The 55301-nt window shown below is 63.7% G+C and carries 61 protein-coding genes (2 of these 61 only partly in view); 35 read left to right on the top strand and 26 right to left on the bottom strand.

Going from position 1 to position 55301, the window contains the following annotated elements; all coding sequences use genetic code 11:
• From AC1DXM_RS20390 to mdh, 8 genes are all read right to left on the bottom strand, one after another.
• A protein-coding gene (locus tag AC1DXM_RS20390; protein WP_477235593.1) for a DUF4241 domain-containing protein crosses the window boundary here: on the bottom strand, positions 1-191 show its 5' end (the start). 412 nt of this gene lie to the left of the window's left edge; only the first 191 of its 603 coding nucleotides appear in the window; it begins with the start codon at positions 189-191; its stop codon lies beyond the left edge, outside the window.
• A gap of 133 nt (positions 192-324) precedes the next feature.
• The gene (gene odhB / locus AC1DXM_RS20385) at positions 325-1617 is read right to left on the bottom strand and encodes a 2-oxoglutarate dehydrogenase complex dihydrolipoyllysine-residue succinyltransferase (RefSeq protein ID WP_477235591.1); all 1293 of its coding nucleotides are present in this window, start codon (positions 1615-1617) and stop codon (positions 325-327) included.
• A 60-nt stretch (positions 1618-1677) separates the two neighbouring features.
• The gene (locus tag AC1DXM_RS20380) at positions 1678-4665 is read right to left on the bottom strand and encodes a 2-oxoglutarate dehydrogenase E1 component (protein ID WP_477235589.1); all 2988 of its coding nucleotides are present in this window, start codon (positions 4663-4665) and stop codon (positions 1678-1680) included.
• A gap of 147 nt (positions 4666-4812) precedes the next feature.
• Positions 4813-5715 (bottom strand): succinate--CoA ligase subunit alpha, encoded by a 903-nt coding sequence (gene sucD, locus AC1DXM_RS20375; protein WP_477235587.1) that lies wholly within the window; start codon positions 5713-5715, stop codon positions 4813-4815.
• A 12-nt stretch (positions 5716-5727) separates the two neighbouring features.
• The gene (locus AC1DXM_RS20370; protein ID WP_477235585.1) at positions 5728-6225 is read right to left on the bottom strand and encodes a DUF1579 family protein; all 498 of its coding nucleotides are present in this window, start codon (positions 6223-6225) and stop codon (positions 5728-5730) included.
• A 3-nt stretch (positions 6226-6228) separates the two neighbouring features.
• Positions 6229-6600 (bottom strand): cupin domain-containing protein, encoded by a 372-nt coding sequence (locus AC1DXM_RS20365; RefSeq protein ID WP_477235583.1) that lies wholly within the window; start codon positions 6598-6600, stop codon positions 6229-6231.
• 4 nt (positions 6601-6604) lie between these two features.
• Positions 6605-7798 (bottom strand): ADP-forming succinate--CoA ligase subunit beta, encoded by a 1194-nt coding sequence (gene sucC, locus AC1DXM_RS20360; protein ID WP_203280382.1) that lies wholly within the window; start codon positions 7796-7798, stop codon positions 6605-6607.
• 19 nt (positions 7799-7817) lie between these two features.
• Positions 7818-8786 (bottom strand): malate dehydrogenase, encoded by a 969-nt coding sequence (mdh, locus tag AC1DXM_RS20355; protein WP_112560100.1) that lies wholly within the window; start codon positions 8784-8786, stop codon positions 7818-7820.
• Positions 8787-9018: 232 nt separating this feature from the next.
• On the opposite strand from mdh, the gene AC1DXM_RS20350 reads away from it, so the two are divergent.
• Together AC1DXM_RS20350 and AC1DXM_RS20345 are read left to right on the top strand one after the other, a co-directional pair.
• Positions 9019-9438: an N-acetyltransferase family protein gene (locus AC1DXM_RS20350; RefSeq protein ID WP_477235580.1), complete on the top strand. Its 420-nt coding sequence runs from the start codon at positions 9019-9021 to the stop codon at positions 9436-9438.
• 30 nt (positions 9439-9468) lie between these two features.
• Complete coding sequence (locus AC1DXM_RS20345; protein WP_477235578.1) at positions 9469-9807, top strand: hypothetical protein; 339 nt, start codon at positions 9469-9471, stop codon at positions 9805-9807.
• Positions 9808-9811: 4 nt separating this feature from the next.
• Here the strand turns inward: AC1DXM_RS20345 and zapE are convergent, their stop codons facing one another.
• Entirely contained in the window at positions 9812-11023 is a 1212-nt protein-coding gene (gene zapE / locus AC1DXM_RS20340; RefSeq protein ID WP_477235576.1) for a cell division protein ZapE, read from the bottom strand.
• Between the two features lie 30 nt (positions 11024-11053).
• On the bottom strand, positions 11054-11593 hold the full coding sequence (locus AC1DXM_RS20335) for an AprI/Inh family metalloprotease inhibitor (RefSeq protein ID WP_112560096.1): 540 nt from the start codon (positions 11591-11593) through the stop codon (positions 11054-11056).
• A gap of 274 nt (positions 11594-11867) precedes the next feature.
• Between AC1DXM_RS20335 and AC1DXM_RS20330 the strand changes: the two genes are divergently transcribed.
• The 8 genes from AC1DXM_RS20330 (at position 11868) to AC1DXM_RS20295 (ending at position 19452) form a co-directional block, all read left to right on the top strand.
• Positions 11868-12878, top strand: a complete 1011-nt coding sequence (locus AC1DXM_RS20330) for an MBL fold metallo-hydrolase (protein WP_477235573.1) — start codon at positions 11868-11870, stop codon at positions 12876-12878.
• Between the two features lie 63 nt (positions 12879-12941).
• Entirely contained in the window at positions 12942-13103 is a 162-nt protein-coding gene (locus AC1DXM_RS20325) for a DUF1328 family protein (protein WP_112560094.1), read from the top strand.
• Positions 13104-13176: 73 nt separating this feature from the next.
• Entirely contained in the window at positions 13177-14061 is an 885-nt protein-coding gene (gene dapF, locus AC1DXM_RS20320) for a diaminopimelate epimerase (protein ID WP_477235571.1), read from the top strand.
• Positions 14061-15365, top strand: a complete 1305-nt coding sequence (gene mtaB / locus AC1DXM_RS20315) for a tRNA (N(6)-L-threonylcarbamoyladenosine(37)-C(2))-methylthiotransferase MtaB (RefSeq protein WP_477235569.1) — start codon at positions 14061-14063, stop codon at positions 15363-15365. The genes dapF and mtaB overlap by 1 nt, the downstream gene beginning before the upstream one ends.
• 12 nt (positions 15366-15377) lie before the next feature.
• On the top strand, positions 15378-17408 hold the full coding sequence (ftsY, locus tag AC1DXM_RS20310) for a signal recognition particle-docking protein FtsY (RefSeq protein ID WP_477235567.1): 2031 nt from the start codon (positions 15378-15380) through the stop codon (positions 17406-17408).
• A 61-nt stretch (positions 17409-17469) separates the two neighbouring features.
• Positions 17470-18141, top strand: a complete 672-nt coding sequence (locus AC1DXM_RS20305) for a septation protein A (protein ID WP_112560237.1) — start codon at positions 17470-17472, stop codon at positions 18139-18141.
• A 66-nt stretch (positions 18142-18207) separates the two neighbouring features.
• Complete coding sequence (locus AC1DXM_RS20300) at positions 18208-18828, top strand: pyridoxamine 5'-phosphate oxidase family protein (RefSeq protein ID WP_477235565.1); 621 nt, start codon at positions 18208-18210, stop codon at positions 18826-18828.
• A gap of 60 nt (positions 18829-18888) precedes the next feature.
• A complete protein-coding gene (locus AC1DXM_RS20295; protein ID WP_477235563.1) occupies positions 18889-19452 on the top strand; it encodes an NADPH-dependent FMN reductase in 564 nt (187 codons plus the stop codon).
• A gap of 40 nt (positions 19453-19492) precedes the next feature.
• Here AC1DXM_RS20295 and AC1DXM_RS20290 read toward each other — a convergent pair whose 3' ends face one another.
• Both AC1DXM_RS20290 and AC1DXM_RS20285 read right to left on the bottom strand, forming a co-directional pair.
• Positions 19493-19699: a tautomerase family protein gene (locus AC1DXM_RS20290; RefSeq protein ID WP_127280266.1), complete on the bottom strand. Its 207-nt coding sequence runs from the start codon at positions 19697-19699 to the stop codon at positions 19493-19495.
• Between the two features lie 165 nt (positions 19700-19864).
• Positions 19865-20785, bottom strand: a complete 921-nt coding sequence (locus AC1DXM_RS20285; RefSeq protein WP_477235560.1) for an SMP-30/gluconolactonase/LRE family protein — start codon at positions 20783-20785, stop codon at positions 19865-19867.
• 288 nt (positions 20786-21073) lie between these two features.
• Between AC1DXM_RS20285 and AC1DXM_RS20280 the strand changes: the two genes are divergently transcribed.
• Positions 21074-21241 carry a hypothetical protein gene (locus AC1DXM_RS20280; protein WP_112560088.1) on the top strand — a complete coding sequence of 56 codons (168 nt, stop codon included), beginning with the start codon at positions 21074-21076 and terminating at the stop codon, positions 21239-21241.
• Positions 21242-21251: 10 nt separating this feature from the next.
• On the opposite strand, the gene AC1DXM_RS20275 is transcribed toward AC1DXM_RS20280, so the two are convergent.
• The 5 genes from AC1DXM_RS20275 to ccmA all read right to left on the bottom strand — a co-directional run bounded on the left by AC1DXM_RS20275 (position 21252) and on the right by ccmA (position 24560).
• Positions 21252-22295 carry a DUF2332 domain-containing protein gene (locus AC1DXM_RS20275; protein WP_477235558.1) on the bottom strand — a complete coding sequence of 348 codons (1044 nt, stop codon included), beginning with the start codon at positions 22293-22295 and terminating at the stop codon, positions 21252-21254.
• 15 nt (positions 22296-22310) lie between these two features.
• Positions 22311-22892, bottom strand: a complete 582-nt coding sequence (locus AC1DXM_RS20270; RefSeq protein WP_477235556.1) for a DsbE family thiol:disulfide interchange protein — start codon at positions 22890-22892, stop codon at positions 22311-22313.
• Positions 22889-23068 carry a heme exporter protein CcmD gene (gene ccmD, locus AC1DXM_RS20265; RefSeq protein ID WP_477235554.1) on the bottom strand — a complete coding sequence of 60 codons (180 nt, stop codon included), beginning with the start codon at positions 23066-23068 and terminating at the stop codon, positions 22889-22891. The genes AC1DXM_RS20270 and ccmD overlap by 4 nt, the downstream gene beginning before the upstream one ends.
• Positions 23069-23173: 105 nt before the next feature.
• Positions 23174-23839, bottom strand: a complete 666-nt coding sequence (gene ccmB / locus AC1DXM_RS20260) for a heme exporter protein CcmB (RefSeq protein WP_477235552.1) — start codon at positions 23837-23839, stop codon at positions 23174-23176.
• Positions 23840-23900: 61 nt separating this feature from the next.
• Entirely contained in the window at positions 23901-24560 is a 660-nt protein-coding gene (gene ccmA, locus AC1DXM_RS20255; protein WP_477235550.1) for a heme ABC exporter ATP-binding protein CcmA, read from the bottom strand.
• A 285-nt stretch (positions 24561-24845) separates the two neighbouring features.
• Between ccmA and acnA the strand changes: the two genes are divergently transcribed.
• From acnA to AC1DXM_RS20240, 3 genes are all read left to right on the top strand, one after another.
• On the top strand, positions 24846-27536 hold the full coding sequence (gene acnA, locus AC1DXM_RS20250) for an aconitate hydratase AcnA (RefSeq protein WP_477235548.1): 2691 nt from the start codon (positions 24846-24848) through the stop codon (positions 27534-27536).
• A 326-nt stretch (positions 27537-27862) separates the two neighbouring features.
• Positions 27863-28672 (top strand): DUF1223 domain-containing protein, encoded by an 810-nt coding sequence (locus AC1DXM_RS20245; protein ID WP_477235546.1) that lies wholly within the window; start codon positions 27863-27865, stop codon positions 28670-28672.
• A 667-nt stretch (positions 28673-29339) separates the two neighbouring features.
• Entirely contained in the window at positions 29340-29729 is a 390-nt protein-coding gene (locus AC1DXM_RS20240) for a DUF2794 domain-containing protein (protein ID WP_477235544.1), read from the top strand.
• 100 nt (positions 29730-29829) lie between these two features.
• Here AC1DXM_RS20240 and AC1DXM_RS20235 read toward each other — a convergent pair whose 3' ends face one another.
• From AC1DXM_RS20235 to AC1DXM_RS20220, 4 genes are all read right to left on the bottom strand, one after another.
• Complete coding sequence (locus AC1DXM_RS20235) at positions 29830-30408, bottom strand: N-acetyltransferase family protein (protein ID WP_477235542.1); 579 nt, start codon at positions 30406-30408, stop codon at positions 29830-29832.
• A gap of 118 nt (positions 30409-30526) precedes the next feature.
• Positions 30527-31267, bottom strand: coding sequence for a Bax inhibitor-1/YccA family protein (locus AC1DXM_RS20230; protein WP_112560076.1), 741 nt, complete (start codon positions 31265-31267; stop codon positions 30527-30529).
• 241 nt (positions 31268-31508) lie between these two features.
• Complete coding sequence (locus AC1DXM_RS20225; protein WP_477235540.1) at positions 31509-34058, bottom strand: ABC transporter permease; 2550 nt, start codon at positions 34056-34058, stop codon at positions 31509-31511.
• On the bottom strand, positions 34058-34756 hold the full coding sequence (locus tag AC1DXM_RS20220) for an ABC transporter ATP-binding protein (RefSeq protein ID WP_477235538.1): 699 nt from the start codon (positions 34754-34756) through the stop codon (positions 34058-34060). Before AC1DXM_RS20220 ends, AC1DXM_RS20225 begins: the two co-directional genes overlap by 1 nt.
• Positions 34757-34841: 85 nt before the next feature.
• On the opposite strand from AC1DXM_RS20220, the gene AC1DXM_RS20215 reads away from it, so the two are divergent.
• The gene (locus AC1DXM_RS20215) at positions 34842-35486 is read left to right on the top strand and encodes an arylesterase (protein WP_477235536.1); all 645 of its coding nucleotides are present in this window, start codon (positions 34842-34844) and stop codon (positions 35484-35486) included.
• A gap of 137 nt (positions 35487-35623) precedes the next feature.
• Positions 35624-36220, top strand: coding sequence for an RNA 2',3'-cyclic phosphodiesterase (thpR, locus tag AC1DXM_RS20210; protein ID WP_477235534.1), 597 nt, complete (start codon positions 35624-35626; stop codon positions 36218-36220).
• Here thpR and AC1DXM_RS20205 read toward each other — a convergent pair.
• A complete protein-coding gene (locus AC1DXM_RS20205) occupies positions 36124-36636 on the bottom strand; it encodes a low molecular weight protein-tyrosine-phosphatase (RefSeq protein ID WP_477235532.1) in 513 nt (170 codons plus the stop codon). The two genes, thpR and AC1DXM_RS20205, sit on opposite strands and share 97 nt — an antisense overlap.
• Positions 36637-36739: 103 nt before the next feature.
• Between AC1DXM_RS20205 and AC1DXM_RS20200 the strand changes: the two genes are divergently transcribed.
• The 5 genes from AC1DXM_RS20200 (at position 36740) to AC1DXM_RS20180 (ending at position 40178) form a co-directional block, all read left to right on the top strand.
• Positions 36740-37036, top strand: coding sequence for a 4a-hydroxytetrahydrobiopterin dehydratase (locus tag AC1DXM_RS20200; protein WP_477235530.1), 297 nt, complete (start codon positions 36740-36742; stop codon positions 37034-37036).
• Positions 37037-37168: 132 nt separating this feature from the next.
• Positions 37169-37531: a YkvA family protein gene (locus tag AC1DXM_RS20195; RefSeq protein ID WP_477235528.1), complete on the top strand. Its 363-nt coding sequence runs from the start codon at positions 37169-37171 to the stop codon at positions 37529-37531.
• 318 nt (positions 37532-37849) lie between these two features.
• Complete coding sequence (locus tag AC1DXM_RS20190; protein ID WP_477235526.1) at positions 37850-38353, top strand: invasion associated locus B family protein; 504 nt, start codon at positions 37850-37852, stop codon at positions 38351-38353.
• 119 nt (positions 38354-38472) lie between these two features.
• Positions 38473-39708 (top strand): dual-specificity RNA methyltransferase RlmN, encoded by a 1236-nt coding sequence (gene rlmN, locus AC1DXM_RS20185; protein ID WP_477235523.1) that lies wholly within the window; start codon positions 38473-38475, stop codon positions 39706-39708.
• On the top strand, positions 39705-40178 hold the full coding sequence (locus AC1DXM_RS20180) for a hypothetical protein (RefSeq protein ID WP_477235521.1): 474 nt from the start codon (positions 39705-39707) through the stop codon (positions 40176-40178). The genes rlmN and AC1DXM_RS20180 overlap by 4 nt, the downstream gene beginning before the upstream one ends.
• Here the strand turns inward: AC1DXM_RS20180 and AC1DXM_RS20175 are convergent.
• A complete protein-coding gene (locus AC1DXM_RS20175; RefSeq protein WP_477235519.1) occupies positions 40150-40791 on the bottom strand; it encodes a LysE family translocator in 642 nt (213 codons plus the stop codon). The two genes, AC1DXM_RS20180 and AC1DXM_RS20175, sit on opposite strands and share 29 nt — an antisense overlap.
• Before the next feature lie 227 nt (positions 40792-41018).
• Between AC1DXM_RS20175 and AC1DXM_RS20170 the strand changes: the two genes are divergently transcribed.
• A complete protein-coding gene (locus tag AC1DXM_RS20170; RefSeq protein WP_352556974.1) occupies positions 41019-42242 on the top strand; it encodes an argininosuccinate synthase in 1224 nt (407 codons plus the stop codon).
• A 150-nt stretch (positions 42243-42392) separates the two neighbouring features.
• On the top strand, positions 42393-42977 hold the full coding sequence (locus AC1DXM_RS20165) for a hypothetical protein (RefSeq protein ID WP_477235517.1): 585 nt from the start codon (positions 42393-42395) through the stop codon (positions 42975-42977).
• A gap of 92 nt (positions 42978-43069) precedes the next feature.
• Here the strand turns inward: AC1DXM_RS20165 and AC1DXM_RS20160 are convergent, their stop codons facing one another.
• Positions 43070-43867 (bottom strand): lytic murein transglycosylase, encoded by a 798-nt coding sequence (locus tag AC1DXM_RS20160; protein WP_477235515.1) that lies wholly within the window; start codon positions 43865-43867, stop codon positions 43070-43072.
• A gap of 141 nt (positions 43868-44008) precedes the next feature.
• Between AC1DXM_RS20160 and AC1DXM_RS20155 the strand changes: the two genes are divergently transcribed.
• The 9 genes from AC1DXM_RS20155 (at position 44009) to AC1DXM_RS20115 (ending at position 51929) form a co-directional block, all read left to right on the top strand.
• Complete coding sequence (locus AC1DXM_RS20155) at positions 44009-45184, top strand: flavin monoamine oxidase family protein (protein WP_477235513.1); 1176 nt, start codon at positions 44009-44011, stop codon at positions 45182-45184.
• 103 nt (positions 45185-45287) lie between these two features.
• Positions 45288-46385, top strand: a complete 1098-nt coding sequence (locus AC1DXM_RS20150; protein ID WP_477235511.1) for a zinc-binding metallopeptidase family protein — start codon at positions 45288-45290, stop codon at positions 46383-46385.
• 64 nt (positions 46386-46449) lie between these two features.
• Entirely contained in the window at positions 46450-47049 is a 600-nt protein-coding gene (locus AC1DXM_RS20145; protein ID WP_477235509.1) for a DUF1236 domain-containing protein, read from the top strand.
• Between the two features lie 366 nt (positions 47050-47415).
• Entirely contained in the window at positions 47416-47835 is a 420-nt protein-coding gene (sdhC, locus tag AC1DXM_RS20140) for a succinate dehydrogenase, cytochrome b556 subunit (protein WP_477235507.1), read from the top strand.
• Positions 47835-48230, top strand: coding sequence for a succinate dehydrogenase, hydrophobic membrane anchor protein (gene sdhD / locus AC1DXM_RS20135; protein WP_477235505.1), 396 nt, complete (start codon positions 47835-47837; stop codon positions 48228-48230). The genes sdhC and sdhD overlap by 1 nt, the downstream gene beginning before the upstream one ends.
• 1 nt (position 48231) lies before the next feature.
• The gene (gene sdhA, locus AC1DXM_RS20130) at positions 48232-50064 is read left to right on the top strand and encodes a succinate dehydrogenase flavoprotein subunit (RefSeq protein ID WP_477235503.1); all 1833 of its coding nucleotides are present in this window, start codon (positions 48232-48234) and stop codon (positions 50062-50064) included.
• Between the two features lie 2 nt (positions 50065-50066).
• A complete protein-coding gene (locus tag AC1DXM_RS20125) occupies positions 50067-50504 on the top strand; it encodes a DUF3052 family protein (RefSeq protein ID WP_477235501.1) in 438 nt (145 codons plus the stop codon).
• Positions 50504-51283 (top strand): succinate dehydrogenase iron-sulfur subunit, encoded by a 780-nt coding sequence (locus tag AC1DXM_RS20120; protein WP_477235499.1) that lies wholly within the window; start codon positions 50504-50506, stop codon positions 51281-51283. Before AC1DXM_RS20125 ends, AC1DXM_RS20120 begins: the two co-directional genes overlap by 1 nt.
• 13 nt (positions 51284-51296) lie before the next feature.
• On the top strand, positions 51297-51929 hold the full coding sequence (locus tag AC1DXM_RS20115; RefSeq protein ID WP_477235497.1) for a YceH family protein: 633 nt from the start codon (positions 51297-51299) through the stop codon (positions 51927-51929).
• 225 nt (positions 51930-52154) lie between these two features.
• Here AC1DXM_RS20115 and AC1DXM_RS20110 read toward each other — a convergent pair whose 3' ends face one another.
• Complete coding sequence (locus AC1DXM_RS20110) at positions 52155-52580, bottom strand: OsmC family protein (protein ID WP_477235495.1); 426 nt, start codon at positions 52578-52580, stop codon at positions 52155-52157.
• A 220-nt stretch (positions 52581-52800) separates the two neighbouring features.
• Here AC1DXM_RS20110 and AC1DXM_RS20105 point away from each other — a divergent pair, with 220 nt between their 5' ends.
• Together AC1DXM_RS20105 and AC1DXM_RS20100 are read left to right on the top strand one after the other, a co-directional pair.
• Positions 52801-53034 carry a hypothetical protein gene (locus AC1DXM_RS20105; RefSeq protein WP_477235493.1) on the top strand — a complete coding sequence of 78 codons (234 nt, stop codon included), beginning with the start codon at positions 52801-52803 and terminating at the stop codon, positions 53032-53034.
• The gene (locus AC1DXM_RS20100) at positions 53031-53387 is read left to right on the top strand and encodes a YciI family protein (RefSeq protein WP_192254723.1); all 357 of its coding nucleotides are present in this window, start codon (positions 53031-53033) and stop codon (positions 53385-53387) included. The genes AC1DXM_RS20105 and AC1DXM_RS20100 overlap by 4 nt, the downstream gene beginning before the upstream one ends.
• A gap of 18 nt (positions 53388-53405) precedes the next feature.
• Here the strand turns inward: AC1DXM_RS20100 and AC1DXM_RS20095 are convergent, their stop codons facing one another.
• The gene (locus AC1DXM_RS20095) at positions 53406-55013 is read right to left on the bottom strand and encodes a GMC family oxidoreductase (RefSeq protein ID WP_477235491.1); all 1608 of its coding nucleotides are present in this window, start codon (positions 55011-55013) and stop codon (positions 53406-53408) included.
• 260 nt (positions 55014-55273) lie between these two features.
• On the opposite strand from AC1DXM_RS20095, the gene AC1DXM_RS20090 reads away from it, so the two are divergent.
• Positions 55274-55301, top strand: partial view of a hypothetical protein gene (locus AC1DXM_RS20090; RefSeq protein WP_477235489.1) — the beginning only. Its footprint extends 503 nt past the window's final position; 28 of the gene's 531 nt are visible here — the first part of the coding sequence; it begins with the start codon at positions 55274-55276; the stop codon falls past the right edge of the window.

Here is a 55301-nt window from a genome sequence, read left to right as displayed (position 1 = left end):
ACCATGACCGGATAGCGTCCCGGTCTGACTTTGCGGCTAAACGCAGGGCGTCCTAGCATTGTGATCAGCGGGTCGCAGGCGACGATTTCGCCTGTCGGCAGCTCGAGCTCGCCGATCGTGGTAACGATAATCTTCCGTTCGGCCATCTCGGCCTCGCTAAGAGCGAAGACGCCGAGATTGCTATTTTCCAACGGCGGAGCCAATTCAACTGATTTCTTCGGCGAAGGGGCAGCGGCCGGAGCAGTTGACCGAGAAGTCCGAAGCACGCGACCCATCGCGAACCCGAACCGTTCCAGCCAACCGCTCACGACAAGGCCAGCCCAATCACAAATCGAGCACCAGCCGCTCGGGATCTTCCAGGCTGTCCTTGACGCGGACCAGGAAGGTCACGGCTTCCTTGCCGTCGACGATGCGGTGGTCGTAGGAGAGCGCCAGATACATCATCGGCCGGATGACGATCTGGCCGCCGACCACGACAGGCCGGTCCTGGATCTTGTGCATGCCCAGAATGCCCGACTGCGGGGCATTGAGGATCGGCGTCGACATCAGCGACCCATAGACGCCGCCATTGGAGATCGTAAACGTGCCGCCCTGCATGTCGGCGACCGACAGCTTGCCGTCACGCGCGGCAATGCCCAGCCGGCCGATATCCTTTTCGATCTCGGCAATCGACATCTGGTCGGCATCGCGCACCACCGGCACGACGAGGCCCTTTTCCGTGCCGACGGCAACGCCGATATGGGCATAGTTCTTGAAGATGATGTCGGTGCCGTCGATCTCGGCATTGACCGAGGGGATCTCCTTCAAGGCGTGGGTGACGGCCTTGGTGAAGAAGCCCATGAAGCCGAGCTTCACGCCGTGCTTCTTCTCGAAGATGTCCTTGTACTTGGTCCTGAGCGCCATCACCGCTGACATGTCGACCTCGTTGAAGGTGGTCAGCATGGCGGCGGTCGACTGCGCTTCCTTCAGCCGGCGCGCTATCGTCTGGCGCAGTTTGGTCATGCGCACGCGCTCCTCGCGCGACGCATCGTCGCCGGAAGACGGCGCCCGTACCGCAACCGGCGCCGGTGCGGCCTTCGGCATTTCGGCCGGCTGCGACGGCGCGCCCCGGGCGATGGCGTCGAGCACATCGCCCTTCAGCACCTGGCCGCGCTTGCCCGAGCCGGACACCTGGTCGACCGACAGATTGGCCTCGGCGATCAGCTTTGCGGCAGCCGGCGCCGGCGGCATGGTGCGGGGCTCGACCGGGCCCGCATCGCCGGCGATCTTGGCTGTCTCGGCGGCGGCCTGCTTGGTGGTATGCGCGGCGTCCGGACTCGAAGCCTGCGAGACGGCTTGCGGCTTGGCCTCCTGCTTGTTTGCAGGTGCGGCGGCGGCTCCGCCGGCCGAGATCGACCCGAGAAGGGCGCCGACGCCGACGGTCTCACCTTCCTTGGCGGTGATCTCGCCCAAAGTACCGGCAGCAGCGGCGGGCACTTCCACCGTCACCTTGTCGGTTTCGAGCTCGACCAGCGGCTCGTCGACGGCAATGGCATCGCCGACCTTCTTGAACCATTTGCCGATGGTCGCCTCGGTGACGGATTCGCCGAGAGTGGGAACGCGGATTTCGGTAGCCATTGTGCCTGTCCGTTTCTTCTCTGTCTGTTCTGTGTGCCGAGCTATTCGCCCAATTCTGCTTTACTCACCAAGCGCGTCTTCGAGCAGGGCGGCGAGCTGCGCCAGATGCTTCGACATCAATCCGGTCGCCGGCGATGCCGCCGCCGGACGTCCGGTGTAGCGCACCCGCTGATGCTTGGCGTCGATATGCGCAAGCACCCATTCCAGATACGGATCGATGAACGACCAGGCGCCCATGTTCTTCGGCTCTTCCTGGCACCACACCATCTCGGCGTTGCGGAAACGCGACAGTTCGGTGATCAGCGCCTTGGCCGGGAACGGATAGAGCTGTTCGACGCGCAACAGATAGATGTCGTTGATGCCGCGCTTCTCGCGCTCCTCATAGAGGTCGTAATAGACCTTGCCCGAGCACAGCACGACGCGGCGGATCTTCGAATCCTTGACCAGCTTGATCGCCTGGTTCTGCAGCAGCTGGGCATCGTCCCACAGCAACCGGTGGAACGAGCTTTCGCCCGAAATCTCCGGCAGCGTCGACACCGCCCGCTTGTGGCGCAGCAGCGACTTCGGCGTCATCAGGATCAGCGGCTTGCGGAAATCGCGCTTCAGCTGGCGGCGCAGGATGTGGAAGTAGTTAGCCGGCGTCGTGCAGTTGGCGACTTGCATATTGTCTTCGGCGCAAAGCTGCAGGAAGCGTTCGAGACGCGCCGAGGAATGCTCCGGACCCTGGCCCTCATAGCCATGCGGCAGCAGGCAGACCAGGCCCGACATTCTGAGCCACTTGCGTTCGCCGGACGAGATAAACTGGTCGAACACCACCTGGGCGCCGTTGGCGAAATCGCCGAACTGCGCTTCCCACAGGGTCAGCGCCTTCGGCTCAGCCAGGCTGTAGCCATATTCGAAGCCGAGCACCGCCTCTTCCGACAGCATCGAGTTGATGACTTCGTAGCCGGCCTGCGCCGCCGACAGATTGTTGAGCGGGATGTAGCGGGTCTCGTCGCGCTGGTCGTAGAGCACGGAATGGCGCTGCGAGAAGGTGCCGCGCTCGGAATCCTGGCCCGACAACCGGATCGGGTTGCCGTCGAGCAGGATGGCGCCGAAAGCCAGTGCCTCGGCCGTCGACCAGTCGATGCCTTCGCCGGATTCGATCGCCTGGCGGCGGTTTTCAAGGAAGCGGATGATGGTCTTGTGCGCCTCGAAACCCTTCGGCACCTCGGTCAGCTTCTTGCCGATCTCCTTCAGCACCTTGACCGGTACGGCGGTCTTGCCGCGGCGCTGCTCGTCCTGATTGTCGGCGGTGCGCAGACCCGACCAGGCACCATCGAGCCAGTCGGCCTTGTTGGGCTTGTAGTGCTGGCCGACTTCCCATTCCGATTCCAGATGCGCGCGCCAGTCGGCCTTCATCTTGTCGAGTTCGGCCTGGGTGATGTGGCCCTCGGCGATCAGCCGGTCGCCATAGATTTGCACCGTCGTCTTATGGTTGCGGATGTTGGAGTACATGATCGGCTGGGTGAAGGCCGGCTCGTCGCCCTCGTTGTGGCCGAAGCGGCGGTAGCAGAACATGTCCACGACCACCGGCTTGTGGAACTTCATGCGGAATTCGATCGCCACCTTGGCGGCATGGACCGTGGCTTCCGGATCGTCGCCATTGACGTGGAAGATCGGCGCCTCGATCATCTTGGCGACGTCGGACGGATAGGGCGACGAGCGCGAGAAGCGCGGATTGGTGGTAAAGCCGATCTGGTTGTTGATGATGAAATGCAGCGTGCCGGCGACGCGATGGCCGCGCAGGCCCGACAGGCCGAGGATTTCGGCGATCACGCCCTGTCCGGCGAAGGCGGCGTCGCCGTGCAGAAGCAGCGGCAGCACCTTGGCGCGCTCTTCCAGCGGCACGATTTCCTCGCGGCTGCGGCCGAACAGATAGTCCTGCTTGGCGCGCGCCTTGCCCATCACCACCGGGTCGACGATTTCCAGATGCGAAGGGTTGGCGGTCAAGGACAGATGCACCTTGTTGCCGTCGAACTCGCGGTCCGACGAAGCGCCGAGATGGTACTTGACGTCGCCCGAGCCCTCGACCTCGTCGGGAGCGGCAGAGCCGCCCTTGAACTCGTGGAAGATGGCGCGGTGCGGCTTGGCCATCACCTGCGACAGCACGTTGAGCCGGCCGCGATGCGCCATGCCGAGCACGATCTCCTTCATGCCGAGCTGGCCGCCGCGCTTGATGATCTGCTCTAGGGCCGGGATCAGGCCTTCGCTGCCATCGAGGCCGAAGCGCTTGGTGCCCTTGTACTTGACGTCGATGAATTGCTCGAAGCCTTCAGCCTCGACCAGCTTCTGCAGGATCGCCTTCTTGCCGGTGGCGGTGAAGGAGATCTCCTTGTCGGTGCCTTCGATGCGGGCCTGGATCCAGGCCTTCTCCTCGGGATCGGAGATGTGCATGAACTCGACGCCGAGCGTCGAGCAATAGGTGCGAGTGAGGATCTCCAGCATCTGCCGGATGGTGCCGAATTCGAGGCCGAGCACATTGTCGAGGAAGATCGGCCGGTCGTAGTCGGCAGCGGTAAAGCCGTAATTCTCCGGCGACAGCTCGTTATAGTCCTCGAGCGGCTTGGCGATGCCGAGCGGATCCAGATTGGCGTGCAGATGGCCGCGCATGCGGTAGGCGCGGATCATCATGATCGCGCGCACCGAATCGCGCGTCGCCTGATGCACGTCGGCATCCGACAGCACGATGCCGTTGGTGACCGCCTTGTCCTTGACCTTCTTTTCGACCGTCCTCTCGACCAGGCCCCAATTGCCGTCGAGCGCCGACACCAGCTCGCCATTCGCCTGCAGCGGCCAGGAGGGCTTTGCCCAGGAGGCGCCCCTGGCGTTCTTGCGCACATCGCCGGCGTCGTCCTTCAGCGCCGCGAAGAAGTCCTGCCATTCGGGGTTTACCGACTCCGGATCATCCTCATAGGACGCGTACAGCGCGTCGATGTAGTCGGCGTTCCCGCCGTACAGGAACGAGGTGAGGGAGAATTGGTCGTTGGCCTGATCTTGTCTTGCCATTTTTGTCTGCGGAGCTTGGCTCCGTCTCCTTACGTTTGGAGGGGAGTAGGGCAGTAAGGCAATAGGGCAGTAGGAAACTGGCGTTGCCGCCGCTCGTTCCGTTCGTCCTATTTCCCTACTGCCATACTGCCCTACTCCCTTACTGCCCTAACCCTTGATCGCCTCGACCAGCGTCGTGCCAAGTCGCGCCGGCGATGGCGATACTTTGATGCCGGCCGATTCCATTGCCGCGATCTTGTCTTCCGCGCCGCCCTTGCCGCCGGAGATGACCGCGCCCGCATGGCCCATGGTGCGACCGGCCGGCGCGGTTCGCCCGGCAATGAAGCCCGCCATCGGTTTCTTGCGGCCGCGCTTGGCCTCGTCCTTGAGGAACTGCGCGGCGTCTTCCTCGGCCGAACCGCCGATCTCGCCGATCATGATGATCGACTTGGTCTCGTCGTCGGCGAGGAACATCTCGAGCACGTCGATGAACTCGGTGCCTTTGACGGGGTCGCCGCCAATGCCGACGGCGGTGGTCTGGCCGAGGCCGACATTGGTGGTCTGGAACACCGCCTCATAGGTAAGCGTTCCCGAGCGCGAAACAACGCCGACCGAGCCCTTGCGGAAGATGTTTCCGGGCATGATGCCGATCTTGCATTCGTCGGGGGTGAGCACACCCGGGCAGTTCGGCCCGATCAGCCGTGAGGTCGAGCGGTCGAGCCGCGCCTTGACCCTGACCATGTCCATCACCGGAATGCCTTCGGTGATGCAGACGATCAACGGGATCTCGGCCTCGATCGCTTCCAGGATGGCTTCGGCGGCGCCCGCCGGCGGCACATAGACGACCGAGGCATTGGCGCCGGTCTTTGCCTTGCCCTCGGCGACGGACGCAAAGATCGGCAGCGTCTCGCCCTTGGCGCCGGTCCAGGTCTCGCCACCCTTCTTGGGATGGATGCCACCCACCATCTTGGTGCCGTGATAGGCCAGCGCCTGTTCGGTGTGGAACGTGCCGGTCTTGCCGGTCAGGCCCTGAACCAGCACCTTGGTGTTCTTGTCGATGAGAATGGACATCGGAGCCCTTTTCTAAAAACCGTTGATCGAGGAAGGCGAGACGCGCCGGTAGACGCCGCTCACCATGTCTTGCCAGCTGTCGCTGCCGGCAGGTTTGAAATGCAGTCGCATGCGGTAGGCATCGGCATTGTCGAAACTGTACGTCACGCGCGCTGAGCCGCGCGGCGACGACCGCTCCAGAACCAGATCATCGCCGTTCCATATGCCTGTGGCCGGCGAGGCCGGCACAAACCCCATCGAATCGAATTGATGCATGGTGACGACGCTGTTTTGCTGGTCGAAGCCGAACACGCTGTGCGATCCGAACGAGACCGTGCCGTCGCGGCGCTGGCGATAGCGCTGCACCACGAACAGGCCGCCGAACTCAGCCTCTGCCAGTACGTCCGACGTGGCCGCGCCGCCATCGGCCCATTGTGTTTCCGCCACCTCTTCCTCGCCGCGCCACGCGCCGACCAGCGCCTGCAGGCGCTGGTGATCGGCCGAGAGCGAGGAGAAGGACGCCGCGTTCATGGGTCAGAGCCGCTTCAAATCGGTGACGGTGAGGTCGCTCTTGGCGTTGCCGGTGTTGAGCGTCGTCGCCGGCTCGAACATCAGCACCACCGGCTCGGCGGTCAACGACCGCGGCCGGTGTTCGACGCCCTTCGGCACGACGATGAAATCGCCCTCGCCAAGCTCGACCGGACCGTCGCGAAAATCGATGGCAATCCTGCCGCGCAGCACGAGAAAGGCCTCGTCCTCATGCTCATGCGCATGCCAGTCGAAGGTCTCACCAAACTTGGCGACCTTCGCCTGGCTGTCATTGACGTCGCCGGCAATATGCGGATCGAAGACCTTGGTGATCTTCGCATCCGCCGCCTCAACGAGGTTTATCTTGCGCGGAGGCATCCGCTCAGCCCTTCACCGCCGCCACGATCTTCTTGGCTGCGTCGTCGAGATCATCGGCCGACACGACATTGAGGCCGCTGTCGTTGATGATCTTCTTGCCGAGCTCGGCATTGGTGCCTTCGAGCCGCACCACCAGCGGCACTTGCAGGCCGACTTCCTTGACCGCGGCAATGACGCCTTCGGCAATGATATCGCACTTCATGATGCCGCCGAAGATGTTGATCAAAATGCCTTTGACCGCCGGGTCCTTGGTGATGATCTTGAACGCCGCCGTCACCTTCTCCTTCGACGCGCCACCGCCGACATCGAGGAAGTTGGCGGGTTCGGCGCCATAGAGCTTGATGATGTCCATCGTCGCCATGGCAAGGCCTGCGCCGTTGACCATGCAGCCGATATTGCCGTCGAGCGCGACATAAGCGAGGTCATATTTCGACGCCTCGATCTCCTTCTCGTCCTCTTCGGTGGTGTCGCGCAGTTCCATCAGCTCGGGGTGGCGAAACAGCGCGTTGTTGTCGAACGAGACCTTGGCGTCGAGCACGCGCAGCCGGCCGTTCTTCATCACGATCAGCGGGTTGACCTCGAGCAGGCTCATGTCCTTTTCGACGAAGGCCTTGTAGAGGATCGGGAATAGCGTGGCGGCATCCTTGGCGGCGTCGCCAGTGAGCCCCAGCGCTTCCACCAATATGTCGACGTCGATGCTCGTCACGCCGGCCAGCGGGTCGATGGCGCGGGTGATGATCTTTTCCGGCGTGTCGTGGGCGACGCCTTCAATGTCCATGCCGCCTTCGGTCGAGACGACGAAGGCGATGCGACCAACCGCGCGGTCGACCAGGATCGACAGATAAAGCTCGCGCTCGATGTCGGCGCCGTCCTCGATGTACAGCCGATTGACCTGCTTGCCGGCCGGTCCCGTCTGCTTGGTGACCAGCGTGTGGCCAAGCATCTCATTGGCGTTGGCGACGACATCGGCAACTGACTTCGCCAGCCGCACGCCGCCCTTGGCGTCCGGGCCAAGCTCCTTGAACTTGCCCTTGCCGCGGCCGCCGGCATGAATCTGGCTCTTCACCACATAGAGCGGGCCGGGAAGCGCTTGTGCCGCGGCTTCCGCCTCGCTCGCCTTGAACACCGGCACGCCTTCGGCCACCGGCGCGCCAAAGCTCTTCAGCAGCGCCTTGCCTTGATATTCATGGATGTTCATCTGGATGGTCTCCGGGGGATCACTTCGAGGCGAGATGCGGGGCGATCTTGACGCAGGCCTCGGTCAGGCCCTGCACCGTCGCCACCGAAGCGTCGAACATCTTCTGCTCGCTCTTGTTGAGGTCGATCTCGATGATGCGCTCGACGCCGCCGGCGCCGATGACCACGGGAACGCCGACATAGGTGCCCTTGACCCCATACTGGCCCGAGAGATGCGCAGCACAAGGCAGCACGCGCTTCTTGTCCTTGAGATAGGATTCGGCCATCGAGATGGCCGAAGCCGCCGGTGCGTAGAAGGCCGAACCGGTCTTGAGCAGGCCGACGATCTCGGCGCCGCCGTCGCGGGTGCGCTGCACGATCTGGTCGAGCTTTTCCTTCGAGGTCCAGCCCATCTTGATGAGATCGGGCAGCGGAATGCCCGACACCGTCGAATAGCGGATCATCGGCACCATGGAATCGCCGTGGCCGCCGAGCACGAAGGCGGTGACGTCCTCGACCGAGACCTTGAACTCCTCGGCGAGGAAGTAGCGGAAGCGCGCGCTGTCGAGCACGCCGGCCATGCCGACGACATGCGTCTTGGGCAGGCCGGAAAACTTCTGCAGCGCCCACACCATGGCGTCGAGCGGGTTGGTGATGCAGATGACGAAGGCTTTCGGCGCGTATTTCTTCAATCCGGCACCGACCTGTTCCATGACCTTGAGGTTGATGCCGAGCAAATCGTCGCGGCTCATGCCCGGCTTGCGCGGCACGCCGGCGGTGACGATGCAGACGTCGGCGCCCTCGATGCCGGCATAGTCATTGACGCCGGTCAGCCTGGAATCGAAGCCGTCGACCGGCGAAGACTGCGCGATATCGAGCCCCTTGCCTTGCGGAATGCCCTCGGCAATATCGAACAGCACCACGTCGCCGAGGTCCTTGAGGCCGATCATGTGAGCGAGGGTGCCGCCGATCATGCCGGAGCCGATAAGCGCTATCTTGTTGCGTGCCATGTGAGGAAATTTTCCCTTTGTCTGTGACGACGCCCAAATCTCTGGCGATCTGGTTGACGGCGTCGAGGAAGAGGCCGGAAGGCTGCGGAACCGCGAATTTCGCCGCATCCAGTAGCCCCGGCGGAAAATATATTCAATCGATTATTTTCGAGTGAATAATTTCAATCGGTTAGAAACATCGGGATTTACGTAAACGTCAAAATTTGTAAGCCGACTTGAGAGGTTTTACACAATGAACGTGGAAATCAGAAGACTATATGCTGGCGATGACGCCCTTGTGAAGCAGATCGCCGAAGACGTGTTCGACGAACCGGTGCAGGCCGACAGGCTCGCCGCCTATCTCGCCGCACCAGGCCATTTCATGATCGTGGCACTGTCCGAAAATGTCGTCGTCGGCCAGTGCGCCGCCGTCATCCATCGCCACCCCGACAAGGTCAGCGAACTCTACATCGACGAGGTCGGCGTGTCCCCGACCTTCCAGCGCCAGGGCATCGCCCGAAAGATGCTGGACGCCATGTTCGCGCTTGGCCGCGAGCAAGGCTGCGGCGAAGCCTGGGTCGGCACCGAGCCCGACAATTTTCCAGCGCGCGCGCTTTATGAATCGCGCGGTTCAGTAGCCGAGCCATTCGTGATGTATGTCTACAGGCTCTAGAATGCCACCACGACAACAGGGAGGTTAGCCATGACTGAGACAGAACCGCTCATTCTGCGTCGCTGGTCGTCCGTCATCCGTACCCAGGATCGCGTTGCCTATGCCGCCTATGTTGAGAGGACGGGAGGCCTCGACTACACGGCTACGGCCGGCAATCGCGGTTTCCAGATGCTTATGCGCGATCGCGACGATGGCTCGACGGAGATCGTCACATTGAGCTGGTGGTCATCAATGGACGCCGTGCGAAGCTTTGCCGGGGATGCACCCGAACTGGCCCGCTACTATCCCGAAGACGATCGCTACCTTCTGGAAAAGCCCGAATTCGTCGACCACTACACGGTTGTTGCCGGAACCTTGCCGCCCACTTGAAGGCTTAGGCCATCGCGACCGGAGGCTCGCTATGCCTGCCTTCGGGCTTCCGCGCCTTGTGCCGTTCCGCCCAGTCCTCCAGCCAGTCGCGGCTTTGCATCTCGATCAGCCGTGAGGCGGTGCGTTCGAATTCGAACACTTCGTTACCGCGCTTGGCCGTATAGAGCTCAGACGGCGCGGCCTCGGCGCTCACCACCAACCGCGTGTGATGGTCGTAGAGCGTGTCGATCAGGAGGATGAAGCGCTTGGCCTCGTTGCGCTTGCCTTCGCCCAGCACCGGCACGTGATCGATGAAGATGGTCGAGAAGCGGCCGGCAATGGCGAGGAAATCGCGCGCGCCAAGCGGCTTTTCGCAGAGATCGGCGAAGGAAAAGCGTGCCGCGTCGCCCGCGGCAGCCGGCACGATCACTTGCCGGCCCTTCAGCGCCAGCGATGTTGCGGCCGTCGGCGCCCCGCGTGTCATCGCCTGCCAGGCCTCGTCCAGCACATGATAGGCCTCGGCATTCGCCGGCGTGACATAGACCGGCGTGCGGGCGAGCTTTTCCAGCCGGTAGTCCTTGTCGGCATCGAGCGTCAGCACATGGGCGTGGCGCTCGAGGATGCCGATGAAGGGCAGGAAGAGCTGACGGTTCAGACCGTCGCGATAGAGGTTTTCGGGCGCGACATTGGAGGTGGCGACCAGCACCACGCCATTGGCAAACAGCGCCGAGAACAGCCGCGACAGGATCATCGCATCGGCAATGTCGGTGACCGAAAACTCATCGAAGCACAGCACCCAGGCCTGTTCGGCAAGCTGGAGCGCGACCGGCGGGATCGGATCGTCCTCCTTGACGTCGCCATTCTTGCGCGCCTGCCGGTGCTTCTGGATGCGGTCCTGCACATCGGCCATGAAGTCGTTGAAATGGACTCGGCGCTTGCGGCGGACCGGCAGCAGTTCGTAGAACATGTCCATCAGCATGGTCTTGCCGCGGCCGACGCCACCATGGATGTAGAGGCCTTTGACGACCTCGCGCGTCTCGCGCTTGCGGGCAAACAGCCAGCCGAGCGCACTCGACTTCTGCGCCAGCCGCTTGACCGAGATCTCGTCGGTCAGCCGGTCGAGTGCGGCGGCGATACGCTCCTGCGCCCGATCGCGTTCGATGGCGCCGGTGTCGACCAGATGGTCGTAGCGCTGCCTGACGGTCGCATGGGTCTGGAGGCCGTCACGCAGATGCATCGGTCACGTCGCTGTCTAGGGATAGGCAGCTTATCTTGTAAGCGAAATCGGCAAGCCGGTGGAAGTCTGGCCGTCGAATTTCGAACCGCCCGACGAATAGAGCCGCGCCAGCGTGCCGCCATTTTCGTCATAGAGCGTCAGCTGCTTGCCGGCGACGTTCCACGACTTGATGCCGTCGATCGGTGCGGGGCAATGCAATGGTCCGGCGCGATAGCCGGCGCCGAATTTGGTCTGTGGCGTCGCCACCTTGCAGCTCTGTCCGGAAACGCTGGCGTTCCAGACGCCGGCGACGCTGGCTGCGGTGAGGTCGGTGGCGCCCGCAGGCGCCGATCCATCCGGCGGCAGCGAGGCGACCTGAGTGCCGGCCGGCGCTGTCGGGAATTGCGACGGGTCGGTTGTGCCCGGCGCTGCCGGTGGCGGCAGCTGGCTTCCGCTCACCGTACCGGCGGGCGCGGGCTGCAGCGGCGCCGGCTGCTGGTCATCCATCGATGAAAAACGCGAGGTCGAACAGCCGCTTGCAAACAGCGCTGCCAGCGATACGGCCACCAGGCCGCTTCTCGAAAAAGTCATGTCAACCTCCGTCGGATCCGGCTGGGGGGAAGCCGTCCGCACAATCTCACCCTCACCAAGATGGAGAAGGTGGCGAAATTTCAACCCGATATGGTTAAAATAGGGTTTGCAGCAAGAATTGTTGCAAATTTATCGCAAAATGGCTGGCGGACGAGGGCGTGCCTTGGCTCTAGCGCGGTTCGAACCGGTAGAGTGGTTGCGACAGCGGCACCTTCTTGCGCCGGAGGCCCGCATCCCTATCTAGCAAGGACAGAAACCTGCCGGAGCCGAAACCTTGGCCGCGAGAAAGAGAGCCGCCAACCGCTATTACAGCGGCCCGCCCAGCGACCATTTCGACGGTACTCTCTTCTTCAATCCCGACGGCCATATGCCCGGCCGCTTCACCGATCTGCTCAAATGGCAGCTGAGCGGCGAGCGTTCGAAATGGCCGGCAGCCAATCCGAGTCCGTTCGAACCGACAGAGCCGGCGGCGCGCATCGACAGCGGCGGGCTACGTCTGACCATGGTCGGCCACTCAACACTGCTGATCCAGACCGCCGGCCTCAACATCCTGACCGATCCGGTGTGGTCGCCGCGCGTCTCGCCGCTCTCCTTTGCCGGGCCTAGGCGCGTCAATCCTCCAGGCATCGCCTTTTCCCAACTGCCGCCGATCGACCTGGTGCTGGTCAGCCACAATCATTATGACCATCTCGACCTCGCCACGCTCAAGCGGCTGAAGGCCAGGCACGACCCGCTTGTGCTGACACCGCTCGGCAACGACGCCATCATCTATAGCGCCGTGCCGGGTATGCGGATAACGGCGCATGACTGGGGCGAGGGTGTCGAGATTACCAAGGACATCGCCGTCCATGTCGAGCCGGTGCATCACTGGTCGGCACGTGGCGCGCGCGACCGCCGCATGGCGCTGTGGGCTGGCTTCGTGGTCGAAACCCCCGCCGGAAAGATCTATTTCGCCGGTGACACCGGCTTCCATGGTGGCGCCAATTACCGGCTGATGGCTGAGAAACATGGCGGCTTCCGCCTCGCCATCCTGCCGATCGGCGCCTACGAGCCGCGCTGGTTCATGGCGCCGCAGCACCAGAACCCGGAAGAGGCGGTGCAAGGCATGAAACTGTGCAACGCGGCTCACGCCGCAGGCTGCCACTGGGGCACGTTCCATCTCACCGACGAACCGGTCGACGAGCCGGTTCGAAAACTGGCCGAGGCGCTGGAGGCAGAGGGTGTTCCGCACGAGCGCTTCCGCGCCTTGCGGCCGGGCGAAATCTGGGATGTACCGGACGCTTAGAGAAGGAACCCAAAGGGACGAAACGCGTTGTTTGCGCAACGCAATTTGGCCGGGAGCCCTTCCATGATCAAATGGATCATCATTCTTCTGATCGTCGCCGCTGCTGCGAGCCTGCTCGGCATGCCGGCACTGGCGGGTGCCGCCGCCACCGGCGCGCGCATTCTCATCGGCATCGTTCTCGTCATCTTCCTGCTGATCGTGCTCGGCGTCTTTGCCGTGACCTGAGACCCCGTCGCACTGGTAATTCCCGCCCGTTTCCGCCATATAGCGGCAAAACGGACAGGAACTACTGGAAGCTATGGCAGGCACGGCCCCCTTCGCCAAGATGAACGGCATCGGCAACGAGATCATCGTTGCCGACATGCGTGGTCGTGCCGACAAGGTCACGGCGGCGTCGGCTGTCGCGCTCAACACCGATGCGGCGACCAGGTTCGACCAGATCATGGCCATCCATGACGCCCGCACGCCCGGCACCGCCTACTACATCGACATATTGAATTCCGACGGCTCGGGCGCACAGGCCTGCGGCAACGGCATGCGCTGCGTCGTCCAGGCGCTGGCCGCCGAAACCGGCCAGAAGAACTTCACCTTCGAGACCCGCGCCGGAATCCTCAACGCAGTCGAGCACGCTGACGGCACTATCTCGGTCGACATGGGCACGCCGCGCTTCGGCTGGCAGGACATTCCGCTGGCGGAAGAGTTCCGCGACACCCGCATGATCGAGTTGCAGATCGGCCCGATCGACGCGCCGGTGCTGCATTCGCCCTCGGCACTCTCGATGGGCAATCCGCACGCCATCTTCTGGGTCGACAACGATGTCTGGTCCTACGAGCTCGAGCGCTTCGGTCCTTTGCTCGAAAATCACCCGATCTTCCCCGAACGCGCCAACATCACCATCGCCCAGGTGACGTCGCCGGAAACGATGATCATCCGCACCTGGGAACGCGGCGCCGGCCTGACCAAGGCCTGCGGCTCGGCCGCCTGCGCAGCGGTAGTCGCCGCAGCCCGCACCAGGCGCACCGGCCGCAGCGTCACGCTGATGACGCCCGGCGGCGGCTCGCTGCATGTCGAATGGCGCGAGGACGACCACGTTATCCTGACCGGCGCGGCCGAATGGGAGTTTTCCGGCAGTTTCGATCCGTCGACCGGAAGCTGGGCTCGCGACACCGAAAGCGCGGCTTGATGGCTGGTCTTGCCAATTCCAAAGGCATCGACGTCGTCACCTTCGGCTGCCGGCTGAACACCTATGAGTCCGAGGTGATGCGGCGTGAGGCGGAAAGTGCCGGCCTCGGCGCTCTCGCAGGCGGCGCCATCATCTTCAACACCTGCGCCGTCACCTCGGAAGCGGTGCGCCAGGCCAAGCAGTCGATCCGCAAGGCCCGCCGCGAAAACCCGCAGGCGCGCATCATCGTCACCGGCTGCGCGGCGCAGACCGAACCGCAGAATTTCGTTGCCATGGACGAGGTCGACCTCGTGCTCGGCAATGAGGAGAAGCTGAAGGCGAACTCCTACCGCGCGCTGCCGGATTTCGGCGTCAACGACACCGAGAAGGCGCGCGTCAACGACATCTTTTCAGTGCTGGAGACCGCCGGCCATATGGTCGACGCCATCGAGGGGCGGGCCCGCGCCTTCGTCCAGGTGCAGAATGGCTGCGACCACCGCTGCACCTTCTGCATCATCCCCTACGGCCGCGGCAATTCGCGCTCGGTGCCGATGGGCGCCGTGGTCGAGCAGGTCAAGCGTCTGGCCGGCAATGGCTATGCCGAGATCGTGCTGACCGGCGTCGACATGACGTCTTTCGGCGTCGACCTGCCGGGCGCGCCGAAACTCGGCAAGCTGGTAAAGACGATCCTCATGCAGGTGCCCGACGTGAAGCGGCTGCGGCTGTCCTCCATTGATTCGATCGAGGCCGATGACGAACTGCTCGATGCCATCGCCACCGAGCCCAGGCTGATGCCGCATCTGCATCTGTCGCTGCAGTCGGGCGACGACATGATCTTGAAGCGCATGAAGCGCCGGCATTTGCGCGACCAGTCGATCCGCTTCTGCGAGGATGTGCGCAAATTGCGCCCTGGCATCGTCTTCGGCGCCGACATCATCGCCGGCTTCCCGACCGAGACCGAGGACATGTTCGAGAATTCGATAAAAATCGTCGAGGAGTGCGGGCTGACGCATCTGCATGTCTTCCCGTTCTCGCCGCGCGAAGGCACGCCCGCCGCGCGCATGCCGCAGGTCCGCCGCGAACTGGTGAAGCAGCGCGCCGCAAGGCTGCGCGCCGCCGGCGAAGCCGCCTATCGCCGCCATCTGTCGTCACTGCCGGGAACGCGCCAGTCGATCCTGGTCGAGCGCGATGGCCTTGGCCGCACCGAAGGGTTTACGCTGGCCGCCATCGCTGCCGGTGCGCCGGGCGAGATCGTCGAGGCCGCCATTACCGGCCATGACGGCGCGCGCCTGCTTGCGGCGCCGCTCACCGCCCGCGCCGCCTGAGACTGATAAAGCATGGCCGGTTTTTTCAAGAAGATATTTTCGTTCGGCAAGAAGGAAGTCGTCGAGGAGCGCGTCGACGAAACCGCGCCGCTGCCGCCGATCAAATGGGACGCGCTTGAGGCGCTGAAGCCGGCCGCGGAGCAGGCGCTACCTGAGTTTTTGAAGCGCGACGAGGCGCCCGAAGCCGAAGTTGTGCCGACACCGGCGACGGAGCCCGAGGCGCCAGCGCCCCACCCTCCCCACGATGGGGAGGGTCGACGCGAAGCGGCGGGGCGGGGCGCCGATGCCGGCGCCAGTCACCCCGACCCCCAAGCTTCGCTTGGGACCTCCCCCATCGAGGGGGCGGTAAAGCCTGCGCCGCAGCCCGCACCCGAAGAACCGAAGCCCGAGCCAGCGCCTGTCGAGGAGCCGAAGCCGGAGCCTGAGCCGGTCGAGGAACCGCAGCCGCCGGAGCCGGTTGTCCCACCCGAGCCAGAACCGCTGCCGGAGCCCGCGCCGGCAGAAGAGCCGCAGCCTGTGCCGGAGGCACCCGAGCCGCCGGCGCCGGAGGAAGTTCCTGGGTCGCCCGCCGCTCCTGAGCCTGAACCGCAGCCGCAAGAGGTGCCGCCGGCACCGGCCGAGCCGGAGATCGAGCCGTCGCGCCCGGAAAGGCTGCCTGAGCCAGCGCCTGTCGAGGTGCCGACACCGGCCGATGTTCCCGCCGAAGCGCCCCCGATCGAGGTGCCGCCACCGGCGCCGTCTCCCGCGCAGCCGATCTCAGAAGCCAGCGCCGCCCCTCATCCGCCTGCCGGCACCTTCTCCCCGTATAGGGACGGGGAGAAGGAAGAAGCTCCTGCGGCGCCAGTGCCCGAAGCCGCGCCAACGCCCCACCCTCCCCTTGATGGGGAGGGTCGACGCGAAGCGGCGGGGTGGGGTGATGGCACTGGCGTTGACGCCAGTCACCCCCACCCCCGAGCTGCGCTCGGGACCTCCCCCATCGAGGGGGAGGTAAAGCCTGCGCCGGCACCAATCCCGCAATCGGCCCCGCAACCTTCGCCAGAGCCCAAACCCGCTCCCGGCAAGGTCACCGTCACCAAAAAAGTCGAGCAGAAGGCCGAGCCGGTCAAAGCACCCGAGCCGGTGCCGCGTCGTTCGTGGTTCCAGCGCATGCGCGACGGGCTGGCGCGGTCGTCGCGCGAGCTCACCGGCAACATTGCCGGCGTCTTCACCAAGCGGAAGCTGGATGAGGACACGCTGCAGGACCTGGAAGATGTGCTGATCCGCGCCGATCTCGGCCTGGAGACCGCGCTGCGCGTTACCGATGCGCTGGCCTCCAGCCGCTACGGCAAGGATGTCTCCGACGCCGAAGTGCGCGCGGTGATGGCAGCCGAAGTGGAGAAGGTGCTGACCCATGTCGCCATGCCGCTGGAGCTCGACCTTTCGCACAAGCCGCATGTCATCCTGGTCGTCGGCGTCAACGGCACCGGCAAGACCACGACCATCGGCAAGCTGGCGGCAAAACTGACCGATGGCGGGCTGTCGGTGATGCTCGCCGCCGGCGACACCTTTCGCGCTGCAGCCATCGAGCAATTGAAGATCTGGGGTGAGCGGACGAAATCGCCGGTCATCGCCTCCAAGATCGGCGCCGATGCCGCCGGCCTTGCCTACGACGCCTTCGAGAAAGCCAAAGAGGCTGGCTCAGACGTGCTGATCATCGACACCGCCGGCCGGCTGCAGAACAAGACCGAACTGATGGCCGAACTGGAAAAGATCGTCCGCGTGCTGGGCAAGCTCGACCCCGAAGCGCCGCACACCGTGCTGCAGACGGTCGACGCCACCACCGGCCAGAATGCGCTCAACCAGGTCGAGATCTTCCGCAATGTCGCCGGCGTCAACGGCCTGGTGATGACCAAGCTGGACGGCACGGCGCGCGGCGGTATTTTGGTGGCGATCGCGGCAAAACACAAACTGCCGGTCTATTTCATCGGCGTCGGCGAACAGGTCGACGACCTCGAACCTTTCTCAGCCAGCGAATTCGCCAGGGCGATCGCGGGCGTAGCGTAACAGGCAATGATCTCGAAGAGCTGACGGCTTTTTGGACACGATCATGCGTCAGAAGGAAGTCATGAACCCTCCCATCCTCGAACGCGACCCGTCCGACCCGCAGAAGAAGAAAGAAAGCGTCAATCCGCTGCTCAAGCTGGTGCTGGAGCTCGGACCCTTGATGGTGTTCTTCTTCGCCAATGCGCGCGGCGCCTGGCTGGTCGAGAAATTCCCCGTGCTGGCCGAATTCGGCGGGCCGATCTTCGTCGCCACCGGCCTGTTCATGGCCGCGACCGCAATCGCTCTGATTGCCTCCTGGCTGCTGATGCGCACCTTGCCGATCATGCCGATGGTTTCGGGCGTCGTCGTCTTCATCTTCGGCGCGCTGACGCTCTATCTGCAGGACGACGTCTTCATCAAGATGAAGCCGACCATCGTCAACACGCTGTTCGGCGGCGTGCTGCTCGGCGGCCTGTATTTCGGCCGCTCGCTGCTGGGCTATGTCTTCGATTCGGCCTTTCGCCTCGACGCCGAAGGCTGGCGCAAGCTGACCTTTCGCTGGGGCCTGTTCTTCCTGTTCCTGGCTCTTGCCAATGAAGTGGTGTGGCGGAATTTTTCGACCGACTTCTGGGTTACCTTCAAGGTCTGGGGCATCATGCCGATCACGCTTTTGTTCACCTTCAGCCAGATGCCGCTGATCCTGCGCCATTCGATCGAGGATAAGACCGAGAAGGTGGAAGAAGCCGGCAAGTAGACCAATTCCGGGAAGGTGAGGGGTGGTTTTCCCAAGGAATTGCTCTGGAATTGGAGGAGAGGGGCCATGGAATTCGTCACCACAAGCGACGAGTTGAGGACAATCTACAGGACGCCGCGGCCGACCGACGCCTCGATGCGCAAGGAACTCAAGGCGCTCGACGGCCACTGCCGCTCCTTCATCGGCAAGAGCCCCTTCGTGCTGATCGGTTCTTCCGATAACGCCGGCAATGCCGACGTGACGCCGAAAGGCGACAGGTCAGGCTTCGCCCTTGTCCTCGACGACAAGACCATCGCCATCCCCGACCGGCCCGGCAACAACCGGCTGGACACGCTGGAAAACATCCTGCTCAACCCTTCGGTCGGGCTGCTCTTCCTCATCCCCGGCATGAACGAGACGCTGCGCATCAATGGCGACGCCCGCATCACCGTCGATGCGGATTTACGCGAGCGCCTCGCCGTCGATGGCAAGCAGCCGCAAAGCGTCGTCGTGGTGAGCGTCAAGGCCGCCTACATGCACTGCGCCAAGGCCTTCATGCGCTCCGAACTGTGGAAGCCTGACAGCTGGTACGACCGCGCGACATTGCCGACGCTCGGCCAGATCCTGTCCGACCAGATGGCGCATGCCGAAACGCCCAGCGATTTCGACCGCTCGCTGGACGAGGCCTACAGCAAGACCCTGTGGTAGATTTCGGGCACGATTCGCCATTCCGGCCCCTTGCCCGGTTTTCCTTTGCCCGGTTTTCCCGTGATCGAACTCCTCGCCATCTCCGGCAGCCTGCGCGCCGCCTCGACCAATTCGGCGCTGCTCGCGGCGCTGGCCGCGAACGCGCCTTCGGATTGCCGCGTAACCATCTATGACGGGCTCGGCCGGCTGCCGATCTTCAATCCCGACGACGAAGGCGCGCGCACGCCGGCCGAAGCCGCACGGCTGATCGCGGCCGTCACCAGCGCCAACGGCATTATCGTCTCCTGCCCCGAATATGCACATGGCGTGCCGGGCGGCATGAAGAATGCGCTCGACTGGCTGGTCTCGCGCGACGCCGCCGTCGGCAAGCCGGCCATGCTGGTGCATGCCTCCGCGCGCTCGCTCTACGCCCGCGCCGCGCTGGCCGAGATCATGCGAACGATGTCGTTTGCGATGTATGAGGATGCGCTTGAAATCGCGCTGCTGGGCAAGAAGCCGGCGGAGGTGGAGACGATCTTGGGCGAGGGCGCGAACCAGCGAGCGATGCGCGACGCGGTGCAGGGGTTCGCGGGTTTTATACGCGCAAACACAGCTTCGTCATCCTCGGGTCAAGCCCAAGGATGACGAACGAAAGGGCGCGGCCGCACCCAAACGTACCGGCGCCCTACCCCTTCCGCAGCGTCTCGACGTCGGTCTTGCCGACATACCAGTCGCGCGCGTTGACCTCTTCAAACACCACCCAGACATCGTCATTGCCGAGCCCGGTGGCGTCCATGATGGCCGCCGTTACCTTTCTAGCGATGTCAGCCTTCTTGCCCGCCGGATCGGCGGCGATCACTTCCTTGACGATGCGGATGTTGACGAATGGCATGACGTCCTCCCCTGGAATTGTGCCTGATGCCGCCACTGGCAGATGGCTTCGAAATCCGCTCCGGCGAACCGCTTGGCGGTGGTTCCGGCAGCCGCAGCGCAACCGGCGTCGCGGGCAGGCGCAGAAACGCCGTCAAAGGCCGCCAGAGAAGCGTTTCCACCAGCCTCAATAGGTCTTGGCTCCGTTCACCATCAGCCGCACCATGTAAAGCGACGTCGTGCCGGCGATGTAGAGGCAGTTCAGCTTGTTGCCGCCGAACACGCAATTGGCGGTGACTTCCGGCACCTTGACCTTGCCGATCAGCGTGCCATCGGGATCGTAGCAATGGATGCCGTCGGCGGCGCTGGTCCAGATGCGGCCGGCCTCGTCGAGCCGGAAGCCGTCGAACAGGCCGGCCGTGCAGTCGGCGAACACCTTGCCGCCCGAGATCTTCTTGCCGTGCTTGCCCACGTTGAAGACCCGCATATGCGCCGGGTTTTGTGAGCCATGGGTGCGGCCGGTGTCGACGACATAGAGCTGGCTTTCATCGAGCGAGAAGGCAAGCCCGTTCGGCCGGACCATGTCGGTGATGACGGCCTCGACTTCGCCGCTGTCGGGATCGACCCGGTAGACGTAGCAGGCGCCGATTTCGCTCTCGGCCTTGTCGCCCTCATAGTCGGTGTCGATGCCGTAGCTCGGATCGGTGAACCAGATCGAGCCGTCCGAGCGCACCACGACGTCGTTGGGCGAATTCAGCCGCTTGCCTTTCCATTTGGCCGCGATGGTGGTGATCGAGCCGTCATACTCGGTGCGGCTGACGCGGCGGCCCGAATGCTCGCACGTCACCAGCCGGCCCTGGCGGTCGACGGTGTTGCCATTGGAATTGCCGGAGGGCTGACGGAACACGCTGACATTGCCGTCGGTTTCGTCATAGCGCAGCATGCGGTTGTTGGGGATGTCGGACCAGACGACATAACGGCCGGCAGCGAACCAGGCCGGCCCTTCCGCCCACTGACATCCGGTGAACAGCTTTTCCACCTGCGCGTTGCCATTGAACAGCCGCGCGAAACGCGGATCGAGAATTTCGTAATAGTCTGCGGCCGCCATGCTTTTCCTCCAGGCATCACGTGACGCGCGGATCAAGCCAGCCTGCGGGCGAGAAGGCAAGATGGCGCATGCGCAATTTGTAAGACAAAAGGCGCACGGCCAGTGTTGGCTCGGAAACGTGTCCGGCCGTGCATGGTGCTGTTAGCGCTGCATTAACCGGCTATGCGTTCCGTGCAATGGTGCATTGCAACATCTTCTTTTTGCATCGCACCATTCCTATGTCATGCTGCGTACAGTCAAGGGAGGAACAAATTCGCCGCTGATATGCGGCACGAAAGGACCCTTGCTATGATCTTCGACAGTCTCATGACCCGCGCTCGCACCTCGATTGCCAAGCGCAAGCACTACAACCGCCTCGTCGCCGAAATCGAGAACCTTTCCGGCCGCGACCTCGCCGACCTGCGCGCCGATCGCTCGGAAATGCTCTACCAGGTCCGCAAGCAGATCTACGGCTGAGCGAACGGGCTCAGCCGATCCATTCGATCCAACGGCCATGGTAATCGCAATGGGCCAGGCGGCGTGTCTCGCCGAGCGGCCATAGAGTCAGGCTGAGCACTGCCCACTTCTTTGTGGGATCGCGCGGCTCCATCCTCAGCCTTGCGATAGGCGCATCGGCCGTAGCCTGTCTGCCCGCCCGCTCCAGGCTGGCGGTGATGGCATCCTTTGTCGTCCGCGGCAAATATTGCCACATGATCGAATGATAGAGCACAAAGGCGCCGCCCTGCTGCCGTGCGGCCAGCGCCTTCTCGACAAACTCCGCTGCATCCGCCCTGACAAGCAGCGGCGGCAACTTTTCGGCAAGTGACAGCGCGGCGTCGAGCCGGGCCAGCCGCGCTGCCTGATCGGCCCAGATGAAGGACCGAAGCCGTAGCCGCGCGGCCGCGTCGGCGACGTCGACCGGCGCGATGTCGCAGCCGGAGCGGTGGCGAACGTTGATGTCTCCATTCAGCGGAACAGCACGGCCACGCACCTCCGGCGCCAACCGGACGGGGGAGGCCGGGTCGCCCCACTCGGCATCGCCATAGCGATAGTGAAAGCTGTCGAACAGGAGATTGAGCCCGGCACTGGCGCCGATCTCAAACAGATCCAGCGGCAAGCCGGTTTCGCGCGCGACCGTCAGAAATCCAGGCAGCAGCATCGCCGACCGGGCGATCTCATTCGTCTGCGGGGCGCCGGCGAGACCAGCGACGATCCGCTCGTCGGATCGCGCAATTGCTTCCGGCAGCACCGCCGCGATCTCATCTTCGCTTGTTTGGTTGGGCGGATAAAGTTGTGTAAGTCGCTCATCCGCACCCGTCAGGACCAACGCGTGCAGCGCGCCGCAGAGCCGCAATGAGAGGCCGTCGGCGCGCGCGTCGCCCGGCCAGCCGAGCACCGCCTGCCCGGTCCTGGTGTTTGCGTCGAGAACCTTGGCCAGCGCACGGCATAATTTCGCGGTGAACGGCGAGCCAAGCCCGTCGCAGCCTTTCGCCTGAGCCAGAAAATGATCGCGGATGTCTCGTTCGTCCATCGCGTTTCCGGTGCCTCAGCCCGGTGCCGCCAGCGCCTTCTCTATCGCCGGCAAAAGCAGCGTCTGCGCCGTATCAGGCGTCAGCGGCCCGACATGCTTGTAGGCGATCTTGCCGTCCTTGCCGATGACGAAGGTTTCCGGCACGCCGTAGACACCCCAGTCGATGGCCGTACGGCCGGCTTCGTCGACGCCTATGGCCTGGAACGGATTGCCGAGATCGCCGAGGAACCGGCGCGCGTTCTGCGGCTCGTCCTTGTAGTTCAGCGCTGCCATGACGAAGCGCTTGTCTTGCGACAGCGCCAGCAGCACCGGATGTTCTTCCCGGCACGGCGCGCACCACGATGCAAAGACATTGACCAGCGTCACCTTGCCGGCGAAGGTTTTTGAATCGAGGCCGGGCAGGTTTGACCCTTCCAGCGCCGGCAAATTGGTCTGCGGCGCCGGCAGGCCAAGCAGCGCCGACGGCACTTCCGCCTCGTCGCGCCCCGACAAAAGCTGCAACAGGAACAGCCCGGCAAGGCCGAGGAAAACCAGCAGCGGCAACAGCACGATCAGGCGGCGGCGTGGCGGCGCCGGCATTTCGCTTTCCGTGCTCATGGTTTGCTGGCCCCAGTGCCGGCCTTGTCCGAACGCCGCCGCACGCCGGCCGCCTCGAGTTCCGCCAGTTCGCGTTTGCGCCCACGCTGGTCGAGCAGGATCCAACCGATCAGCCCGGCCAGCACGATCGCCGTGATGCCATAGGCGGCGGTGACATAGAGGGCGTGTGCGCTCATGCAGCCCGCTTCCCTTCCGCTGTCGCTTCGCCGTGCTCGATCATGGTCTTCCCATAGCTTTGCCGCTTCGGCTTCGCAATTGGCCGGCGCGCCGCAGCGGCCACATCAATCCGTTCCATGCCGCAGCGCCAGCGCTGCCGCCACCGGTCCCAGCACGGCAAGAAACAGCGTCAGCGCGGCAAGAATGAGGAAGGGCTGCGCGAACGGGTCGGGATCGGCCACCGCGCCGTAGCTGGCCGATACCCCGAAGATCAGCACCGGAATGGTCAGCGGCAGCACCAGCACCGAGATCAACAGCCCGCCGCGCGGCAGCGCCACCGCCACGGCCGCACCGACCGCGCCGATGAAGGTGATGGCTGGCGTGCCGACCAGAAGGGTCAGCGCGGTGGCACCGATGCTGAGCGGCTCCATATTCATGAACAGGCCAAGCAAAGGTGCCGCGACCACCAGCGGCAGAACGCTGCCCGCCCAATGCGCCAGGCACTTCACCAGCACCGTCAGCGCCAGCATATGGCGGTCGTTGCCCAGCACCAGAAGGTCGAGGGACCCGTCCTCGCGGTCGGCCTGGAACAGCCGGTCGAGGCCGAGCAGACAGGCGAGCAGGGCGCCGATCCACAGGATCGCCGGGCCGATGCGGGCAAGCAGCTTCAGGTCCGGTCCGACGCCGAAGGGGATGGTGGCGATGACGGCGAGGAAGAAGATGACGCCCGTCAATGCCCCGCCGCCGGCGCGGATGGAGAGGCGGATGTCGCGGAAGAAGAGGGCTAGCACTTCACCCTCCCCCTTGTGGGGAGGGTCGGCGCGCAGCGCCGGGGTGGGGGAGCGGCGGTTGTCATAAGAGACCCCCACCCCGCTCCGCTTCGCGGATCGACCCTCCCCACAAGGGGGAGGGTGAGCCCATCCTCAACGCCTGTGCCCCATCCAACCCCAGCGGCAGATGCGTCGCCGCGACAATAATCCCGCTCTCCGCGCAGTGCCTCGCCATTAGCCCCGCAAACCGCGTCTCCGAAGCCTTGTCCAACCCCGCCGTCGGTTCGTCGAGCAGCCACAGCGGCCTGTGGCTGACCAAAAGCTTCGCAATCGCCGCCCGCCTTCTTTGACCGGTTGACAGGTACCCGAACGGCAGATGGCCGATGCCGCCGAGCCCCACAGTTTCCAGCGCTTCTTCGACACCCAGCTGGCCATCGCCATTGAAATCGCGCCAGAAGCGCAGATTTTCCGCCACGCTCAGCGCCGTCTTCATCGCATTGAGATGGCCGAGATAATGGACGGCCGAAGCGATCGTCGGAAACGTCTCGCCGCCGCCTTCAAGCCGCACATCGCCTTCTGCTTTCAGCAGCAGCCCGGCGATGACCCTGAGCAGCGTCGATTTGCCTGATCCGTTGGGTCCGGTGACGACCAGCGCCTGGCCCTTTTCGAGCGCAAAGCCGATGCCGGAAAAGACCGTCTCGCCGCCGCGTTCGCCGCCCAGATTTTCGGCGATCAGCCGCATCCTTGCCCGTCCCGAAAACTTTACCGTGCGACAGCTGCCGCATCGCACAAAATTGCCTGTCGACTGTCTAGAACTATTCCAGAAAATTCTCTATATGCGGGTCATCCGTGCCAGCGGTCGGCATGGGAACAGAATTTGCGCCGAACCAGCGCACGCGCCGCCTTGAACGGCTCGGGTTGCTTGGGAGCGGACAGCGGAAATGGCCGTACCCGCACCTTTGCGCGTGATTGCATGCCCATCGGCGTCCGTTCCCTTTCAGGCTGAACAGACAAGGACGGACCGCACGTGTCAAAATCCCTCGACAGTTTCAATTGCCGCCGCACCCTCACCGTGGGTGGCGCGGACTATGTCTATTACAATCTGGTCGAGGCCGAGAAGAACGGCCTCACCGGCATCGCCCAGTTGCCCTATTCGATGAAGGTGCTGCTGGAGAACCTTTTGCGTAACGAAGACGGCCGCTCCGTCACCAAGGAATCGATCCAGGCGGTTGCCGGCTGGCTGACCGACAAGGGCACCGCCGGCGTCGAGATCGCCTATCGCCCGGCCCGCGTCCTGATGCAGGATTTCACCGGCGTTCCGGCGGTGGTCGATCTGGCGGCAATGCGCGACGGCCTCAAGGCGCTCGGCGGCGATCCGCAGAAGATCAATCCGCTGGTGCCGGTCGACCTCGTCATCGACCACTCGGTCATCGTCGACGAATTCGGCACGCCAATGGCCTTCGCCAGGAATGTCGAGCTAGAATATGAGCGCAACGAGGAACGCTACAAGTTCCTGAAATGGGGCCAGCAGGCGTTTCGCAACTTCCGCGTCGTGCCGCCCGGCACCGGCATCTGCCACCAGGTCAATCTCGAATATCTCGGACAGGTCGTCTGGACCAACACCGAGGACGGCGAAACCACCGCCTATCCCGACACCTGCGTCGGTACCGATTCGCATACCACCATGATCAACGGCCTTGGCGTGCTCGGCTGGGGCGTCGGTGGTATCGAGGCAGAGGCCGCCATGCTCGGCCAGCCGGTCTCCATGCTGTTGCCGGAAGTGATCGGCTTCCGCCTCACCGGCAAGCTGAAAGAAGGCGTCACCGCCACCGACCTCGTGCTCACCGTCACCCAGATGCTGCGCAAGAAGGGCGTCGTCGGCAAGTTCGTCGAGTTCTTCGGCCCCGGCCTCTCCAACATGACGCTGGCCGACCGCGCCACCATCGGCAACATGGCGCCCGAATATGGCGCCACCTGCGGCTTCTTCCCGGTCGACGGCGAGACCATCCGCTATCTCACAATGTCCGGCCGCGAGGAAAGCCGCATCGCGCTGGTCGAAGCCTATTCCAAGGCGCAAGGCATGTGGCGCGACACCGGATCGGCCGATCCGGTCTTCACCGATTTGCTCGAGCTTGAACTCAGCGAGGTCGTGCCGTCGATGGCCGGCCCCAAGCGCCCCGAAGGCCGCGTTGCGCTGGAAGGCATTCCGGCCGGCTTCGCCAAGGCGATGGAGACCGAATACAAGAAGGCCGCCGAAATCCACAAGCGCTACGCCGTCGAAGGCGCCGACCATGATCTCGGCCATGGCGACGTCGTCATCGCCGCCATCACCTCCTGCACCAACACCTCCAACCCGAGCGTGCTGATCGGCGCCGGCCTGTTGGCGCGCAACGCCAACCGCCTCGGCCTCAAGCAGAAACCCTGGGTGAAGACGTCGCTCGCGCCCGGCAGCCAGGTGGTCGCCGAATATCTCGAAAAATCCGGCCTGCAGAAGGAGCTCGACCAGATCGGCTTCAACCTGGTCGGCTTCGGCTGCACCACCTGCATCGGCAATTCCGGCCCGCTGCCGGCGCCGATCTCGAAAACCATCAACGACAAGGGCCTGATCGCTGCCGCCGTGCTTTCCGGTAATCGCAATTTCGAAGGCCGCGTCTCGCCCGATGTGCAGGCGAACTACCTGGCCTCACCGCCGCTGGTCGTCGCGCATGCGCTGGCCGGCACCGTCACCAAGGACCTCACCACCGAGCCGCTCGGCGAAGGCCGCGACGGCAAGCCGGTCTACTTGAAGGACATCTGGCCGAGCTCGGCCGAGATCCAGGAGTTCATCGAGAAGAACGTCACCCGCGAGCTGTTCGCCCGCAAATATGCCGACGTCTTCAAGGGCGACGAGTACTGGCAGAACGTCAAGGCGCCGGAAGGCCAGACCTATGCCTGGGACGACAATTCGACCTATGTGCAGAACCCGCCCTATTTCGCCGGCATGACCGCCGGTTTCGGCAAGATCGGCGACATCAAGGGCGCGCGGGTGCTCGGCCTGTTCGGCGACAAGATCACCACCGACCACATCTCGCCGGCAGGTTCGATCAAGGCGGCGTCGCCGGCCGGCAAGTATCTCACCGACCACGGTGTCGGCGTTGCCGACTTCAACCAGTACGGCACGCGGCGCGGCAACCATGAGGTGATGATGCGCGGCACCTTTGCCAACATCCGCATCCGCAACCACATGCTGGGCGAGAACGGCCGCGAGGGCGGCTACACCATCCACTACCCGTCGAAGGAAGAGGAATCGATCTACGACGCGGCGATGCAGTACAAAAGGGAAGGCGTGCCGCTGGTCATCTTCGCCGGCGTCGAATACGGCAACGGCTCGTCGCGCGACTGGGCGGCCAAGGGCACCAACCTGCTCGGTGTCCGCGCCGTCATCGCCCAGTCCTTCGAGCGCATCCATCGCTCGAATCTGGTCGGCATGGGCGTCATCCCCTTCGTCTTCGAGGAAGGCACCTCATGGGCCTCGCTCAACCTCAAGGGCGACGAGCTGGTCGAGATCGACGGGCTGAGCACCATCAAGCCGCGCCAGACGATGATCGCCAAGATCACCTATGGCGACGGCACGGTGAAGAACGTGCCGATCATCTGCCGCATCGATACGCTGGACGAACTCGACTACTTCAAGAACGGCGGCATCCTGCAATACGTACTGCGCGATCTGGCTGCTTAGGAAGGGAATAAGGCAGTAGGGCAGTAGGGGGACACAAACCTACTGCCCTACTGCCCAGTCTTTCCAAAGCATTGGCCGGGCGGACGGAAGTTCCGCCCTGTTCGCTTGCAGTAAAAACCGGCTGGGCTCAGCAAGATCTGCCGCAAGCTCCTTATGCCATGCTCCCGATCGAACCGGGCGGTGAAGTGCTCCGCCCATAGCGGCGATACCCGCGGTTGCGGCAGCAAAAATTTCACCGCAACGTGACTTCCCGTTGACTGTCGCTTCTGCCACAAATCTGGGCAACCAGAACAAGGCCGGCGTCACCGGCGGGAATCGGAACGGCCATGGCACCTCGACAACCTCTACGGCTTGCGGCTTTCGCGCTGGCCTTCTCGGCGCTTGCCGGGACCGGGTTTGCCGAGGAGTCCGGCACCACCCAGGCCGACAAGCCGCAGACCGACAAGCCCCAGATTGACAGGCCCCAGATTGACAGGCCCTTGGGCGTGGTCGAGCTTTTCACCAGCCAGGGCTGCAATTCCTGTCCGCCGGCCGACGCTTTCTTTGCCGAGCTGGCAGCCAAGGACAACGTCGTCGCGCTCGCCTACCACGTCAATTACTGGGACTATCTCGGTTGGCAGGACACGCTGAGCAACAAGGACAACACCGACCGGCAATATGACTATATGCGCGCCTTCGGCACCCGCTCCGTATACACGCCGCAAGCCGTCATCAATGGCCGCAGCCATGTCAACGGCGCCAGCCGCAGGGAAGTCGACGGCGCGCTTGCTCGCATGGAGAAATCCGGCGAAGGCATGCGGGTCTCAATCAAGGTCAGCCGCACCAGCGACCGCGTCATGATCGATACCGGCGACGCCGGCAGCGGCCCGAGCGACGCCCATGTCGTCATCGTCTATTTCGAACCGCCGCAGACGGTCACCATCGCCAAGGGCGAGAACACCGGCCGCAGCATGACCTATTGGAACGCCGTCTCCGGCATCCAGACCGCCGGCATGTGGCACGGCAAGGCGCAGCGCTACGAATTGCCGATGACCGAGATCGCCAAGAAAGGCGGCTGCGCCGTGCTGCTGCAATCGGTCGGCAAGGACGGCCTACCCGGCCCGATTTTGGGGGCGGCTTTTATTCACAAGCCGTAAGATAGAGTGCCGAAACGACCCGCGCCTTCGTCATCCTGGGGCGAAGCAGGAGCGAAGCTCCGTCGCGGAGACCCCAGGATCCATGCCGGGACATCAGCCACGCACGAAAGCGGTCAAGAATAGGGAGCGGCCTGCTTGGTAGGGCGCCCTGAGGCGCCAGCGGCCGTCCTGATAGGCAGCATGCTTTGACAAGCGTCGCGGCATGGATCCTCGGGTTTGCGCGTCCGCTTCGCTTCCGCTCCGCCCGTGGATGACGAAGTCGCGGTGGTCCGAAGTCCGTTTCAGCCAACAAAAAACCGACGTCAGCTTGCTTCTGACGTCGGTCATTTAGGTTTTGGGATCGTCGCACCCGGTCTCTCCCTAAGGAAAGTCCGAGGTTGGTTCGATCCGACGCAGACCCGTGGGCGGGGGGCTTGGGGTTTACGAGCCGGTGCCGGACCGAACCGTCTCAGGCAACGCCGGTAAATTCGTCGGACATTGGGGCATGAGCGCGGATAAAATAAGGCAGGAATGTGGCGGAGCATCACCAATTCAAACACCGCGTTTTATAAAAGTGACTGGACGTTGCGAAAACAGCGCAGCCCCGGGATGGTTAGCCGGGTCTTGCAATTCCACCGCGAACACGCCAACTTCTGCAAGCGAGATTCATTTTTAAAGGGATCGCGGTATGATCGATCGCAGCAGCGGTGGAGCGGAGGATGGGGACTCATCCGCAATATTGATCCCGCTGCAGGAGGCGCGACGCGAACGCCTCGACCAGCCGGTTCGCTTCGACCGGCGCGAGCTCGATGAGATCCTGAGACTCTACGGACGTATGGTCGCCGCCAATGAATGGCGCGACTACGCCATCGATCATCTCGCTGATCGCGCTGTGTTTTCGGTCTTCCGCCGAGCCAGCGAAGTGCCGCTGTTCCAGATCGTCAAGGATCCGAAACTGACGCGACGGCAAGGCGCGTTCGCCGTCATCGCTGCCGGCGGCCGCATCCTCAAGCGCGGCCAGGAACTCGGCCGCGTGCTCGGCGTCTTCGATCCCAAGCTGAAAGTTGTCGAGGCCTGAGCTGCGGAATTGAAGACTTGGGGAACGGAAAAAACGGGATTTACGCCAGGACTGAGTCTCTTTTCTCCAATTCTCCAGTTCCTAAGTTCGTCAACCCCGCTCACTTCCCGCCAAGACTCTTGCGAAATTTCCGCTCCGGCAGCGAATCCGGATCGGGCGGCGCCGTTGCCCCGCCATTCAGCGACAGCTGCATGAACACCGTGTCCAGCCAGCGCCCATGCTTGTAGCCTGAGCCTTCCAGGCGGCCGGAATGGCGAAAGCCAAGCTTTTCGTGCAACCGAACCGACGCGCTGTCGGCATGGCCGTCGCCGATCACAGCTATGATCTGACGAAAACCCGCGACCCGGCAGGCCTCGATCAGCGCCTGCATCAGCAGCAGCCCGACGCCCTGGCCCTTGGCGTCAGGTGCGACATAGACCGAATCCTCGACGATGAAGCGGTAGGCCGGGCGCGGCCGGAAGGCGCCGGCATAGGCGTAGCCAAGCAACCCGCCGTCCTTTTCCGCCACCAGATAGGGAAAGCCGCCATCTGTCAGGCTGTCGAAGCGCGCGCCCATCTCGGCACGGCTCGGCGGCTCCAGTTCATAGCTCGCCGTGCCATGCGTCACCGCATCGGCGTAGATCTCGGTGATTCGGTCGAGGTCGCCCTCCAGGGCCGTTCGTATGGCAATAATGCTCATAATTTGTGCAAACGATTCATCTGCCCGCCATCACAGCAAAGGCCGGCACAAAAGAAAAGGGCGGCCGTTAGGCCGCCCTTTCGATATCAGCTGGTCCAGTTGCCTGGATGGAGACCGCTTAGCGGCGATCGCCCATGAACTGCAGCAGGAACATGAACAGGTTGATGAAGTCGAGATAGAGCCTCAACGCGCCCATGATCGCCTTGCGACCGGCAACGTCGGCCTGGTCGCCTTCGTAGTACATTTCCTTGATGGTCTGCGTGTCATAGGCGGTGAGGCCGGCGAAGATCAGCACGCCGATCGCCGAGATGGCGAAGCCGAGCGCCGACGACTGCAGGAAGATGTTGATCAGCATGGCGATCACCAGGCCGACGACGCCCATGACCAGGAACGAGCCGAACGCCGAAAGGTCGCGCTTGGTCGTGTAGCCATAGAGCGACAGTCCGCCGAAGGCGGCCGCCGTGGCGAAAAAGGTCTGGGTGATCGAGGCACCGGTGTAGACCAGGAAGATGGTCGACAGCGACAGACCGACCAGGCCCGAATAGACCCAGAAGGTTGTCTGTGCCGCGGCCACGCTCATCGACTGGATCCTGAACGACAGGAAGAAGACGGCGGCGAGCGGGGCCAGGATGACCACCCAGCGGAAGGCGCTGGCGTAGATCAGCGTGCCGAAAGCGGTCAGCTGTCCGTCGCCGGTGACGGCGAGCTGGAAAGCGCCCCAGGCGGCGATGCCGGTGATGAGGAGACCAAGCCCCATCAAATTGTAGACCTTCAGCATGTAGCTGCGCAGGCCCTGGTCAATGTCGGCGCGCGCGCCCGGCACGGCCGAAGTCTGGTAGTTGCGAATGGGCTCAGCCATTGGAATCCTCTGTTGCTTCTGCCCCGTACGGTGTCAGGCCCTTTTTTGGCCTGGGCGCCGCTGGCGGGGCCCCAGCATGCCTGTGGCGAAATATGATGGTTCTTGACGTCAAGAACAAGACCGTAACGGGCTGCAACGCCTGGTGAATCGCCGGAAGCCGGTTTTCCAGGCTTTCGCGGCAGCTGCATTACAAAGATTTAATCGGAAACGGCCAGATTCGGCCGGCTTTGCCGCTTGAAACCTAGAGGTCGCGCAGCACCGGCGCCGCCTTGTGGCCGAGCACCCGCCAGGTGCCGGCCAGGCCGATGCCGACGGTGATCACCAGCGCGAAGATCAAAGTCGCCACGGCCACCTCCGGCATGAAATGCGATGGCAGCGTCATGATGCGGGCGACGATGTACCAGGCCGCGATGCCGCCGGCGGCAAGCGCGAACACCGCAGTGGCCAACCCGATCAGCATATATTCGAGCGAAAACGCCGTAATCAGCGTCCGTCTCGTGGCGCCCAGCGTCTTCAGCACCACCGCGTCGTGGATGCGGGCGCGGTTGCCGGCGGCGAGCGCGCCGGCCAGCACCAGCACCGAAGCGATCAGCGCCACGCCGGCCGCCGCCCGGATCGCCGTGCCGAGTTGGCCGACCAGCCGGTTGACGATATCGAGCGCGTCCTTGACGCGGACCGTCGTCACCGCCGGAAAGGCACGGGTGACGGCGTTGAGCAGTCGGGCATCGTCCGCCACCGACGCATCCTTCTCGGTCAGCGTCGCCAGCCAGCCATGCGGGGCGCCGGCAAAGGTGTTAGGCGAGAACACCATGACGAAATTGATGCCCATCGACTCCCATTGCACTTCGCGGAAATTGGCGATCCTGGCCGTCACATTGCGGCCCAGCACATTGACGGTGACGGTGTCACCGAGCTTCAGCCCCAGCGCCTTGCCTTCATCGTTGGAAAACGAAACCAACGGCTCGCCGGCATAGCTGTCCGGCCACCAGCTGCCTTCGGTCAGCGTCGCATTGACCGGCTGTTTGGCATCATAGGTCAGGCCGCGATCGCCTCGCAGCACCCAGGCGCCTTCAGCCGGCACATTGGCTTTGTCGACATCGACGCCGTTCAGCGCCATCACCCGGCCGCGCAGCATCGGCACCTTGACCAGCGTGCCCTTGGGCGCCTCTTTGCCGACCAGCGCCGAGAAGGCGTCGACATCGCCGTTCTGGATGTCGACGAAGAAGAAATTCGGCGCCCGCTCCAGCAGGCTGCCGGAGATCTGCTGCCTGAGATTGCCGTCGATCAGCGCCAACGTCACCAGAAGCGTCAGCCCCAGGCCCAGCGACAGCACGACGGACGGCGTCAGGGCGCCGGGCCGGTGGATGTTGCCGATGGCGAGCCTGAGCGCAACCGAGCGGACGCGCGGACTTTTGCGCGCCACCCATTGCACCAGCGCGCCGACGAGGCGCAGCACCAGAAAAGCAAAGATCGTCGCGCCGACGAAGATCGAGGCGATGCGCTGGTCGCCGGAAAACAGGATGGCCAGCGCCGCCAGAGCGAGCGCGATGCCGACCGCTGCGGCAAGATAGGGCAGGCGGGGAAAGCCGCGGCCCTCGAACCCCATTTCGCGAAACAGCGCCGTTGCCGGCACGTCGCGGGCGCGGCCGAGCGGCAGCAGCGCAAAGGCCAGCGTCACCAGCAGACCGAACAGCGCGGCAAGAGCCAGCGCGCCGGGATAGAAGCCGCCTTCGGCCGGAACCGGAATGACCGACTGCAGCGCGGCACTCGCCGCGAACGGCATGGCGGCGCCGAGGATAAGGCCAAGCACAATGCCGAGGCCGGCGATCATCAGGATTTGCACGAGATAGACGGTGAAGACGAAGCCGCCCGAAGCGCCGAGGCTCTTGAAGGTGGCGATGACGCCGCGCTTGCCGTCGAGATAGGCGCGCACCGCATTGGCGACGCCGACGCCGCCGACCACCAGCGCGGTCAGCCCGACCAGCGTCAGGAACTGCGAGAAGCGCTCGATGTTGGAGGACAGCGCGGGTGCGGCGTTGGAGCGCGTGCGGATCGACCAGCCGGCTTCGGGGAAATCGCTCGCGGCCCGTTTCTGGATGCTTTTGAGATCGGCCTCGCTGGCGCCGGCCGGTAGGCGAACCTTGTAGGCATTCTCGACCAGGCTGCCCGGTTGGATCAGCCCTGACGCGGCAAGCCCTGCGGTCGAGACCATCAGCCGCGGCGCGAAGCCGAATCCATCCGACACCGCGTCCGGCTCGCTCACCAGCCTGGCGCGCAATTCGAATGTCGCGCTGCCGAGTTTCAACCGATCGCCGATCTTCACATTGAGCCGATCGAACAGCAGGTCGGGCGCCACGGCGCCGAAGATTCCGGATTTCTCACCGAACAGATCCTGTCTGCCGAGCTGCGGCTCGGTCTGCAGCGCGCCATAGAGCGGATAGGCGTCGTCGACTGCCTTGGCCTCGACCAGCGCCTGGTCTGAGCCGTCCTCGAGCCGCGCCATCGAGCGCATGTTGGCGCTGTGCGACACCGCACCCAGGCCACCGAGGAAGGCGCTTTCGGCCGGCGTCGTATCGCGCTGGTTGAGCTGGAAGCGTAGATCGCCGCCGAGCAGCGTCTGGCCCTGGTCGGCAACGCCGGCGGTGATCGCCTGCGCCACCGAATTGACGCCGCCGATGGCGGCAACGCCGAGCGCGATGCAGGCCAGGAAGATCATGAAGCCGGACAGCCCGCCGCGCATCTCGCGCAGCGAGAAGCGAAACGCGAGTTTCAGCGTCTGCGACAGCGGCATCAGGCCGGCACCTTAACCTGCAGAGGCGCATCCTCGATGCGGCCCGAGCGCATCGACACCTGGCGCGAGCAGCGCGCCGCAAGGGCAGGATCATGAGTGACCAGCACCAGCGTCATGCCGCGCTCGGCCGCCTTGGCGAACAAAAGGTCCGCGACCTGCCGCCCCGTCGCCTGGTCGAGATTGCCGGTCGGCTCGTCGGCGATCAGAATGCGCGGCGCGGGCGACAGCGCCCGCGCAATCGCCACGCGCTGCTGTTCGCCGCCGGAGAGTTCGCCGGGATAGTGGGTGACGCGGTCGCTGAGGCCTACGGCTGCCAGTTCGCGCGCGGCCACGCCGAACGGATCGGCATGGCCGGCCAGCTCCAGCGGCACCGCGACATTTTCCAGCGCCGTCATATTGGGAATGAGATGGAAGGACTGGAAGACGATGCCGATGTTTCGGCCCCGAAACGATGCAATCTGATCCTCGCTTTTGTCGTTCAGCGATTCGCCGGCGATGCGCACCGTGCCCGAATCGACCCGCTCCAGTCCGGCCAGAACCATCAGCAAGGTCGACTTGCCGGACCCTGAGGGACCGACAATGCCGGTCGCCTCGCCGCGCGTAACGTCGAGGCTGACGCCTTTCAGCACATGCACGGACGACGCGCCTTGGCCGAGGGTCAGGGATATGTCTTTCAGCTCGATGACGGCTTCTGTCACAATTAAAGCGTCCTATATGGAGATGAAGGCTCTGCCTGCCGGAAGCCGTCGCCGGAAGAATTCTTGGTCATATGGGGCCTGCCGCATGTCTTTCAAACGCTCGATTGCCGCAGGGCTCATCCTTTTCCTCACCCTTTGCGGCGCCATTTCGTCGGCGCGGGCAGAGACATTCACCATCGTCGGCTTCGGCGACAGCCTGATGGCGGGCTTTGGCCTCGGGCCCGGCGAAGGCTTCACCGACAAATTGCAGGCAGCCCTTCGCGCCAAGGGCCTTGATGTGAGCGTCGCCAATGCCGGCGTTTCCGGCGATACGTCGAGCGGTGGCCTGTCGCGGCTCGACTGGTCGGTGCCGGACGGCACCAAGCTTGTCATCCTGGAACTCGGCGCCAACGACATGCTGCGCGGCGTCTCGCCCAGCATTACTGAAAAGAACCTGGACGACATGCTGGCGAAGCTGAAAGCGCGCAAGATCGCCGTGCTTCTGGCCGGCATGCGCGCCGCCCCCAATCTCGGCGCCGACTACCAGACCGCCTTCGATGCGATCTATCCGAAGCTGGCCGCGAAATACGATGTGCCGCTCTATCCGTTCTTTCTCGACGGCGTTGCCGGACAGTCCGGCCTGCAGCTGGAGGATGGCTTGCACCCCAACCCGAAAGGCGTCGATGCAATGGTCGAGCGCATCCTGCCGACCGTGGAAAAGGCAATTGCAGCGGTCGAGGGCGGCGCCTGAGGCAGGACATTCGCTCCTGGCGCGACCTTCCGTAAGGGAAACATTAGGGAAAGCCTGCGACCAACAAACCACTTGCCCCGTTTGAATATCGATGATTCGGTAGGGGCATAGTTCGATTCGAGGAAGGGAGGCTCACCATGCCGCGTCTTTTCACCGCCCTCGAAATGCCGCGTGACGCCGCGCTTTCGCTGTCCCTTTTGCGGGGCGGCCTGCCCGGGGCCCGCTGGATCGATGTCGAAAACTACCACATGACGCTGCGCTTCATCGGCGATGTCGAAGGCCATGTCGCTGACGAGATCGCCAACGCGCTCGACCGGGTTCACCGCCCATCCTTCTCGCTGACGCTGTCCGGGGTCGGCGCCTTCGGCCAGAAAAAGCCGCACGCCGTCTGGGCCGGCGTTTTCGCCTCGCCCGACCTTTCCGCCCTGCAAGGCGAGATCGACCGTATCTGCCAGCGGCTCGGCCTGCCGGCAGACCCGCGCAAATTCACACCGCATGTGACGCTGGCGCGCTTGCGCAATTCGAGCCCGCTCGACGTCGCCCAATATCTGTCGGCGCGCGGCAATTTCTCGACGCTGCCGTTTCGCGTCGGCCGCTTCGTCTTGATGTCGTCGCGCGATTCGGTCGGCGGCGGCCCCTACATCGTCGAGGAAGCCTGGCCGCTGTCCGGCGCCGATGCGCGCTCCTCAAGCAGCTTTGCCAGCGCTTCCGACGCTTCGCGGATTATGCGGTAGACTGAGGCGAAGGCTTCCGCCCCGTCGTAATAGGGATCCGGCACGTCGCGGGCTTTTCCCTGCGCGAACTCCGCAAGCAGATGGATGCGTTCGCCGGCACCGGCCGGGGCCATCACCTTCAGGTCTCGGACATTCTGCCGGTCCATACCGAGGATTAGGTCGAAGCGGGCAAAATCCTCCGGCCGGACCTTGCGCGCCCGCTGCCCGGAAATGTCGATGCCGTGGCGGGCAGCGACCGCGACCGAGCGCGGGTCGGGTGCTTCGCCGAGGTTCCAGCCGCCGGTCGCGGCCGAGTCCAGCATCATGGCGCGGCCCCGCTCGGCCAGCACGGCGCGAAACACGCCTTCGGCGAGTGGCGAGCGGCAGATGTTGCCGAGGCAGACGAACAGAATGGAATCTATCGGCTTTATGCTCATTCGATATGCGCCGTTTGTGCATTTGGGATCCCAAAACGCAAGGCACGTTTGGGCGACTTGCATTATGGTGAGGGTCAAAATCGAGATAGCACAGGACATCATCATGACGAGAGAGAAACTCAGCAAGGACGCCATTACAGCTGCACTGACCGAACTGGGCGGCTGGTCGCTGGTCGCGGACGGCGCTTCCATCAAACGCAGCTTCGTCTTCAAGAATTTTTCCGAAGCCTTCGCCTTCATGACCCGCGTCGCTTTGGCCGCGGAGAAGATGGACCATCACCCCGACTGGTCGAATGTCTACAAGACGGTGGACGTGACGCTGAACACCCATGATGCCGGCGGCGTCACTGCGCTCGACATCGCGCTGGCCAAGAAGATGAACGGGTATTTCGGCGGCTGACAGCCCAGCGTCGCAACGGGCCAGTGCCGGCAAATCGACGTCATCCTCTTGCAGCGGGGTTCGGCTTTCACCACATTTTCCCGTGCCGGCCGCGCGCAACACGGTGCGCGAAAGCCAGCAGAGGAGACATTGATGGCGCAACAACCCGGTTTTGATTTCTTCGGCTTCGGCAACAGACTGGGCGATGAAAGCGAAGTGCGCGCGAAATTCTGGCGCACGGCCAAGAAGGCGGCGCGGCAGATACCCTTCATGGAAGAGGTGGTCGCTGCCTATTATTGCGCGCTCGACAAGAAGACGCCTTTGCGCGCCAAGGGCATATTGCTCGCAGCGCTCGGCTATTTCGTACTGCCGGTCGACGTCATCCCCGATTTCGTCCTCGGCCTCGGCTTCACCGACGACATCGCTGTGCTGACCGCAGCGATCACTGCCGTCAGCGCCCATATCACGCCTGCCCACCGACAGGCCGCCAAAGAGGCGATCGCCGACAAGAGCTGAACCGGCGGCCGTCCCATCAGCGAACTTGTTTTTCAGAAATCCGGCGTTCAAACAGGGCGATAGCGGCTTGGCTTCGAGTTCCGCTGCGGCCGTTGAAAAAGTCAAACTCTTGCCGCTTTCGTGGCCTCCAAGTCGCCGCAGGGACATTGCGAAAGCCGTTTTTCAACGAGCGGCGCGGAAATGGCGGTGGTTTCCATGGGTGAATGTCCTTTTCCAGGGGAAATTCACCGTTTGGTAACCCAGATTAAATCAAAATGAAGCGACGGGCAGGACGCCAAGCCGGCCTGCCCCCGCACCATTTGGAATACGGGAAAAACGATGCGCGGATTGATTGCACTAGTCTCGAGCCTGGTCCTGGTGGCCTCTGCAGCGCCGACGCTGGCGCAGCAGGCGACCAAGATCGGCCAGCACAACGCCTGGGGCACCTACAGCTATCAGGCGCAGGGCGGCAAGGTCTGCTACGTCCTGACCGTGCCGACCGACAAGCAGCCGCCGACGCTTGACCATGGTGACATGTTCTTCTTCGTCAGCCAGCGGCCGGGACAGCAGGTGTCCTACGAGCCGCAATTCATCGCCGGCTACACCTTCCAGGAAGGTTCCAAGGCCACCGTCACCATCGACAAGAAGTCGTTCTCGATGTTCACCCGCGGCAAGTCGGCCTGGGTGGAGAACGCCGCCGAAGAGCCGGTGCTGATCGCCGCAATGAAGACCGGCACCGACATGAAGGTGTCGGCGAAGTCCGGCCGCGGCAACACGACAACCTATGTGTTTTCGCTGAAGGGCATCTCAGCCGCGCTGTCGTCGATCGCCAAGTGCAAGTAGGCTAACGGGGCTGCTTGATGCGGCCCCGCATGACTCTCACCCCAACCTGTGCTATGCGCCGCGCTTCTTTTCGGCACGATGGATGAAATCGGCCGCAATTCGCTTATATTGGCGCTGATATGACCCTTTCCTTCGATCTCACCACTGAGGGCGCACGCGATGCGTTGCGTGTCCGCGCCGCGTCGGCCGAGAAGCCGTCGCTGGTCGGCCTGACCCGGGCCGAACTCGGCGAGGCCCTCATCAGTGCCGGCATCGTGCCCGAGCGCCAGGCCAAAATGCGCGCCCAGCAGCTGTGGCACTGGATGTATGTGCGCGGTGTCTCCGATTTCGCCGGCATGTTCAACATCTCCAAGGATTTGCGCGGCGAACTCGACAAGCATTTCACCGTCGCCCGGCCCGAAATCGTCGAGGAACAGATTTCGTCCGACGGCACGCGCAAGTGGCTGTTCCGCTTTCCGCCGCGCGGCGCCGGCCGTCCGGTCGAGATCGAGACCGTCTACATCCCCGAGGAAGGCCGCGGCACGCTGTGCATCTCCTCGCAGGTCGGCTGCACGCTGACTTGCTCGTTCTGCCACACCGGCACGCAGAAGCTGGTGCGCAATTTGACAGCGGAAGAGATCCTCGCCCAACTACTCACCGCGCGCGACCGGCTCGGCGATTTCCCCGACCGCGACACGCCCGACGGCGCCATCGTGCCGGCCGAGGGCCGCAAGGTCTCCAACATCGTCATGATGGGCATGGGCGAGCCGCTCTACAATTTCGAGGCGGTGAAGAAGGCGCTGCTGATCGCCTCGGACGGCGACGGGCTGTCGCTGTCGAAACGCCGGATCACGCTGTCGACCTCGGGTGTGGTGCCGGAAATCCTGCGCACGGGCGAAGAAATCGGCGTCATGCTGGCGATTTCGCTTCACGCCACCAATGACGATCTGCGCGATCTGCTGGTGCCGATCAACAAGAAGTATCCGCTGAAGGAACTGGTCGCGGCCTGCCGCGCCTATCCCGGCCTGTCCAACGCCAAGCGCATCACCTTCGAATATGTGATGCTGAAGGATGTCAACGATTCCATCGAGGACGCCAAGGGGCTGATCAAACTGCTCAAGGGCATTCCGGCCAAGATCAATCTGATCCCGTTCAACCCGTGGCCGGGCACCAACTATCAGTGCTCCGACTGGGAAACGATCGAGAAGTTTGCCGATTACATCAACAATGCCGGCTACGCTTCGCCGATCCGTACGCCCCGCGGCCGCGACATCCTCGCGGCCTGCGGCCAGCTCAAGTCGGACTCCGAACGCATGCGCAAGGTCGACCGGCTGGCGCTGGAAGCGATGATGATTGCGGGGCACGGCGAGGCGTGAGCCGCGTCATCGCCTATCTCGTCCGCTTCGCCGTCATCCTGTTCGGCTATATCGTCGCTTCGCTGGCGGCGAGCGCCTTTCTCAACGTCCTGTTCCTGGCCTCGCTCGGCTACGCGCCGGAACATGCCCACCCGACGGCGACCGCATCGCTGTATTTCTCGATCCCCTTCGTGGCGCTGTTCATCGCTTATTTCGCCTTCATGCCGGCGGCCATCGTCATCTTGATCTCGGAGATACTCAGCCGCCGCGACTGGCTGTTCTATGCGCTTGCGGGCGGCATCGTGGCTGCGGTGTTCCTCGGCTTCGTCCACCAGAATGCCGATATCAATTTCGATGTCACCGATCCGCGCGCCATCGCCGCCGTGATCGGCTGCGGCATGGTCGGCGGCATCTTCTACTGGCTTTCCGCCGGCCGCTGGGCCGGAAGCTGGTGGCAGGCGGCTACTTCGCCTGAGCGGTCAGAATCTTGAGCGCGAAGGCCGAAAACACCCCGGCAAAGAGATAGTCGACCACCCGCGTCACGCGCGGGCTGGCCTTCATCGCCGCCGAAAACTTTTCCGCCGCAAACACCATCGGCGCCGTCACCGGGATCGACAGCACGATGAACATGACGCCGAGGAAGAACAGTTTTCCCGGTGCGTTCGGGTCATGCGCAGAGACGAATTGCGGCAGAAACGTCATGAAAAACAGGATGATCTTCGGATTGAGCAGATTGACGCCGAGCCCGGCGACCCAACTGCGGAACAGCGAAATCTCAGGGCCGCTCTTCTTCTGCGGTGAAAACGCCGAGCCCTTGGTGAGCGCCTGCCAGGCGAGGAAGACGAGATAGGCGGCGCCGAAGATTTTCAGCACGAGGAAGGCCATCGGCGAGGCGACGATCAGCGCCGAGATGCCGACCGCCACCAAAGTGGTGTGGATCAGCGTGCCGCACAGCGCCCCGGCCAGCGAGGCCAAGCCGGCGGCGCGGCCCTGGCTCAGCGTGCGCGAGACGAAAAGCGTCATGTCCGGCCCCGGCGTGATCGCCAGGATCATGGTGGCGATGGCGAACTGGATCAGCGTCGTGGTGTCGGGAATGAACGACATTGGCAGCCCCTGACAGAGCATCGGACCCAAAAGTGGAAGCCGGTTTGGGAGAATCCGATGCTTGAACAAAAAGGATGCGCAGCCCTATAGCGCAGGCGCCGGATCCCTTCCAGCCGCTGACGGGTGCAGCATCTGGTCCAGCCTTGATCGGTGTTCGTCCCTTGCGCTGGCCGGAAAGCCCGTGATACCTCGCCCGCGAAGAACCCCTTGTCGCGGAACCGCCAACAATGTCGAAGACCAAAGACGTCAAGAAGGTCGTGCTCGCCTATTCCGGCGGCCTCGACACCTCCATCATCCTGAAATGGCTGCAGACCGAACTCGGCGCAGAAGTCGTCACCTTCACCGCCGATCTCGGCCAGGGCGGCGAATTGGAGCCGGCGCGCAAGAAGGCCGAGATGATGGGTATCAAGGATATCCGCGTCGTCGACGTGCGCGAGGAATTCGTCTCGGACTTCGTCTTCCCGATGTTCCGCGCCAACGCCGTCTATGAAGGCACCTATCTGCTCGGCACCTCGATCGCCCGGCCGCTGATCTCGAAACACCTGGTCGAGATCGCCAGGGAGACCGGCGCCGACGCGATTGCGCACGGCGCCACCGGCAAAGGCAACGACCAGGTTCGCTTCGAGCTGTCGGCGTATGCGCTGAACCCGGACATCAAGGTCATCGCGCCGTGGCGCGACTGGTCGTTCAAGTCGCGCACCGACTTGATCAACTTTGCCGAGCAGCACCAGATCCCGGTGGCGAAGGACAAGCGCGGCGAGGCACCCTTCTCGGTCGACGCCAACCTCTTGCACTCCTCTTCCGAGGGCAAGGTGCTGGAAGACCCGTGGAGCGAACCGCCGGAATTCGTCCACCAGCGCACCGTCTCGCCGATGGACGCGCCGGACAAGGTCACCGAGATCGAGATCGAGTTCCTGAAGGGCGATCCGATTGCACTGAACGGCAAGAAGCTGTCACCGGCTGCGATGCTGACGGCCCTCAACGATCTTGGCCGCGACAACGGCATCGGCCGGCTCGACCTGGTCGAGAACCGCTTCGTCGGCATGAAGTCGCGCGGCGTCTACGAGACGCCCGGCGGCACCATCCTGATCGTCGCCCACCGCGCCATCGAATCGATCACACTCGACAGGGGTGCAGGCCACCTCAAGGACGAGTTCATGCCGCGCTATGCCGAACTGATCTACAACGGCTTCTGGTTCTCACCCGAGCGCCTGATGCTGCAGGCGATGATCGACAAGAGCCAGGAAGATGTCGAAGGCACGGTGCGCCTGAAACTCTACAAGGGCAATGTCATGGTCACCGGCCGCAAATCGAAGAAGACGCTCTATTCAGACGCATTGGTCACCTTCGAGGACGACCGCGGCGCCTACGACCAGAAGGACGCCGCCGGTTTCATCCGCCTCAACGCGTTGCGACTGAGGACACTTGCGGCACGCAACCGCAAGGGTTGAACCCAACTACTATTCCAGGAAAACCCGGCGGAGACGCCGGGTTTTTATTTGGCATCTCTAATATACGAAAGTCAAACCAGCCAAGACTGATGCTGTTGACCTTTTAAAGGCTTCATCTAAATTCCTTCGCGGGACCGGGGGATTCTGATAGTGAAAAAAGCCATTTTTCTTCTGCTTGCGGCGGTCATCGTTTTTACCGGAGGCCAGTCCTCGCAGGCAGCCGCGAAACGCGAGCAGAATTCGGACGGGTGCATTTCCGCCGTCCATTTATGGAGCATCTCGTTCAAGCACGAAATCGCCTCTTTCATGGGCGTCTCGCAGGAGCGCATGCCGGCCCTGTTCTGCCAGCGCCTTGGCGAAGGGATACGCAGCGGGCGGATCAGCTACTCCGACTTGAACCGGCTGCAGCTCGACCAATCGACCGAAATCTGGCTGGTCATCAAGGGCAAGTCAAAGGCTGCGGCGCGAGCCCCGGCGCCGCGGAACTCCAGATTCCGTACCTGCTCAAATGTTATTACGGGCTCCTTCGAGGTTGCCGCTTCCGAGAAATGCCCCTTGGGCGGCAGCTACTCGCAAGCTGCCGGAGTCCCGACGGTGATCGAGGGTAGGCCAAAGGCGGCTCCTCCAACGCCCAGGAACTCCAAGTTCCGTACCTGCTCGAACCTTTACGGCGGCTCCTTCGAGGTTCCCGCTTCGAAGAGATGCCCCGTGGCCGGCGGTTACGTGGACAACTGAGAACCCAGGGGGCTCGCCGCTCTTGGCGTGCCACACGCACCGACAAAAAAGCCCGGCACATGGCCGGGCTTTCCGTTGAATGGGATTGTCGCTCAATCGCCGTCGATCGCGTCGGCGATCTGGGCGATGGCCTGCTGGTAGACGCTGGCGGAATTCCAGCCGGCAATTGCGCCCATATTTGCGCTTGCACTGGCACCCGCCCGCCAGCCATGAGCCTTGAGGAAGTTGGCGGTGGACGCCAGCGCGGTCGCCTTGTCGCGCAGATTTGCGTTGCCGACGCCATACTTCAGGACATTGCCGGGCAGGAACTGCGTATGGCCGATCTCGCCATGCGCGGCACCCACCGACGAGGCGCTCAGCGCACCGCGATCGACCAGTTTCAGCGCCGCAATGGCATGCGGGTAGAAGAACCCCGGGCGGCGGCAATCATAGGCAAGCGTGAGAATGGCCGAGACCGTGTTCTGGTTGCCCAGGGAGGCACCGAAGCCGGTCTCCATGCCCCAGATGGCGAGCAGCACGCCCGGCGAGACGCCGTAATTGCTCTCGATCCTCTCGAACATGGCCGCGTTCGACTTCTTCAGCGCACGGCCCTTGGAAATGATCGCAGCCCCGCCACGACGCTTCATGAAAGCATCCACCGAGCCGCTGAACGCCTTGTGGATGGCGCGGTCGACGGAGATCGTCTTGGTCGCGTAGTTGGCACCGGCCAGAGCGGCCAGGCCCTTGGGGCCGACGCCTTCAGACCTGGCCTCTGCGGCGAACTCGGGCTTCCACGCCTCGAAACCCGCGCCGGTCTTGCCGCAGCTGGCCGCCGCCTGCGCGCCCGTCGCCAGCGCAAGCACCGCCACCACCGTGGCCGCAAAAATCTTTCCCTTGGCAAACAATGCCATGCTTCTCTCCTGATTGCCTGAATCACGTCCCGGTTGTGAACTTGCCAGTGAAACGCGCCATTGTCACCGTACGCCCGGCGCTGTGCTGGCCAATGCAGCGGAATTTGCCTACGATCAAGTGCTTATTGTGGCGGGGAAACCATGGAAGACGTTGATGTCGTCATCATCGGCGCCGGCTCAGCGGGCTTAGCTGCCGCCAGGACCATTCGCGCCGCAGGCCTTTCCTTCAAGCTGCTGGAAGCCATGGGCCGCATCGGCGGCCGCGCCTGGACCAGCGACCAGCATTTCGGCATCCCGTTCGACATCGGCTGCGCCTGGCTGCACGCCGCCGACCGCAATCCCTATTTTCCCGAAGCGCAGGCCGCCGGCTGGACGCTGATGAAGGCCGCCGATGCGCGGCTGTTCGAGCTGCTGGCCACGCATCAGGTCGAAGAGGGCGACGACGACCGGCTTTCGACGCTGCTCGCCAAGGGCCAGGCGCCGCGCGCCGCCGCCACTTTCGCCGGACCGATGGATTTCGGCGCCGACGAGGACGAGATCTCGATCCGCGACTTTCAGGCCGCGGCCGACCTCGACCCGAACTATTTCAGCAAGGAAGGCTTCGGCGCGCTGGTCGCCCGCTTCGGCGCCGACCTGCCGGTCGAACTGTCGACGCCGGTGCGCAAGATCCTGTGGGATGTGCCGGGCGTTGCCTGCGTTACCGATCGCGGCACCGTGCGCGCCAAGGCGGTGATCGTCACCGCCTCGCCGGCCGTGCTCGCCTTCGAGGAGATCGAGTTCTCGCCTGTACTTCCCGACGCGCATTTCGGTGCCTTCTTCGACCTGCCGATGGGCATGCTGACCAAGCTGCCGGTGGAGATCCGCGGCACCAGGCTCGGCCTGGAGCCCTTCGACGACCTGTTGATCGAACGCATGGCTAGGCACGACATCTATTTCCTGTGCTTTCCCTTCGACCTCGATCTGATGGTCGGTTTCGTCGGTGGCGACTTCGCCTGGGAAATATCGGCGGCGGGCGAGGCGGCCGGCATCGACTTCGTCGTCGACCGGCTGTGCGGCATTTTCGGCAGCGACACCAGAAAGCACGTGGCGCGCGCCATGATGACCAATTGGGGCGAGGAGCGCTTCGTGCGCGGCGCCTATGCGGCGGCCCGCCCCGGACGCTCGCAGGCCCGCGCGACGCTGATGCAACCGGTGGCGGAGAAGATCTTCTTCGCCGGCGAGCATCTGGCCGGACCGCTGATCCAGACCTGCGGCGGCGCGCGCCTGTCGGGTGAGAACGTGGCGCGGCAAGTGATCGCCCGGCTGGCCGTGAAATAGCCCCGGCAAAAGGGAACGCCCGCCGGTCACCGGCGTTTTGGGCCGCGCGCCGCGCGTACCATATACCTGCCGTGACTACCTGCCGTGACGATTTGAGGCCAAGATGAAACTGTTCGACTGCCCGTATTGCGGCCACCGGCTCTATTTCGAGAACGCGCAGTGCCTGAGCTGCTCGAACCTCGTGCTCTACGACCCCGAGCATGCGCGCTTCGCCCTGTCTGATATCGACGGCATCTTCCACTGCACCAATGCCGATGAATGCGCCTGCAACTGGATGGCCGAGCCGGGCCACCCCTTCTGCCGCGCCTGCGCGCTAAATCAGCTGATCCCCGACCTCTCCGTCGACGGCAACCGCCGCCGCTGGATCCGCGTTGAGGCGGCCAAGAAGCGCGCCATCTATTCGCTGCTCGCCTTTGGCCTGCCGGTGGCGCCCAAGCAGAACCCCGGCGACGAGATCGGCCTTGCCTTCGACTTCCTGGCCGACCCGATCGGCGGCGGTCCCGGCGGCGAACGCATCCTGACCGGCCACGACAACGGCCTGATCACCCTCAATGTCGCTGAGGCGGACTCGGCCGAGCGCGAGCGACGGCGTGTCGAGATGGGCGAGAACTACCGCACGCTGCTCGGCCATTTCCGCCATGAGCTCGGCCATTACTATTGGGACCGGTTGATCCGCGACGACCCGCAACGGCTCGACGCCTTCCGGGCGCTGTTCGGCGACGAGCGCGCCGACTATGAGCAGGCGCTGCAGACCTATTACGCCAATGGCGCGGCGCCCGACTGGCAGCAGAACCACATCTCGGCCTATGCGACATCGCATCCGTGGGAGGACTGGGCGGAGACCTGGGCGCACCATCTGCACATCACCGACACGCTGGAGATGGTGCACGCGTTGAACTTTCCGCTCGGCCAGCTGGAGACGATGGAGGCCAATGTGCTGCCGCAGGGCGACACCGGCGGCCGCCTGCAGCCCGCCCCAGCCGAGCCTCACGCCGTGCCCGAGCCGTTCGAAAAGATTCTCGCCCGCTGGCTGGTGCTGTCGGAAGCCTCCAACTCGATCAACCGCTGCATGGGCCTGCCCGACCTCTATCCCTTCGTCATTTCGGACGTGACGGCGCAGAAACTCGCCTTCGTACATGGGCTTCTGACGGGTTTGCCGAAAGAAACCGGAACAAATCGTGAGCCGGCACAGGCATTTTAGCCGGAACGCATGCGCTCTGTTTTCGTTTGGGGTCGCGAGGGGACCATGAAAACGGAGAGAAACCATGAGACGCATACTGTTTCCGGCCGTCGCCGGGGCGCTTGTCGCCATGTCGGGTGCGGCATTGGCCGATACCGCCGTCTCGGCCATCGCCGATCTTAACGTGCGCGCCGGCCCCGGCCCGCAATATCCGGTGATCGGTGTGCTTGCCGCCGGCCAGTCGGCGACGCTCAATGGCTGCATCGAAAACAGCAAATGGTGCACCATCGCCGAAGCCGGCGGCCAGGGCTGGGTCTATTCCGACTATGTGACGGCCGATTTCGGCGGCAGCCGCGTCGTGCTGACGCGCCGCCCTGCCGACGCCGCCATCACCGTCGTTGCACCGCCGCAGGATGATTATCCCGACACCTATACCGGCGCGATCCTTTCCGACGACGGCCCCATCGACGCCATCGACAGGCCGCCGGCGGAAGTCGGCACCTATGTCAGCACGCACCGGCTCGACCCGGTCTATCTCGACGGCGAGGTGGTGACAGGTGCTACCCTGCCTGACACCGTCGAACTGCGCGAAATCCCAGATTACCGCTACCGCTATGTCTACGTGAACGGCCAGCCTGCGCTGGTCGACCCGCAGACACGGCGCATCATGTATGTTGTGCGCTGATTGAGTCCCCGAAGGCGGTCCCGTCCGGCGACCGCCTTCTCCCCCGTGTCGGCCCGGTCAGGCCGCTTGGAGCTGCTCTGTCGATCTCGGCCTTCCTGGCCTTGCTCTCGACGGCGAGGTCATAGCTCGCCTGCATGTTCGGAACGATTATTCCGCAATGCAGCGAACGTTGCGCCGGCTTCGGGCCGGCCCCTAATCGATTGAAGCAATCGCCAGCCTTTTTGTCAGACTAAATGACGTTTCCAAAACGATTTTCTGGCTTTGACGCGGTGCAAAAAGAGCATTAGAAACCGGCTGTCTGAAGTCATACATGAAGGCGGCAACGCCGCATTCCATCGCGGCTCCGGACTTCGAACTGGGGCAGCCATGAGCAAATCACCAGCCACCCGAACCGCCAGACGTGAACGGCCGCTCTCGCCGCATCTGACGATCTACCGCCCGCCGATCACCATGACGATGTCGATCATTCATCGCATCACCGGCGGGGCGCTGTATTTCGGCACGCTCCTGGTTGCGGCCTGGCTGATGGCGGCGGCGAGTTCGCAAGCGACTTTCGATTGGGTCAACTGGGCCTTCGGCACCTGGCTCGGCCGTCTCATTCTGTTTGGCTACACCTGGGCGCTGATGCACCATATGCTGGGTGGCGTGCGCCATCTCGTCTGGGACACCGGCGCCGGGCTCGAGAAACACACGGCATCCAAGATCGCTTGGACGACGCTCGCCGGCTCGGTTGCGCTCACGCTGCTGATCTGGGTCGCCGGCTATGTGGCGCGGGGAGCCCTGTGATGAGCGGCAGCAACAACGACATGCGCACGCCGCTGGCGAAAGTCCGTGGTCTCGGCTCGTCCCACGAGGGGACAGAGCATTTCTGGCGCCAGCGGCTGACGGCGCTCGCCAACATTCCACTGACACTGTTCTTCGTCGGCTTCCTCATCGCGCTCAACGGCGCCGGCTATACCGAGGTGCGGGCAGCGCTCGCCAATCCGTTCGTGGCGCTGGTGATGATCCTTTTCCTGATCTCCGGGCTCTACCATATGCGGCTCGGCATGCAGGTGATCATCGAGGACTATGTCATCAGCGAAGGCCTGAAGCTGCTGACGATCGCGCTCAGCACATTTTTCACAATAGCGGTCGGCGTCGCCTCGATCTTCGCCCTGCTCAAGCTCGCATTCGGAGGCTGAGTTGGCCAAGGACGCAAAATCAGCCAACCCGGCTTACACCTATGTCGACCACAAATTCGATGTCGTGATCGTCGGCGCCGGCGGCGCCGGCTTGCGCGCTACGCTCGGCATGGCCGAGCAAGGCCTGCGCACCGCCTGCATCACCAAAGTCTTCCCGACACGCTCGCACACGGTGGCGGCGCAAGGCGGCATCGCCGCGTCGCTGTCCAATATGGGTCCGGATTCCTGGCAGTGGCACATGTACGACACCGTCAAGGGGTCGGACTGGCTGGGCGATGTCGACGCCATGGAATATATGGTGCGCGAAGCGCCGGCCGCGGTCTATGAGCTCGAGCATTACGGCGTGCCGTTCTCGCGCACCGAAGAGGGCAAGATCTACCAGCGGCCGTTCGGCGGCCATATGATGAACTATGGCGACGGCCCGCCCGTGCAGCGCACCTGTGCCGCCGCCGACCGCACCGGCCACGCCATCCTGCACACGCTCTACGGCCAGTCGCTGAAGAACAACGCACAGTTCTTCATCGAGTATTTCGCGCTCGACCTGATCATGGAGCCGGACGGCACCTGCACCGGCGTCGTCGCCTGGAATCTCGACGACGGCACCATTCACCGCTTCTCGGCCAAGATGGTGGTGCTGGCGACCGGCGGCTACGGCCGCGCCTATTTCTCCGCGACCTCGGCGCATACCTGCACCGGCGACGGTGGTGGTATGGCCGCACGCGCCGGCTTCCCGCTGCAGGACATGGAATTCGTGCAGTTCCACCCGACCGGCATCTACGGCGCCGGCTGCCTGATCACCGAAGGCGCGCGCGGCGAGGGCGGCTATCTCGTCAATTCCGAGGGCGAGCGCTTCATGGAGCGCTATGCGCCGTCGGCCAAGGACCTTGCCTCGCGCGACGTCGTCTCGCGATGCATGACGCTGGAGATCCGCGAAGGCCGCGGCGTCGGCAAGAAGAAGGACCACATCTTCCTGCATCTCGACCATCTCGATCCGGCCGTGCTGCATGAGCGGCTGCCGGGCATTTCGGAATCGGCCAAGATCTTTGCCGGCGTCGACCTGACTAAGGAGCCGATCCCGGTGCTGCCGACGGTGCACTACAATATGGGCGGCGTGCCGACCAATTACTGGGGCGAGGTGCTGAACCCGACGGCCGAGAATCCCGATCGGGTGTCGCCCGGGCTGATGGCGGTGGGCGAGGCCGGCTGCGCCTCGGTGCATGGCGCCAACCGGCTGGGTTCGAACTCGCTGATCGATCTGGTGGTGTTCGGCCGCGCCGCGGCGATCCGTGCCGGCCAGGTCATCGACCGCAATTCGGCGATCCCCGCGCCCAATGAAGCCTCGGTCGAAAGGATCATGGACCGCTTCGACCGGCTGCGTCATGCCAACGGCTCGACGCCGACCGCCGTGCTGCGTGAAAAGATGCAGAAGGCGATGCAGGAAGACGCCGCCGTGTTCCGCACCCAGGAATCGCTGGAGAACGGCTGCAAGCGCATTTCGCAGATCTGGACCGAGCTCAAGGACATCAAGGTCTTCGACCGTTCGATGATCTGGAACTCGGACCTTGTCGAGACGCTGGAGTTGGAAAACCTGATGGCCAATGCCATCACCACGGTCTACGGCGCCGAAGCCCGCAAGGAGAGCCGTGGCGCCCATGCGCGCGAGGATTTCTCGGCCCGCGACGACGTCACCTGGCGCAAACATACGCTGGCCCACCTCAGCGAGGACGGCAAGGTGAGCCTAAGCTACCGCCCCGTGCACACCGAGCCGCTGCTGGCCGAGAAGGACGGCGGCATCAGCCTCACCAAGATCGCGCCCAAGGCCAGGGTGTATTGACCATGGCGCTGGCGGCCTCGGGATATTCGGGCACGCCGCTTCCGGCCAAGCTTGGCCTGAAGGACGGGATGGTCGCGGCATTCATCGCGCTGCCCGACGATCTCAGCGATCTCACGGAGGCCGTCGATTTCGCCCTAGTCGACCGGCTGGGCGACTGGTCGGCGATTTCGGGAACGTCCCTGAAATACGATGCCGTCCACGCCTTCGCCCGGCAGCGTGTTGAGATCGAGGATCGCCTCGGCGATGTCGAAGCCGCGATCAAGCGTAACGGCATGGTCTGGGTATCCTGGCCGAAGAAGGCATCGAAAGTGCCGACCGATATCACCGAAGGCGTCGTTCGCACTGAGGCGCTGAAGCGCGATCTGGTCGACGTCAAGGTTGCTGCCGTCAATGAAATCTGGTCCGGGCTGAAGCTCGTCATCCGAAAGGACCTGAGGTAATGGTCGAACTCACGCTCCCCAAGAATTCGAAGATCCAACCGGGCAAGACCTGGCCGAAGCCGGAGGGCGCCACCAATCTCAGGGAATATCGCATCTACCGCTGGTCGCCGGACGATGACGAGAACCCGCGTATCGACACCTATTTCGTCGACATGGACGATTGCGGGCCGATGGTGCTCGACGCGCTGCTCTACATCAAGAACAAGATCGACCCGACGCTGGCCTTGCGTCGCTCCTGCCGCGAAGGCATTTGCGGTTCCTGCGCCATGAACATCGACGGCTCCAACACGCTCGCCTGCACCAAGGGCTGCGACGACATTTCCGGCGCCGTCAAAGTCTATCCGCTGCCGCATATGCAGGTGGTCAAGGATTTGGTGCCCGACCTCACCAATTTCTACGCCCAGCATGCTTCTATCCAGCCCTGGCTGAAGACGGTGTCGCCGGAGCCGGCCAAGGAATGGCTGCAGAGCCATGAGGACCGCGAGAAGCTCGACGGGCTCTACGAGTGCATCCTGTGCGCCTGCTGCTCGACCTCGTGCCCGAGCTATTGGTGGAATGGCGACCGCTATCTCGGCCCGGCAACGCTGCTGCAGGCCTATCGCTGGCTGATCGATTCCCGCGACGAGGCCAAGGGCGAACGGCTCGACAATCTGGAAGACCCGTTCCGGCTCTATCGCTGCCACACCATCATGAACTGTGCGCAGACCTGCCCCAAGGGCCTCAACCCGGCCAAAGCGATCGCCGAGATCAAGAAGATGATGGTCGAGCGGCGGGTATAGCGAGCCGATCATTATGACAGATACCGAATTGCCCGTTCTTTCTCCCGTCGAAGCTCGTGTGCTCGGCTGCCTGATCGAGAAGAAGGAGCTGACGCCTGACGTCTACCCGCTGACGCTGAATGCGGCTCTTGCCGCCGCCAACCAGAAGACGGCGCGCGAGCCTGTGATGGCGCTGGAGCAGACGGAGGTGCACCGCGGGCTGAAGCTGCTCGAGCAGAAGGGGCTGGTGCGGCAGATGTTCGGCTCGCGCGTCGAGCGCTACGAGCATCAGATGGCGCAGCGTTTCTCACTGACCACGCCGCAGACCGCGTTGGTCGGTCTGCTCCTGTTGCGCGGACCACAGACGGCGCATGAGCTGTTGGCGCGAGCCGAGCGCATGGCGCGTTTTTCGTCGATCGAGGATCTGCGGGCCGAACTCGACATGCTGATCGGCCGTAGGCCGCCGCTGATCCAGGAAATTCCGCGTGGGCCGGGCCAGCGCGAGGACCGTTTTGTGCATCTGCTCGCTGGAGCGGTGGATGTTGCTGCGTTGTCGGCGCAGCGGAGCGCGCATGTCATGCCTGCTTCCGATCTGGAAGCGAGGGTGGAATCGCTCGAACAGGAAGTGGCAGCACTCCGCGCCCGGCTTGATGCGTTGGGAGCGTAAGGCTTGCTTGTAGAGGTTTGCGCCGCCCCTCATTGTCCTGCCGGACATTTCTCCCCGTATAGTGACGGGGAGAAAGGGGCAGCTTAAGTGCCGGTGCTCTTCCGGCAACGGTGGAGATTGGCGATGCCGGCTGCGACAGCCTCCCTCTCCCCGTCACTATACGGGGAGAGGATGCCGGCAGGCAGGTGAGGGGCAGCGCCGGCTCTTGCTACGAGGTGGTATATCTCACCCCAATTTCGCGTCGAGCGACACCTTGATGGCGCCGAGCGCCTTCGACACCGGGCACTCTGCCTTGGCCTTCTCGGCCAATTCCTTGAACTTCGCGCCATCGATGCCCGGCACCTTGCCGACCAAAGTGATGGCGCTGCCGGTGATGCCGGTGCCGGGCACCAGCGTCACCACCGCCTTGGCGTCGAGTTCGGTGGCCGGCGTGCCGTTCTCGGCCAGGAAATGCGACAGCTGCATGGCGTAGCAGCCGGCATGCGCGGCGGCGATCAACTCTTCGGGATTGGTGCCGGATTTGCCGCTCTCGTCCTCGAAACGAGCCTTGAACGAATAGGGCGTGCCCTTCAAGGCGCCGCTCTGCGTGTCGAGCGTGCCGTTGCCCTCTTTCAGATTGCCTTTCCAGACGGCGTTTGCGGTACGGTCCATAAAATCCTCCTTGATTGCAGCGATAGCGCCGGCCTGGCGGCGTTCCCTTCAACTATAGCGCGGCGGCAGGGGAAGGCCACCGCGCTGTTTTGGCGTGACTGCGGCGCCGCCGAGCCCTGCCGAATCTTTTTGAAAAAATCTGCGTGCAAAAATGTCGACTTGCATCTGCGCCGACCGTCCTGCGGGCGGCCACGGATTCTCGTGGCGGATGGAGGTACCCATGAACAATCTGTTTTCTGCCCATTGGAACGGCCCCAGCGAAAGGCCGCGAAACATCGACTGCTCGCGACCCTCCGGCTTCGGCCGGCTGCTTTTGGCGATCGCCATCATCGGTCTTGCGGTCTGCGTGCTCGACCACGTCTCCGCCGGCAAGGCTGCAACCGGCACGCTGATGATCGCTTACGGCGACACCGGGATCGCCTATGGTTCGTCCGAGCAAGGGAGCTGGAAATGAAATATGTCTGTCTGGTCTATGGTGAGGAAAAAGACCTCCATGCCATGACGCCGCAGCGTCTGGCTAAGCTCGACGCCGATTCGATGGCCTATGACCGGTCACTGGATCAGCAAGGCAAGCTGATCATCGCGCAGGCGCTGCAATCGGTGAAGACGTCGAAGACGGTCCGGCGCCGCCAGGGCAAGCGGCTGATCACCGACGGCCCCTTCGCCGAAACCAAGGAGCAGTTGCTCGGTTTCGTCATGATCGAGGCCGATAATCTCGACGCGGCGCTGGAGATCGCCGGCGAGATTCCTCTGGCCGAAATCGGCACCATCGAGGTCAGGGCGATCTACGACGTGCCGGGGTCATAGAGTCGCACATCGACGGGCTCATGCAGGCCGGCGGATCATATCCGCCGCCTTCTCGGCGATCATCACCACCGGCGAAGCGGTGTTGCCAGAGACGATGCGCGGCATGATCGAGGCGTCGATGACGCGCAGGCTCTCGACGCCGGCGACGCGCAGGTCCGGGCTGACGACGGCGCGGTCGTCGACGCCCATCCGGCAAGTGCCGACCGGATGGAAGATCGTCGTCGCGATCGAGCCGATCTGGTGCAGCAGATCATCGTCGGACTGGTGCGCGAGACCGGGCAGGATCTCTTCCGGATGGAAGGCTTCAAGCGCCTTGGCGGTCATTATCGAGCGCGCTTGGCGTACCGAGCGCAATGCGATCTCGCGGTCGCGCACCGTGGACAGATAATTCAGCCGGATCTCCGGCTGCACGGCTAGTTCGCGCGTCGTGGCGTGCACCGAGCCGACGCTGTCGGGGCGCAGATTGCAGACCGACATGGTGATCGCCGGGAACGGGTGCAGCGGGTCGCCCAGCCGGTCCGTCGACAGCGGCTGGACATGGTATTCCAGGTCCGGCGTCGCCATCGACGGATCGGATTTGCTGAACATGCCGAACTGGCTCGGCGCCATCGACATCGGGCCCGAGCGCGCAAAGGCATATTGCAGCGCGATGCGCGCCTTGCCGCTCAGGCTGTTGGCAAGCGTGTTAAGCGTCAGCGCCGACGACACTTTGTAGACGGTGCGGATCTGCAGGTGGTCCTGCAGGTTTTCGCCGACATCGAAGCTGGCGTGAACCACATCGATGCCCAATGCGGCGAGGCGGTCCGGCTGGCCGACACCGGAAAGCTCGAGCAGCTTCGGCGTGTTGATCGAGCCTGCCGTCAGCAGCACCTCACTTCCGGCCTTTGCCTCTATGGCTTCGCCGCCCACGAGGTAGCGGACTCCGGTCGCCCGTTTGCCGTCAAACAGCACCTTCTCGACATGCGCGTTGACAACCAGCCGAAGATTGGGCCGCCGCAGCGCCGGGCGCAAAAATGCCTTGGCGGTGTTCCAGCGCACGCCCTTGCTCTGGTTCACTTCGAAGAAGCCGGACCCTTCATTGTCGCCGTCATTAAAGTCCTCGCGCGGCATGATGCCGAATTCCTTCGCGGCTTCCTGCACCGTGTTGAGGATCGGCCAGGACAGGCGTTGCCGCGCGACTTTCCATTCGCCGCCGGCGCCATGCAGCTTCGTCTTGCCGCCATGATGGTCCTCGGATTTGAGGAAATAGGGCAGCACATCGTCCCAGCCCCAGCCGACATTGCCCATCTGCCGCCAGCCATCATAGTCCGCCGCCTGGCCGCGCATGTAGATCATGCCGTTGACCGAGGTGCAGCCACCCAGCACCTTGCCCCGGGGATAGACCAGCGAGCGGCCGTTCAGGCCGGCTTCGGGTGCTGTCTTCATCATCCAGTCGGTGCGCGGATTGCCGATGCAATAGAGATAGCCGACGGGGATATGCACCCAGTGGTAGTTGTCGCTGCCGCCGGCTTCGAGCAGCAGCACGCGTGTGCCCGGGTCTTCGCTCAGGCGATTGGCCAGCACGCAGCCGGCGGTGCCTGCACCGACGATGATGTAGTCGTAGTCGCCATCGAGCCGTTGGGTCATTGCGGTGTTCTACTCGGTCCTGCGGCCTGTTCGGCCCAGAACGATCGCAGCGTATCGGCGAGGCCGCAATAGGCGCGATAACGCCTGTTGTATTGATCTCGCATCGGCGGTCCGAACGATCGGCGGCGCGAGGCCCGGGACCTCGGAGTGTGGAAGCTTGAGGGAAACGGCTGTGTTTCTTAACCAGCCGCAATTCTTGCGTGTTGAAGCAACGTCGGAGTTCTCTTATCGTCGCCGGGATTTTCGGGGGAATTTTCGACATGCCTTTCCTGATTGCTCTTCTCGGCG

The sequence above is a fragment of the Mesorhizobium sp. P3_A2 genome, from assembly GCF_056403115.1.
This window is presented reverse-complemented; position numbering and strand designations above follow the sequence as displayed.

Coding starts and splice junctions, on each gene's coding strand:
- odhB (WP_477235591.1), bottom strand. CDS start 1,617: ATGGCTACCGAAATCCGCGTTCCCACTCTCGGCGAATCCGTCACCGAG.
- AC1DXM_RS20380 (WP_477235589.1), bottom strand. CDS start 4,665: ATGGCAAGACAAGATCAGGCCAACGACCAATTCTCCCTCACCTCGTTC.
- sucD (WP_477235587.1), bottom strand. CDS start 5,715: ATGTCCATTCTCATCGACAAGAACACCAAGGTGCTGGTTCAGGGCCTG.
- AC1DXM_RS20370 (WP_477235585.1), bottom strand. CDS start 6,225: ATGAACGCGGCGTCCTTCTCCTCGCTCTCGGCCGATCACCAGCGCCTG.
- AC1DXM_RS20365 (WP_477235583.1), bottom strand. CDS start 6,600: ATGCCTCCGCGCAAGATAAACCTCGTTGAGGCGGCGGATGCGAAGATC.
- sucC (WP_203280382.1), bottom strand. CDS start 7,798: ATGAACATCCATGAATATCAAGGCAAGGCGCTGCTGAAGAGCTTTGGC.
- mdh (WP_112560100.1), bottom strand. CDS start 8,786: ATGGCACGCAACAAGATAGCGCTTATCGGCTCCGGCATGATCGGCGGC.
- AC1DXM_RS20350 (WP_477235580.1), top strand. CDS start 9,019: ATGAACGTGGAAATCAGAAGACTATATGCTGGCGATGACGCCCTTGTG.
- AC1DXM_RS20345 (WP_477235578.1), top strand. CDS start 9,469: ATGACTGAGACAGAACCGCTCATTCTGCGTCGCTGGTCGTCCGTCATC.
- zapE (WP_477235576.1), bottom strand. CDS start 11,023: ATGCATCTGCGTGACGGCCTCCAGACCCATGCGACCGTCAGGCAGCGC.
- AC1DXM_RS20335 (WP_112560096.1), bottom strand. CDS start 11,593: ATGACTTTTTCGAGAAGCGGCCTGGTGGCCGTATCGCTGGCAGCGCTG.
- AC1DXM_RS20325 (WP_112560094.1), top strand. CDS start 12,942: ATGATCAAATGGATCATCATTCTTCTGATCGTCGCCGCTGCTGCGAGC.
- dapF (WP_477235571.1), top strand. CDS start 13,177: ATGGCAGGCACGGCCCCCTTCGCCAAGATGAACGGCATCGGCAACGAG.
- mtaB (WP_477235569.1), top strand. CDS start 14,061: ATGGCTGGTCTTGCCAATTCCAAAGGCATCGACGTCGTCACCTTCGGC.
- ftsY (WP_477235567.1), top strand. CDS start 15,378: ATGGCCGGTTTTTTCAAGAAGATATTTTCGTTCGGCAAGAAGGAAGTC.
- AC1DXM_RS20305 (WP_112560237.1), top strand. CDS start 17,470: ATGAACCCTCCCATCCTCGAACGCGACCCGTCCGACCCGCAGAAGAAG.
- AC1DXM_RS20300 (WP_477235565.1), top strand. CDS start 18,208: ATGGAATTCGTCACCACAAGCGACGAGTTGAGGACAATCTACAGGACG.
- AC1DXM_RS20290 (WP_127280266.1), bottom strand. CDS start 19,699: ATGCCATTCGTCAACATCCGCATCGTCAAGGAAGTGATCGCCGCCGAT.
- AC1DXM_RS20285 (WP_477235560.1), bottom strand. CDS start 20,785: ATGGCGGCCGCAGACTATTACGAAATTCTCGATCCGCGTTTCGCGCGG.
- AC1DXM_RS20280 (WP_112560088.1), top strand. CDS start 21,074: ATGATCTTCGACAGTCTCATGACCCGCGCTCGCACCTCGATTGCCAAG.
- AC1DXM_RS20275 (WP_477235558.1), bottom strand. CDS start 22,295: ATGGACGAACGAGACATCCGCGATCATTTTCTGGCTCAGGCGAAAGGC.
- AC1DXM_RS20270 (WP_477235556.1), bottom strand. CDS start 22,892: ATGAGCACGGAAAGCGAAATGCCGGCGCCGCCACGCCGCCGCCTGATC.
- ccmD (WP_477235554.1), bottom strand. CDS start 23,068: ATGAGCGCACACGCCCTCTATGTCACCGCCGCCTATGGCATCACGGCG.
- ccmA (WP_477235550.1), bottom strand. CDS start 24,560: ATGCGGCTGATCGCCGAAAATCTGGGCGGCGAACGCGGCGGCGAGACG.
- AC1DXM_RS20245 (WP_477235546.1), top strand. CDS start 27,863: ATGGCACCTCGACAACCTCTACGGCTTGCGGCTTTCGCGCTGGCCTTC.
- AC1DXM_RS20240 (WP_477235544.1), top strand. CDS start 29,340: ATGATCGATCGCAGCAGCGGTGGAGCGGAGGATGGGGACTCATCCGCA.
- AC1DXM_RS20235 (WP_477235542.1), bottom strand. CDS start 30,408: ATGAGCATTATTGCCATACGAACGGCCCTGGAGGGCGACCTCGACCGA.
- AC1DXM_RS20230 (WP_112560076.1), bottom strand. CDS start 31,267: ATGGCTGAGCCCATTCGCAACTACCAGACTTCGGCCGTGCCGGGCGCG.
- AC1DXM_RS20225 (WP_477235540.1), bottom strand. CDS start 34,058: ATGCCGCTGTCGCAGACGCTGAAACTCGCGTTTCGCTTCTCGCTGCGC.
- AC1DXM_RS20215 (WP_477235536.1), top strand. CDS start 34,842: ATGTCTTTCAAACGCTCGATTGCCGCAGGGCTCATCCTTTTCCTCACC.
- thpR (WP_477235534.1), top strand. CDS start 35,624: ATGCCGCGTCTTTTCACCGCCCTCGAAATGCCGCGTGACGCCGCGCTT.
- AC1DXM_RS20205 (WP_477235532.1), bottom strand. CDS start 36,636: ATGAGCATAAAGCCGATAGATTCCATTCTGTTCGTCTGCCTCGGCAAC.
- AC1DXM_RS20200 (WP_477235530.1), top strand. CDS start 36,740: ATGACGAGAGAGAAACTCAGCAAGGACGCCATTACAGCTGCACTGACC.
- AC1DXM_RS20195 (WP_477235528.1), top strand. CDS start 37,169: ATGGCGCAACAACCCGGTTTTGATTTCTTCGGCTTCGGCAACAGACTG.
- AC1DXM_RS20190 (WP_477235526.1), top strand. CDS start 37,850: ATGCGCGGATTGATTGCACTAGTCTCGAGCCTGGTCCTGGTGGCCTCT.
- rlmN (WP_477235523.1), top strand. CDS start 38,473: ATGACCCTTTCCTTCGATCTCACCACTGAGGGCGCACGCGATGCGTTG.
- AC1DXM_RS20175 (WP_477235519.1), bottom strand. CDS start 40,791: ATGTCGTTCATTCCCGACACCACGACGCTGATCCAGTTCGCCATCGCC.
- AC1DXM_RS20170 (WP_352556974.1), top strand. CDS start 41,019: ATGTCGAAGACCAAAGACGTCAAGAAGGTCGTGCTCGCCTATTCCGGC.
- AC1DXM_RS20160 (WP_477235515.1), bottom strand. CDS start 43,867: ATGGCATTGTTTGCCAAGGGAAAGATTTTTGCGGCCACGGTGGTGGCG.
- AC1DXM_RS20155 (WP_477235513.1), top strand. CDS start 44,009: ATGGAAGACGTTGATGTCGTCATCATCGGCGCCGGCTCAGCGGGCTTA.
- AC1DXM_RS20150 (WP_477235511.1), top strand. CDS start 45,288: ATGAAACTGTTCGACTGCCCGTATTGCGGCCACCGGCTCTATTTCGAG.
- AC1DXM_RS20145 (WP_477235509.1), top strand. CDS start 46,450: ATGAGACGCATACTGTTTCCGGCCGTCGCCGGGGCGCTTGTCGCCATG.
- sdhC (WP_477235507.1), top strand. CDS start 47,416: ATGAGCAAATCACCAGCCACCCGAACCGCCAGACGTGAACGGCCGCTC.
- sdhD (WP_477235505.1), top strand. CDS start 47,835: ATGAGCGGCAGCAACAACGACATGCGCACGCCGCTGGCGAAAGTCCGT.
- AC1DXM_RS20125 (WP_477235501.1), top strand. CDS start 50,067: ATGGCGCTGGCGGCCTCGGGATATTCGGGCACGCCGCTTCCGGCCAAG.
- AC1DXM_RS20120 (WP_477235499.1), top strand. CDS start 50,504: ATGGTCGAACTCACGCTCCCCAAGAATTCGAAGATCCAACCGGGCAAG.
- AC1DXM_RS20115 (WP_477235497.1), top strand. CDS start 51,297: ATGACAGATACCGAATTGCCCGTTCTTTCTCCCGTCGAAGCTCGTGTG.
- AC1DXM_RS20110 (WP_477235495.1), bottom strand. CDS start 52,580: ATGGACCGTACCGCAAACGCCGTCTGGAAAGGCAATCTGAAAGAGGGC.
- AC1DXM_RS20105 (WP_477235493.1), top strand. CDS start 52,801: ATGAACAATCTGTTTTCTGCCCATTGGAACGGCCCCAGCGAAAGGCCG.
- AC1DXM_RS20100 (WP_192254723.1), top strand. CDS start 53,031: ATGAAATATGTCTGTCTGGTCTATGGTGAGGAAAAAGACCTCCATGCC.
- AC1DXM_RS20095 (WP_477235491.1), bottom strand. CDS start 55,013: ATGACCCAACGGCTCGATGGCGACTACGACTACATCATCGTCGGTGCA.